This is a genomic window from Salmonella sp. 32070601201500089SM, from assembly GCF_017573605.1.
GTDB lineage: Bacteria > Pseudomonadota > Gammaproteobacteria > Enterobacterales > Enterobacteriaceae > Salmonella > Salmonella enterica.
This window is the reverse complement of the sequence record NZ_JAGETK010000009.1, coordinates 1-57,671: the sequence shown is the minus strand read 5'-3', so window position 1 is coordinate 57,671 and position 57,671 is coordinate 1. Positions and strand designations below refer to the sequence as shown.

The window sequence follows — 57,671 nt, the reverse complement described above, 5'->3', positions numbered from 1 at the left end:
AGGGTAAAATAAGAAGTCGCCATTTGGTATAGGCCATTTTACCGATAGTCATTGGTTGAGGAAGGGAAAGGTTATGAATATTTACAGCTTCAACATCGGGATTACAGAATTCGCTAAAATTAGCCTTTTAAAGTAAGGAATATCTTATTAGCGCGAACAGCCAAGGCTAATTTGAATATTAATTTAATGAAGAGTACGCCTGGCGCGTCACAAAGGAAATATCTGCTTTTCACCTGATGTGTTACAAAAAATAAAGTAGCACATTTTGTTAAAAAATAACCAATCCGCCTGAAAACCGCGACGATGGGTCAATGACAATACCGTATATGTACATGCATTTCTCTCTCCCACTACACCCGCGGCTATCAGCGTGTTTTACCGCTCTCGTCCCGTTTATCGGCTTTTTGGCGCTAAAATGCCTGGCCGGAAGGCGATAAATCCGCCGCGCAACGCGATCAGACGTATTCGTCACGCGAGCAATGATTGCGAAAGGGCTTATTAGGTGCTAGAAAATCAATAAAACCAGCCGCTTCAGCGTCACTGTTTCAATGAGAACAATAATAGAGCCTGATGATGGATAAAATATATGCAATGAAATTGTTTGTACGCGTGGCGGAACGGGAAAGTTTTTCCCGCGCAGCAGAGGATATCGGCCTTCCCAAAGGCAGCGTCTCACGGCAAATACAAGCGTTAGAACATCAACTGGGCATCCGCCTGCTCCACCGCACCACCCGGCGGGTACAGCTTACTCAGGACGGAATGGTTTACTACGAACGGGCAAAAGATCTGTTGAGTAACCTGGATGAACTGGAGGGTCTTTTCCAGCCTGATCCCGCCAGTATCAGCGGCAAAATACGGGTAGATATACCGCCATGTCTCGCAAACAGCCTTATCATGCCGCGCCTGCCCACTTTTTTGCATCAGTATCCCGGCATTGCGCTGGAACTTTGTAGTAGCGATCGACAGGTCGATTTACTACGGGAAGATTTCGACTGCGTGGTGCGCACAGAGCCGCTACATGCGCCAGGGATACTGACGCGCCCGCTTGGCAAACTGAGAAGGGTGAACTGCGCCAGCCCACAATACCTGGCGCGCTTTGGGTATCCAGAAAACCTTGACGACCTCGCCTCACATGCGATGGTGCATTATTCATTGACGCCGGGAGTCTCTTCACCGGGTTTTGCCTTTGAAACTCCCCACGGTATGCAGTGGGTAAAAACCGGCGGAATGCTAACGGTAAACAGTACGGAGACCTGGCATACGGCCTGTCTGGCAGGATTAGGGATCATTCAGACGCCGCGCATTGCTGTACGGGAGGCGTTACGCGCCGGAACGCTCATTGAAATTTTACCGCAATATCGCGCCGCTCCACTGCCGGTGACGCTGCATTATCCCCATCGCCGTAATCTTTCCCGCCGGGTACACCTGTTTATGGTATGGCTGACGGAAACCATTAAAGAGGCCGCAGAGTAGCCGCATTTTCAGCATCCACCGGGGAGAAGCTATACTGACATATTCTATTAATGATGAAGGACTACCGACCTGATGACGCAGGAAAATGACGTAAAACGCCCTATTCAGGAACTGGAGCACGACCCGATACAAAAAATAGAAACGCAGCCGCATGACGCCCCGGAAAAAAACGAAAAGGCAAATCAGGCGTTGCATTCCGTCACCTCCCTGATACAAAAAATTCAGCGTCAACCAATGGTGGCCCACCTCATTCGCGCGACCGAACGTTTTAACGATCGACTGGGTAATCAGTTTGGCGCGGCTATCACCTACTTTTCGTTTCTGTCGATGATCCCGATAATGATGGTGTCCTTTGCCGCGGCAGGTTTTATCCTCGCCTCGCACCCTAATCTACTGGAAGATATTTTCAGCAAGATATTGATGAATGTGAGCGATCCTACGCTGGCGTCCACGCTTAAAAATACGATTAATACGGCGGTTCAACAGCGTACCACGGTAGGGCTGGTCGGACTGGGTATCGCGCTCTATTCCGGCGTTAACTGGATGGGCAACCTGCGGGAAGCGATTCGCGCCCAGTCACGGGACGTCTGGGAGCGCAAGCCGCAGGATCAGGAGAAAATCTGGCTCAAATATCTGCGCGATTTTATCTCGCTGATTGGATTATTAATCGCTTTAATCATTACGCTGTCCATTACTTCCATCGCCGGTTCCGCCCAGCAGATGATCATCTCCGCCTTGTATCTCGACAGCATCGAATGGTTAAAACCGGCCTGGCATTTGATCGGTCTGGCCATCTCTATTTTTGCCAACTATCTGCTTTTTTTCTGGATTTTCTGGCGACTGCCCCGCCATCGTCCACGTAAAAAAGCCTTGATTCGCGGGACATTTATTGCCGCTATCGGTTTTGAGGTGATTAAAATCATTATGACCTATACGTTGCCGTCACTGGTGAAATCGCCTTCCGGCGCGGCGTTTGGCTCCGTACTCGGTCTGATGGCCTTCTTCTACTTTTTTGCCCGTCTGACGTTATTCTGCGCGGCCTGGATAGCCACCGCCGAATACAAGGACGACCCGCGAATGCCGGGTAAAACGCAGCGCTAGTCTGCGGCTTGCTGCCGAATGGCACGCACGGCGTCGTCATTCGGCCTACTGATGTGTAGACCCAGGCCGGGCATGTAAAGCGTACCCGGCGGTACAATCAGGCACGTCCTTCCGCCTCATCTCATTGTTTCAGCATATAAATCCAGTAATTAACTTTTATTTAACCAGAAACCAGTTTTATCCACCAATTCTAAAATTATGTGAAGCATTTCATAGACGCAAAATGGCTGGCTTAAACATTATCCCCTTTTTGCGCTTTTTTTGACCATTTTTAGCTTTTGTTACACATTGAAATATAACTTTTGCTGTGCGTAATATGGCTATTCGTTCGCTAAAAATAAGAAAATAGTATGCAAGCAACCGCCACAACACTCGACCATGAGCAGGAACATGTTCCGGTAAACTCACGCAATAAAGTCGTTATTGCCTCGCTTATCGGCACCGCGATTGAGTTCTTCGACTTCTATATTTACGCCACCGCAGCGGTGATCGTGTTCCCCCTTATCTTCTTCCCCCAGGGCGATCCCACTGCGGCAACGCTACAATCGCTCGCCACCTTCGCTATCGCGTTTGTGGCGCGTCCGATTGGCTCTGCGCTATTCGGTCACTTCGGCGACCGGGTAGGCCGCAAAGTCACGCTGGTGGCTTCGCTGCTGACGATGGGGATCTCCACGGTCATTATCGGTCTGTTACCGGGCTACGCGACGATAGGTATTTTCGCGCCGCTGCTGCTGGCGCTGGCGCGTTTCGGTCAGGGACTGGGGCTGGGCGGCGAATGGGGCGGCGCAGCGTTATTAGCGACGGAGAATGCGCCGCCGCGCAAACGCGCGCTGTATGGCTCCTTCCCGCAGTTGGGCGCGCCGATCGGCTTCTTTTTTGCCAATGGCACCTTCCTGTTGCTCTCCTGGCTGCTGACCGACGAGCAGTTTATGAGCTGGGGCTGGCGCGTGCCGTTTATCTTCTCGGCGGTGCTGGTGATTATCGGCCTGTATGTGCGCGTGTCGCTGCATGAAACGCCGGTGTTTGCGAAAGTCGCCGCAGCGAAAAAGCAGGTGAAAATACCGCTGGGCACGTTGCTGACGAAGCATGTCCGCGTAACCATTCTCGGCACGTTTATCATGCTGGCGACCTACACGCTGTTCTATATCATGACCGTCTATTCCATGACTTACAGCACTGCCGCCGCGCCGGTGGGGCTTGGCTTGCCACGCAATGAAATACTGTGGATGCTGATGATGGCGGTGATTGGTTTCGGCGTGATGGTGCCCGTCGCCGGCCTGCTGGCGGACGCATTTGGCCGTCGGAAAAGCATGGTCATCATTACCACGCTCATCATTCTCTTCGCGTTGTTCGCCTTTACCCCGCTGCTGGGTTCAGGCAATCCAGCGCTGGTATTCGTGTTCCTGTTGTTAGGCCTGAGCCTGATGGGGCTGACCTTCGGCCCAATGGGAGCGCTGCTGCCGGAGCTATTTCCGACGGAAGTGCGCTATACCGGCGCATCGTTTTCCTACAATGTGTCATCGATTCTGGGCGCTTCCGTCGCGCCGTATATTGCCGCATGGCTGCAAAGCCACTACGGGCTGGCGGCGGTAGGGGTTTACCTGGCGTCAATGGCGGCGCTGACGCTGATTGCACTGCTGTTAACCCATGAGACGCGTCATCAGGCGTTGTAATAGGGCGCCGGATGGCGTCATCCGGCGCTACGTTTCACGTTACTGCTTCATCTGCGTTAAAATCGTCCGGCACTGATTGGCTTCGCCCTCAGAGGGCGAAATGAGCGCCAATAGCGCGGCGGCGGGCGTTACCAACGTCGCCAGCGCTGCCGCAACCGCGCCGCGCGCAATCAGCGGGCCGGGCTTGACGCCCGCCTGCGGATTTTTAAATGTCCCGCGCACGTACAGCGGCGATCGCAGCGTAATAATACGAATCCCCTTACTTTCCGGATCAATGGTTAAATCGAGCTGTTCAGAGGCGAAGCTCGCCGTACCGGTCACGTTAATCAACGCATTTTCTGTATCAAAAGCAAAAATTTGCGGTCGCGCCACGCCGTTCGCAATATTGAGATTCGCCGCCGCGCAGTTAACCCGCACTTCGTCATCGCCAAAAATCTGCCCGACAATATAGTTGCCGACGTTCAGCCCCACGATTTCCATCAGGTTGCGGCTAATCAATCCATCATTCATCAATAACTTGAGATTGCCGTTACTGTTGCCAAGCAGCGCGGCGACCGAGTTGCCCGTGCCGCGAATATCCGCATCGCCGTTCAGCTCGCCCAGCGTTTTCTGCATCAGCTCCACATCCGGCATCAGTTCTTTAAGCTTCAGCCGACGCGCCTGTATATCCGCCCGCCCCTGCATCGGCTTTTTATCCCCTTCCAGATGGATGTTGGAGACAATACTGCCGCCTGCCAGACCAAACTTCAGCGGCTGTAGACGTAAGTCGGCGTTTTTCAGGATGATATGGGTCGAAAGATCGCTAATCGGTAGACTGCCGCCATGCTCAATACGCCGGCCTTTAAACCGGACATCGGCGTCCATGACGTCCCATTTGTCGGTTTCAAAGCGGTCGTAAGGCAACACTTTATCCGCCGGCTGAACATTCTTCTCGCCTTTGCGCTGTTCAGACCGTTTCGACTGCTCAGCGTCTTTCCCGGAATCCACGCCAATCAGCGGCCCAAGATCGGCCAGTCGTAACTGGCGCGATTCGACATCGCCTTCCAGTTTGGGGCGCGGTTTACCGGTGGTATAAGTGAGGGAGCCGTGGATATCACTGTCGCCAATGCGCCCGTTAAAACCGCGATAATCAAATACCGATGACTTTTCGGCGTCAATTTTCGCTACCAATCGCCCATCGGTCTCAAACGGCGGCGTATCCGGCAGCAGCACGCCGGTTAAATCATATAAATCGCCCAGTGAATCGCCAGAGAATTTAAGCCGCAGATCGACGCCGCCCATTTTCATCGGCTCGTTCACCACGCCGCTAAAAGCCACCCGCGTACTGCCAGAGCGGAAATCGGCCTGCACAGGAAAAGGCGTACTTTCGCTGCGTAGCGCCAGCATACCGCCTATTTTCCCCGTACCGGTCAACGGTTCCCCGTTATAACGCCCCTGCGCCTTCAGGCCGAAGACATAGTCACCCACGGTGGATTTGTCTGCTTTGCCTTTCGTTCCCGTCACTTCGCTGAACGGCAACGGTTTGCCTAACGGATCGATCAGAATAGTGATATCCGCTTTGCTGACCTTATCATCGATCGCGATTCGCCCCTGGTCGAAGAGAATATTATCCAACCGGAAGGACCAGGCGGAAGGTTTAGCATTGGGGTCCGTATTCTTGTCTTGCGCGAGGTTAAAGGTCCAGTTATTGGTTTTCTCGGACAGACGAATAAGACGCACGTCGGGTTTCACCAGTTTGATCCACGGCAGCCAGACGGCTTTGGTCAGGAGCGCCAGCGGGGCAAGCGTCGCCTCAACGCGTGGCAGATGCACCATCGTAACTTCCGGAATATCCGGCGGATTGCCGAGAATGACGTCTTCCGCGTGAACATGCGGCCACGGTACCCAGCTTCGCCAGCCGGTCTCCTGTTTTTGGCGTTCCCACACCACGCCTAAATCGCCGCGAATAGCGAAAGGCCGGTTCAATTCGGTAGAGACTTTCTGGTTGATGGTCGGTTTGAGGCGGTTCCAGTCAAATGTTGCGATCAACAAAATCACTATGGCGATCAACAACAAGAAAGTCCCTGTGATGGCGGCGGTTATTTTGCCTGCTTTAGTCATGTGTTATTTCCTCACTTCTTCCCTTGCCTGTCCTAAAGATAGTTCAGCCAGACGAAAAAGGAGGATGACCGCGTCTCGTAATACCACGTATTACGGGAACAGTCTGGCGTTACAGGGTCAGAATCACCTCTTCGAGCGATATCAGCGGCACGGGTCGAGAAAGAAAATAGCCCTGGGCGGCAAAGGCGGGCGAACGCTGCACATCACGCCACTCTTCCAGCGTCTCCACGCCCTCGACAATAACGCCGCGGCAGTAGCGGTTCATCAGTTGCAGCAGCAGAGTGAACAGGTTGCGTCCCTCCGGGGACTGACGCAGCATGACGAACAGCTCTCGCGCCACTTTAATGTAGTCATAACGCACTTCGCTCAGCGCTGAAAAATTGGCCATACCGGTACCAAAATCATCCAGCCACAGCGGGCCGAACTCACACATCGAGGCGAAAGAGGAGTCTTTCGGCAAACGAATATGTTCCACCAGTTCGAAACGCAGCCAGGGTAAGCGCTCCATCGCTGCCAGAATGTCCGGCTGTCGTCGCATGGCAATCAGCGTAGGGCCGTCGACATTGACCGATGCCAATAAGTGATGGCGAGTGAAAAAATCCGCTTTTTGTTCAAGCTGATGAAGTTGTTCTTTCACTACGTCAATGCGGTGTCGAACCGCTAACTCCGCGAAATAACGATCCGGGGCAATACGTCTGGAAGGGTTATCAGGATGAGTGACGACAGTGAGAAGTTCAACCGCCATCAGACGGCCATCCGTCTGGTATATCGGCTGGTAAGTATAGGCACGCTCGCATTGCAGCCAATAGCGCCGTTCCTGCAAATTCTCTATACCTGCATCAGGAACGCGTAGCTGCTGGATAACCTGCTTTATCATCTCAGTTGTCCTGTTAATGGGAGTGTGACTGTCCGGACTCGTCAAAGGTTATCGGCGTTCAGGCAGAGAACTTTACCCTCGGTCCCTGGCAAAATAAAAACAGACTCCGAAACTTGTCAAAAATACGCACTTGCTCAAAAAAATAATGGACCGATGTTTTAATATTATTGACCACTAAACATCCACAGCGCACACTAACGCTAATTTTTACAGATCAGGTTCACGACTATGCCTAAAAAGATTGCCGTGATTGGCGAATGCATGATTGAGCTGTCGCAGAAAGGCGCTGATGTTCAGCGCGGCTTCGGCGGCGACACGCTGAATACCTCCGTTTATATTGCCCGTCAGGTCGATTCTGCCGCTCTGGCCGTTCACTATGTGACGGCGCTGGGTACTGACAGTTTCAGCCAACAGATGCTGGAGGCGTGGCAGCATGAAAATGTGGATACCTCGCTAACGCAGCGGATGGAAAATCGCCTGCCAGGCCTCTATTACATCGAAACCGATGACACTGGCGAGCGTACCTTCTACTACTGGCGTAACGAAGCGGCAGCGAAATTCTGGCTGGAGAGCGAACAGTCAGCGGCTATCTGCGAGGCGCTGGCGACCTTCGATTATCTCTACCTGAGCGGCATTAGCCTCGCGATTTTAAGCCCGACCAGCCGTGATAAGCTGCTGTCTTTATTGCGTGAATGCCGGGCCAACGGCGGGAAAGTCATTTTTGATAATAACTATCGCCCGCGTTTATGGACAAGTCGCGAAGAAACGCAGCAGGTCTATCAAAAGATGCTGGAATGTACTGATATCGCCTTCCTGACACTGGACGATGAAGACGCGCTATGGGGTCAGCAACCCGTGGAAGAGGTCATTGCCCGCACCCATGCGGCAGGCGTGCAGGAAGTGGTGGTAAAACGCGGGGCGGATTCTTGCCTGGTCTCGATTCAGGGCGAGGCGCTCATTGACGTTCCGGCAGTCAAACTGCCGAAAGAGAAAGTGATAGACACCACTGCCGCAGGCGACTCCTTCAGCGCCGGTTATCTGGCCGTTCGTTTGACGGGCGGCAGCGCGACGGATGCCGCGAAGCGCGGACACCTGACGGCCAGCACGGTGATTCAGTACCGTGGGGCCATTATTCCGCACGACGCGATGCCGCAGTAAGTCATTCGCTCTTGCCCGGTGGCGCTGTGCTTACCGGGCCGGCAGGCGGCAGCTTACTGTGCCGCCGGTGTCTCCGTCACTTCCGGATGCGCCTCATCTGCTTCAACAGCGGCGGCAGTTGTCGGGACCATGATTTCATCCCACGTCGCCTTTAACGCCTTCATATTAAATTCCGGCTCGCCTTGCGGTTGCAGCAAAATTAATGCCATCTCCTGCGATAGCTGCTGACGTAGATTCTGATTGAGCATATCGACGGTCAGGCTGTTGAGGAAATTCTGGCGCAGCTTCTGATACTGCTCCGGCGCGATATCCACCACTTGATTCTGCAGCGAGCGCATACGCTGTCCAGTCAAAATGTCAGTATCGGTACGCGCGTAGGTCGCGAACAGCTTTTGCAATTCGAGATTTTTCTGCGCCACCAGCGCAGTAAACTCCTCTTCCGACAAACCTTTATCGCGTACTTTCGCCAGTTCATTCGCCACCAGGCTCAAATTGGTATTGAGCTTATCATTAGGTGATTCAATGTTGATGGCGCACTGCGCGCGCAGGAACAGAACCCGGCAGTCAAACCCCAGACCAATATCTTTCGCGTTATTTTTAGTAAGCTCTTGCTGGATATGCCAGAACAGCGCTTCGCGCGCCAGATCCGCCTGCCAGTAGCGCAACAGCGCCGCCGACTCGCGAATCGGTTGCCACGGCGTATCCCACATAATGGAGAGACGATCCTGGCGCACCGCATCGGTCATAATGCTCACTGATTCCGCCCGCAGCGGCGAAAGCGTCGGCACCGGGGCGGGCGTTTCGCGTTTACCTTTCAGCGTACCGAACGTTTTATTGATCTGCTCGGCGACGGAGCGCGCATCAATGTTGCCGACAACAATCAGCGTCATGGCATCCGGGGTGTACCATTTTTCATAGAAAGCCTGAATTTTGGCTGCGTCTACTGGCTGCTTTAACGGTTCCGCGGGATCGTGCCCCAATAACGCCGACCCTTTCAGCCGATAACGCCACCAGCCCTCTTTAGTATCTGCTGGCCACGTCGCAACCATATCTTCGCTGCTTAACGCATGATTCACCGTCTCTGGCGTAATGGTTAATTTACCGGAGACGTTAGCCAGATAGGTCAGCGCTTCTTTCAGCAGATCGTTACGGTTATTGGGTAAACTGAGGTTATAGAGCGTGGAATCATAAGAAACAATAACGGGCGGCATGGGACGTTTCGGATCAAACCCTTGCTGCCATAAAGAACGTGCCTGTGCGGCATCCAGACCACCGCTTTGCGTCAGCGCGATACGGGGAATCGCATGGCTAAACCCGCTCTGTTGCGTACTTTCGGTGAGCGAACCGGTATTAACCTGTAGACGAACTTCAATACGATCGCTGGGGCGCTGAGGCGTAGCCAACACTTGCCACTGTAACCCATTAGCCAGCGTCCCCTGTTGCCATGCCGGATCGGGCTGGAGCGCATCTGCCTGCACATAGCCGGCAGAGGCCAACATCAACAGACTGCCCGCTAAGAGTCGAATTTTTGTGCCCTGCATGTGAACCCCTGATCAACAATCCTGGTAATAAAAAGACAGCCCCGGCAGGGATGCCTGAATATGACGTAAAAACACTTCGTGTTAGACCGCGAGAACCTAAAAATGTCACGGAAGAAGTGAAATAATCCCTAAGCATCATGCTGTATGCTTTGGGCGCAGGGGTCAATTATGCGCAAACACCCGCAGTCCTGGAAGGGACTACGGGCATAAGTGGCGAGATTAGGAGGAAATTTCGTGCGTTTTGCCATCCGGCGCACGATTATTAAGCACATCGTCCAGCTTTTGGTGATCTAACTCTTTCACCCATTTGGCAACCACCACCGTCGCCACGCCGTTACCCACCAGGTTAGTCAGCGCGCGCGCTTCGGACATAAAGCGGTCGATACCGAGGATTAACGCCAGTCCCGCCACCGGCAAATGACCTACGGCGGAGATAGTGGCCGCCAGCACGATAAAGCCGCTTCCGGTCACGCCCGCGGCGCCTTTTGACGATAGCAGCAGCACGACCAGCAGCGTGATCTGGTGGAAGATATCCATATGGCTGTTGGTCGCCTGGGCGATAAACACCGCCGCCATCGTCAGGTAAATAGAGGTGCCATCAAGGTTGAACGAATACCCCGTCGGGATCACCAGCCCCACCACCGATTTACGGCACCCCAGTTTTTCCATCTTATCGAGCATACGCGGCAACGCTGACTCGGAAGAGGAGGTGCCGAGCACAATGAGTAATTCTTCCCGGATATAGCGAATAAATTTAAAAATGCTAAAGCCCGTTACCCGTGCAATCGTCCCCAGCACCACCACCACGAAGAGAATACAGGTGATATAGAAGCAGATAATGAGCTGCCCCAGTTGCACCAGAGAACCGACGCCGTATTTACCGATGGTGAAGGCCATCGCGCCGAATGCGCCAATCGGTGCCAGGCGCATGATCATATTGATGATGCCGAAAATGACCTGCGAAAAACTCTCAATCACATTGAAAATGAGCTGGCCTTTGCTGCCCAAACGGTGCAGCGCAAAACCAAACAACACCGCAAACAGTAAGACCTGCAGAATGTTGCCGCTGGCAAACGCGCCGATCACGCTGCCCGGTATGACATCCATCAGGAAGGCAATAATGCCCTGCTCCTTGGCTTGTGCGGCATAAACGGCCACCGCCTGCGCATCCAGCGTTGCCGGATCGACGTTCATCCCGGCGCCAGGTTGCACAACGTTGACGATGATAAGACCGATAATCAGCGCAATCGTACTGACAATTTCAAAGTAAAGCAGCGCGACCGCGCCGGTACGCCCCACCGCTTTCATGCTTTCCATGCCTGCGATGCCCGTCACGACTGTACAGAAAATGACAGGAGCGATGATCATCTTAATGAGCTTAACGAACGCGTCGCCAAGCGGTTTCATTTGTGCGCCCAGTTCAGGATAGTAATGGCCAAGGAGAATACCAATGGCGATTGCTGTCAGGACCTGAAAATAAAGACTTTTGAACAGAGAGGTTTTCATAGGGTGTCCTTGAAGTAAAAACCACAGGTCTTGTAAGGTTATGAGTAACCTGCGGCCTTAAAATAACACCCACACAACATGACAGAAATGCGCCAGGATCATAATTGAAACAAAAATGTTAAAAAGTTTGAGCTGGCTCGCACAAGCGCGACCTTTTTTAACTTTTGTAATCAGAATTTTCGTGCGACAGATACCGTTCTTCAAAGATATCCGCGGGAACGGGCCGAGCAAACAGGAAGCCTTGCGCCACGTTGACTCCAGCCTGTTCCAGCCACGCGCGTTGCGCCTCGTTCTCCACGCCCTCGGCAATCAATTGTAAATTAAGACTGCGGGCCATCAGGATAATCGCCGTCACCATACTGTGATCATCCGGTAACCCATCGACAAACATTTTATCAATTTTAAGGATATCGACCGGTAGCGACTTCATATGCTGTAACTGGCGCAGCCCCGCGTAACCCATGCCAAAATCATCCAGTGCGATACGCACGCCAGCATTACGTAACGGACGTAAGATAGCGACGGCAGCGTGTGGATCGTCGATACGGCGGCTTTCAGTGACCTCAAGAATCAGCGTACCCGGTTGAATACGATAGCGGTTTAACAATTCCAGCAGATCCGACACCATGCCAGGGTGCATGAGCTGTAACGCGGAAAGATTGACGGAGAGCGGCAATGTCACGCCGCGCTCCTGCCAGGCGGCAAGCTGGCGGCAGGACTCTTCCAGCACCCAATGGCCCACCGTGACCATCAGGCCGCAGGATTCAATGCGCTCAATCAGCCCCTCCGGCAATTCCCAGCTACCGTCCGGCTGCTGCATACGTAATAAGGCTTCGGCGCTTAATACGTTGCCGCTGCGCATCTCGACCTGCGGCTGCAGCCAAATGGCAAACTGATGGTTATCCAGCGCGGTAAGGATATCGCTCTCTTCGGTAAGACGCTGTTGAGCGGCCTCCATCTGCGTCGGGTCAAAGAACTGGATCTGATTTTTACCTTTTCGGCGCGCGGTAAACGCGGCGGAGACGGCGCGGCTATAGAGCTCTTCGGCGGTCAGATCGCCATAATACATCGCAATGCCAATACTGCAGCTTGGGCGCAGTTGAATACCCTGAATGGGCAGTCGTTCATTAATGATAGTGAGTATTTGCTGACCTAATGTGATGGCGTGCCACGGCTCTTTAACGCCGTGGGCGATAATGGCAAAGTCATACCCGCTGACCTGCGTAAGCACCATGCGCGGCGCCAGCACCGACTTCAGCTTCTCAACCAGCGTCAGTAATAGAATCTCCCGCTGCGTTTCTTGCAGCACGCCTGCCGTGTCACGCAACGTTTCGCACGTCACGATGATAAGCGCGGTGGTCTGTTGGCGGGCGATAACCTGTTCCAGCAGCGCCATTAAAAAGGCTTTATTGGGCAGCTCGGAAACCGGAAAACGCATCGCGTTGTCCGTTTGCTCCTCGCGTTGACGCTGCATAAGCTGCTGGTTGAGGTTATAGCTGCGCACCAGCATCCCAATTTCATCATCCTGATGCAGACGCGGCAACGCCAGCTGATGTCCGATCAGCTCCTGCTGCGGAATGTCGTTCAGCTCGCGGGCGATTTTGCGCAGCGGATGCACAATCAGGCGGTTTACGCACCAGGCGATGGCCACCGTCAGGATCAGCGATAAAAGTAAGTAAATGGTCACTAACGTAGAGAGCGCGCTCATGACGAACTTGTACATACGGTACGAATCCGCCTGCAATACAAGGTAGGCCAGCGGTTGCGGATTGGCGGGACGCTCCAGCGAATAAACCGGTAAAGAAATTTGTACCGGCAGTTCGAAGAGACGCGTCACCATAACCGGGACGGGGCGTTCAGGAATGAAGCGCTTACGCAACGCCTGGAACTGATTCGGCAATACCACATCGGCGCGACTCACCACGCCCGCAGGTTTAATACTTTCCAGAATGGTTTCCGCGCCGGGGAGATCCGCTTTTAAAATCGCGGAAGAAAGAGGTTCCCGAACAGATCGCGCGATACTTTCCAGTTGCGTAGCCGTGTTGTAGCGGTTCTGCTGTACCAGATGGAACAACAAAACGGTGCAAAAGACAAAAACAAACACCATGACAACGGCCGCAACCATTGCCATCTGTTTAATTGTTAACGAGCGGCTGACGCGCAAATTGACTCTCCCTGGATATCCCGGACTGCCGCCTGAGTATACCCGATTGCAGCGGCATTAAGAGAGGCTGTATCTGAAAAGGACTTTTCTGAATAACGGTTAATGATAGCGTCTGATGGCGCTGCGCTTCTCAGGCCTACGACGCCTGTCAATTCGTAGGCCTGACGCAATGATTACCAGTCAGCGTAAGGCACCAGAGGCTGCGGCGGTAAATCCATATCCCCCTGCCAGCCCGCCGCGGAATAACGGACATACAGCAGCAGATGACTGGGGGTATAATCTTTCGCCTGCTGAATATCGACAGCCGTACCCACAAACCAGTTGGCAGTGACCCGGCGTTCAATGAGCGCCCGCGCGGTATAGCCAAATCCCTGACTGCTGCCGCCGCCGTTGGTCTGGTCACGCGCATCCTCCTGATAATCCGCCGGAATCAAATTCATCAGCGGATAACGCGGCATGGTACGGTTGCGGGAGTGCGACCAGGATACCGAGCCGCCCAGCTCCCACGACCAGTTTTCCGTACGCTGCCGCCACATCACCGGCACCGCAAACGACAGGTATTCCTGCGGGCTATAATAACCGCCCTGACCCAGTGAATAACCGCTCAGATCTTTGTCGTAATGCCAGATCATGTTATTCAGCCCGACGGTAACACGGCGGTTATTCTCGTTAATCACCTTATAGTAATAACCGGTCATCCAGCGCACGCGCCAGTTATCTTCTACATTTTTACCGCTCAACTGGTCGCCGCTGAGCGACGCCCAGACACCGTTTGCTTCGCCTTTATCATAGCTGAGACTGACGCCGCCGCCGTTGGCCCGCACGCCGCCCCATTTGGTGCCGGTATTGCTGCTGGCATCCTTTTGCCCGCCAAACGCCAGCAGCGAGCTGGAGATCGGGCGACGATGCGCGTTCAGGGTATAACCCAACGGCCCGATATCGTCGCTATAGCTGACGCCGCCGACCACATCAACGACATTAAAGCCCATCGGCGTCGTGCCGATATCCCAGCGCCAGGTCTCATTCTGCCAGCCGACCGCCACGCTCGCGCCCGTATCGGCCTGGCTACGATGTCCGCTGCATTTCTCCAGCGTACAGGTACCCCAGTTATTATCGTATTTTCCATCCGCATCCGTAGAGAAGCGGCCAACATCCATATTCACCATATCAGTACGAAAGAACGCCCGTCCGTCCGACCAGGGCGCATCCACCTGAAGCATCGTGGTATGCGCCTTCAGATCGGAGTAACCGCCAGTCCCGCTCGACCCCCAATAATCGTGCGCCAACGTGACATTGAGATCCTGCTGACGGTACAACTCCGCCGCATTGCTACGCACGCCGCGTTTTAGCCAGTCGTCTTTTTCATCATTGCGCGTCAGGCGGGTAAAGGTATCGTTATCCTGGGGACGAACCGGCGTAATCGCCGCGGCGACCATTGCGTCTTTGTAGGTCTCCAGCGCCCGCTGCGGCTCGCCCGTTTGCGCCTGAAAAGCGGCGGCGTCACGCAATACCATCGCGCTTTCCATTGATGGCGGCTGTGCTTTTGCCTGCGGCGTAATGCGGTTGAAGGTCCGCGCCGCCGCCGTGATATCGCCAAGCTGGAGCTGCGCCAGCGCGACGCGGCGCTGCATGTTAATAGAGGTGATTTGCGACGCAGGCAGCGCCGCCAGCTGAGCGCGCGCCGCAGCGTTATCGCCCTGTGCGATGTCGATTTCCACCCGCCCCAGCATGGCATCGACATTACCCGGTTCCCGCGCCAGAACGGCGTCATAAGCGGCGCGGGCCGCCGCATTATCGCCACGCTGCTGCGCCCAGTCCGCCAACGTTAACGCAATGCGCGTAGAGGGCGGCTGCTGACGTAACAACGCTTCCGCTTCGCGTTCTTTGCCGCTATCGCGCAAGCGGTTAGCGCTTTCCAGCACCTGGTTACTTTGCAATCGGCCCGCCAGTTCCTGAATATTGCTGTTCCACTGGCTGGTCGGCAGGGTATTGAGATGCGCCAGCGCCGCCCGGTCCCGATCGCTGCCGGAAAGATAAAGCCCATAAGCATAGACCTGTTCCGGATCGTTTGGCTTCTGCTGCGCCAGAGAGCGCATTTGCGCATCGGCCTGAGCGTGCTGCCCGGCCTGCCACAGATCGCGTGACAGTCGGTACGTCACCCACACGCTCCCCGGATCTAATGCCAGCCGACGACGGTGCAGTTCTGCGGCCTGCGCCCATTTGCCCTCGCTTTCCAGCGTTTCCGCCTGCTGCGCCAGACGGTCATTTTCCAGACTGCGTTCGATATCGTCGATACTGCGCCGCTGGCTGGCGGAAAGAGAAGCGATAAACGCGGCGGCTTTTTGCGGCGACTGCTGGCGATAAAGATTCGCCAGCCCGCGTACAGCATTGGTATTACCGCTATCCATACGCAGCGTCTGCTGATAATAACGTTCGGCGGCGGCATTATCTTTGCGCGCCATCGCCACATCCCCCAGCCCCAGTACCGCGTAGCTGTCGGTGTTATCCACTGCTCGCGCCTGCTGATAGAAACGCTCCGCCTGGGCCAGATTATTCGCTTTTAAGGCCGCGTCGCCCTGCTGAATTAACAGCCAGTAGCGATTGACCTTCAGCAGACTCTCCCACTTATCGCGGCTGCTGCTGTGCGGCGCCATCGCCAGCGCCTTTTCAAACTGCGCGACGGCGCGGGCGCGATCGCCACGCTGTGAGTATGCCTGCCCCAGCGCGCCGACCGCCTCGCTGTCGTCCTGCCGGGCGCTCACCGCCTGCTGCAATTGCGCAATGGCCTTACCGCCTTCTCCGGCATTAACCGCCGCGATGCCCTGCGAGCGCGCGCGGAACGCCGGATCGGCTAACTGTTTTTGCTGCTCGCTAAGCTGGGCGCGGGCGGCAGACACGCTATCGCCTTCGCTAAACTGCGTCAGATAGTCTTGCAACGCTTTTACGCTGGCGTCGCTCACCGGGAGATCTTTTATCTGCTGGTACCAGATGGCGGAGGCCGCGCTGCGTCCCGTACTGGATTTCGCCATCTGTTTTAGCACCGCGAATCCCTCATCGCGCCGCCCGCTGGCGAACAACAGTTGCGCCAGCGCATTTTGCAGAGCGTTATTACCCGGACTGACGGCATTGATTTTCTGTAGCTGGTTAATCGCTTCGTGACGGCGAGCGAGCAATTTCGCCACGGTCGTCCAGTATTCGACCGCCAGTTCGCCCTCCGGCGGATAACCTTTAAACAGCTTGTCGTAGCTGGCGATCGCTTGTTCAGTATGGCCGGTCGTCGCCAGTAAACGCGCCTCCTGCAAAGACTGGCGTCCTTGCGGCGTGGAGAGCAGCATCGCGGTGCGGGAAGATTGATACGCCGTCGACTCCGGCGCCAGTTGCGCCAGCCGGTCAAGTAACTTCTGCGCCCCGTCGCTATCCCCCTGCCGCAACAGATAGCGGAAACGGGCGGCGATAACCTGTGGATCATTGGGGTCGATCAGCTCCAGGCGATAGAGCGACTGACGGACTAAGTCCTCACGGTGCGTGGCCTCGCCCAGCCGAACCTGCTCCAGCAACTGTTGCTGCGCGGAGGTCGCTGCGCCGGCAAGCGGTGTTAGCGCCATACCAAGCGATAAACCCAACAATGCCCGAGAAACGCCCCTTTTGCCAGGTAAGGCGTTTCGACCGCCAGCCGGCAAAAAAGCGTGCATGAGACTTAACGTGAACTTACGCATTCCTGGCCCCAGTCAGGTAATAATTCACCTTTGACGGTGAAGCGAAAACGGTGTTGATCCCAGCCTTGTCCAAAGAGAGTCAGCACATAGTTGTAATAGGCATCGCTGCCAGGAAAATGGTCTGCGACCCGCTGTCGCTGCACGGCCTGGGCGTCGCGATTTTGCAGGAAAGGCAGTAAGGCGGCGGAAAACCCGACCGGCCCCGTCCCTTGCGCGTTCCCGCTGACGACATCCACTTTCTCCGGTGGAACGCCGTTTTTCATCGTTAACGTCGACATCGGTTTAAATCGCGCCAGTAAACGCGCTTTTTGCGGATCGCCATCATGCATCATTCCCGCCCATAAATAGACGCGAATCGCATCGTAGCTACTGATCAGCGTCTTTTCCGCTTTCAACTGCCAGCCTTGCTTGCTTTCATAACGCACCCAGTCCGGCGAGAAACCTTTCGGCGCGGTTTCCAGCAAAAGCCGCAAATTGGTTTCCCGTAGCGTCGACCACGGCGCGCCAAAACGGCTAAAGTATTGCGCCAACTGCGGCGGCAGATAGCTTGGGTTAAAACGCCAGCTATTCGCCTCGGCAAAGCCGATTTTGCCAGGTAGCAGCATTGAGCCCAGCCCCGGCACATTCACGACCTCTTCGCGGGCGATGCGTTTTAGCAACGCCGTGCCCACCTCGGTATAACGCGTCTCTTTCCACAGACGACCGGCCTCCAGAAGCGACCATGCCATCCAGATATCGCCGTCGGACGCGGAGTTGCTGTCCAGCACCGACCAGGTGTCGGGCTCTTTTTGTCCCCACAGCCAGGCGGGCAGATGTTCACGCAGCGATCCCTGCGCCAGATTGTTTTGCGTCCAGTTAAACAGTTGCGCGAACGCCGGTCGATCGTTCGCTGCCAGGGCAAAGAACATGGCGTAGCTTTGCCCTTCGGAGGTGGTAATTTTTCGCGCATCGCCCGGATCGATAACGCGTCCATGCTGGCTAATGTAATCTTTCTTGAACTGTTCCCACGCAGGCCAGCTACAGGCCGCCTGCGCATTTATTGCCGTCAGCATGACGATCATCGTTATCCATCCGCGCAGCATAGTCATCATGCGTTACTCATGGTCAGGGTCGAGACGACGGCGACTGAGAATACGTAGCAGACGCCACAATACCCACGCCAGTAATACCACACTGAGGGCCGCCAGTACCGCCAGCAGCACAGGGTGATTCGCCAGCGCATACCACAGCCGCTCAAACCACGGCAGATGTCCGACGTAATAGATATCGCCAACGCGCAGACTGTGAACGCCGGACTCGCGGATCACCGCCACGGAACCAAACATCGCGGCGCGTTTACCGCTGTCGTTCACGGCGTCGTTCAGTAGCTGGTAACCGCGCGGGCTGTCAGCCAGCAGAGCAATCACGCTGCGCTGATCATTAAACGGCGACTGGAAGCCCACCACCGCCGCCATCGGGCCGCTGGCGGTGACGGTGGACTGCGCATCCGCCGCGCGATCGGCCTCATCCGGCATAATCGACGGGAAAGCGGTCTGCCGCATCGGGGTTTTTACCCAGCTTTGTGTCGCCTGCACCAACAGATCGATACGCTTATCATCTTTTAGCTTGCCCGGAATAGCGCCAATAATCAGCAGATCGGCGTCTTTGTCGGCTATCTGAGCGCTATCATCGGTGATGGTCAGATTAATTGCCGGGAAACCGGTCTGCCCGCCAATGGCGCCGACCGTATTCAGCAGCGTTTCCATTTGCGCTTCGGTTGGGGTCTTCGGCATCACCGCCAGCGTGTCAGACAAGTCGGCCATCCGGCTGAACGGGAAACCCGCATTGGCGAACGCGCGTAAATCCGGCATCGCGATAAAGTGGTAATATTTCGAAAAATCGATAGTGGAGTCATCCCCTATCACCACATGATTCGGTACCGGCTGGAAGGTAATACAGTTGTCCACCGACCCGCCCGGCATCGGATTCATGTAGCGGAAGTCAAAACGTAGTTGGTTCATCGCCCCCAGTTTGAGCGCCGGAATAGACACATCCGTTTTACCATCCAGCAGTCCCTGAAGTACCGGCAGGCGCAACAGGAGTCGATTAGTTTCCTGCGTGCTGTTAAGGCTAAAGGCTTGCAGAAACTGGTTATTCAGACTGATATCCAGCCGTGAACTGTCTTTAGTCGGCGGCGAGGTATAACGGTAGTTGAGATCCATATCAATACCGTTGCTACGCAGCAAATAGAGGTCCGGCGGCAGATTCAAAGAAACGTTGATGGGCGCCGGCTCCAGCCCACTCGACTGGAGCTGCTCTTCATAGGTTTTCAGCTCGCCAAAAGTGACCGGGCGATCGGTACGCACCCAGTTCGGCGCATCATACGGTTTGCGCGCCAGCAGCGGTTTTACATCGTTGACCACCACGCTGGAACCACGGAAGAGAATATTCCCTTGCGCGATACCTTTTGCCGCCTGCAACAGGTCTTTATCATCTCGACCAAACACAACCAGCAACTTCACATACGGATTATCCGGATGGCTCATCATCTCGATAACCGGCGCGTTAACCGCAGGATGATCGCGCAGGAAATCGGGGCGTCGATCGTTGGTGGCGAACACGATCGCATTGCGATCCGGCAGGTGATTATACAACACCGGGAAGCGCTGACCGCGCCAGCCCGCCCGCGATCCAAACCAGGACGCGACAATAGAAGCCGCCTGCTGCTGCGCCAGATCCGGCATATCAGCAAACACTATCGGCAACGTCACTGGACGGTTATCCCGTGGATCGAAAAACGGCACCGGGAAGTGGGACAGATCGTTATTCACCGCCAGCATGTTATAGGTCAGATCCAGGGCGCTATTTCGCCCGATGTCTAACCACAGAGTACTGCTGGCCGGGTTTTCACACACGTCGCGATAGTGGCCGACAAACTCCAGCCGCACCCGGTTAAAGTCGGTGATAAATAGCGGATTGATAGGTACCTGCGCCAGCGTCTTTTTCCCCAACTGCTCTTTTGTCACCGGCAGTACGCCCATCAGTTCATCATTGAGATAAACCTTGAGCTGCGACTGAACCGGCAGGAGCGACGGCGAGGGCGTATATTCCAGATTCAGCACCGCTTTCGACGCCACTTCATCGCTGCGCATACCAAATTCAATGCCGCCGTTAGGGTTAACGCCACGCAGCGCCATACTACCCGGCGGCGGCGCGATTTGCGCAAAGGTCAGCTTGACCTCGCGCGAAGGCGCGGTCTGCGCCACGACTGGCGCCTGATCTGCGGGCGACTGCGCAGGCTCGGTGGGTTCAGCATTGATCAATGGCGGCATCGCAGGCGCCGCCGCCGTCATGAAAGCAGGAAACGCGCTTAATCCTATTACCGCCGCACACATCCAGGACAATTTTCTTTTCATCGCATTATCATCATTGTTGAGCCTGAGCCATAACCCGATCCGACGGCTGTATCGCCGCTTGCCGCTCCGGGCGACGCGGAATAAACGATACAATCCAGGCAATTAACGCCGTCAACGATCGGAAAATTACTTTTACTGAAGGCGGCGCGAACTCCGCGAGGTGGCGATATCCGCGGAAGCCCAGCTTCAGAATATCCAGCAAGCTTTCCAGCGGTTTATCTTCCGGGAAGCTATCTTGCCAAAGCGCCCACGTATCGGCGCGCGCGAAGGTACACTGCACAAAATCAATATGTTGTTTGGTGGTGAGCGGCATCAGTTGCAGCCCGACCTCATTGCCCGTTACGCGCACCACCTGCGTTGGAAAGACATATTCCTGCTGCCCGCGTTTAAGCAACAGATTCACTTTCTGCCCTTCCAGCACCTGCGCCTGACCGTTGATCTTGATGCCTAACCCGCCGTCGGAGAAGTCATGTACGGTACAGGAGAATAAATGTCCATCTTCGCGGGCGATGGCCCCCGGCATGGCAATTTCGACCCGATGCGCGCGTCTGACCTGTTTACTCTCTACCGAAACCGCAACCGCGCCGCCGAGAATGACCAGGTTGTAGAAGACCCACACCAGGCTAACGATGACGGTCAGCGTTTCATTTTCCGGCCCGTAATAGTATCGCCATACGCCCGCCGCCACGCCGAGCAGGTTAAGCAAGACAAGGAAGATATACGGACGCGAGATTACCCAGTCGACGTACTTCTCTTCCACCAGTCCGCCTTTCGCCGTGACGTTAAATTTCCCTTTGTGCGGATTGATCAACGCGACCAGAGTCGGTGGTGCGATATACCATGCCAGTACCGTTTCATAGATTTCACTCCAGAAAGAGTGACGATACTTGCCCTGAATCTTCGAGTTAGTCAGGCTGGCGTGGACCATGTGCGGTATCACAAATAGCGCAATCATCAACGCAGGCGCATAAATGATATAGGCGTGCAGCAGCAGAAAAGCCAGCGGCGCGGTCAGAAAGATCAGGCGCGGAATGCCGGACAAAAAATGGAACATCGCGTTGAGGTAGCACAGCCGCTGCGCCAGTTTTAAGCCTTTACCAAACAGAGGGTTATCGAGGCGGAAAATTTGCACCATGCCCCGCGCCCAACGAATACGCTGCCCGATATGCGCCGACAGGCTTTCCGTCGCCAGCCCCGCCGCCTGCGGAATGCGCATATACGCTGAGGTATAACCTCGCCGGTGCAGCCGGAGCGATGTATGCGCATCTTCCGTCACCGTCTCAACGGCGATACCGCCAATCTCATCCAGCGGCTTACGGCGAATCACCGCGCACGATCCGCAAAAGAAAGTGGCGTCCCACATATCGTTACCGTCCTGCACCAGTCCGTAAAACAGCGTGCCTTCGTTAGGCGTTTTACGAAAACGTCCCAGGTTGCGCTCAAACGGGTCCGGGGAGAAGAAATGATGCGGCGTCTGCATCATCGCCAGCTGTTTTTCTTTCAGGAACCAGCCCATTGTCATTTGCAGAAACGAGCGCGTCGGCACATGGTCGCAATCGAAGATCGCCACAAACTCGCCTTTCGCGTGTTTTAGCGCATTGTTGATGTTGCCGGCTTTGGCGTGTTCATGCGTGGCGCGGGCAATGTAATGCACGCCAACATGTCGGGCAAAATGACGAAATGATTCACGCCCGCCGTCATCAAGGATCCAGATATTCAGCTTGTCCTTCGGCCAGTCAATGCCAAGCGAAGCGTAAATGGTATTTTTGACCACGTTAAGGTCTTCGTTATAGGTCGGTACAAAAATATCCACCGTCGGCCACTGCGACATTTCTTTCGGCAACGGCACCGGTTGACGATTTAACGGCCACACCACCTGGAAGTACCCCAGCACCAGCACAATCCAGGCGTAGGTTTCCGCAAACAGCAGAATCAGCCCGCACACCAGACTGACCGGGTCGTCCCAATTTAGCGTCGAGGTATAGCGCCACCAGATATAACGACAGGAGACCGTTAGCGACAGCACGATGAGCATCAGCGCGGAAAAGCGTCCCGGCATACGTCGTACCAACAGCGCAACGCCCCACAGCAACAGCAGAAAGATAAATTGCGATAGCGGGTTAAATGGCTGCGTAATACAGATCAGCGCCAGTATCAGTGAAAAGGTCACGATAACGCCCAGAATAAAACGCCGGGCGCCGTTGCTAAGATGTCCCAGCTCTTTTTCCTTTTCCAGATGCGTTGTCTTTTGGCGCACCCGTTCCGGTAAGGTATCCATCCATTGATGGTAACGTCCACGAACGTCCTTCAGGCGCGCAAATGACCGCCAGCGCGGTTCATGACGTTCTTTAGTCGACGAGATCATCACCAGCCAGAGGGTCTGAATGAGGTAGCGGGCCGGGTCCAGCGGGCGCGGGCGGGCGGCGTTAATATGCGGGTAAAGCGCTTTATGCCCGTCGCGAATACGCTGCCAGCGCGGATGCTCAAGCGGAAACACTATCCACGCCAGAATCATCCACAGGCAGCCGAGCGCTGCGCTAAACGGCGACGCGCCGTGGCGGCGGTAACCCTGATAGCGCTCGCTCAAACGCGCGCTAACCGGCGGGATAAGCAGCCACCGGGAAAGGGCGCTCATCGCAGGCTCCCGGCGGACGTTTTGTCGCCCGCATCATGCAGCAGGCACCAGTTCGCCAGCGTTAACACCTCTTCGGCGGCTAACGAATCGCTGCGATATTCGCCTAACGGCTGTTTCGACGCCATGCACTCCGCCATCGCCTCATCGCGATGGATCACAATGGGCAGCAACCGGCGCTGGCTTTGCAGCCAGACCTGGTACAGATCGTCCTGTAACTGACTGCCAATGCGTAAGTCATTGATCAGAATATACGCTCCGGCAGGCAACGCCTGCTGATGAAGGCGAATATGGCAGTTAGCGTCAACCTGGGCTATCGCCAGCGTATGGTCGCAGAGGCTCACCAGCTGCCGTGTCAGCGGTGACGCGCCGTAGGGCAAGTCCAGTAAAATCCAGCTATAACGCCCGCTCGCTTTCAGCGCCTGGATAGCCGATCCGATCTCTCCCAGCGTCTCCTGCCAGGCCTGCGGATTTTCCCGCTCTTGCGCGGTGAGCTGTCCAAACGGCAGTAGATCAAGCTGCGAGGTATAACGTAACCCGGCATCGCGCCAGTCCTGGCCGTCCAGCAACGATCGCGCCCAACCGCCCTGATGGACAAAGTCGACGTTAAACGACATGCGCAGCAGGTTATCGGGGCTGGCGTCAATCACCAGGACATTTTCCCCTAAGATTTGTAACGCCCAGGCGAGTGCTGCGGTGAGAGATGTGGTTCCCACCCCGCCGCGCACGCCCTGCAGTCCCAGAATCGCCATTCATGGCTTCCTTAATGAATGTGGTTGCGCAAATTCAGCCAGGAGTGGCCATCTTTTAATCGCCGCCGCCAACTGTTCGCGTTGGGAAATATCGGTGTAATCTATTTCGGGTAGTGAAAACGCCTGGCTTAATGCCAGAAAATCATTTTGAAAAGTGTAGCCCAACGTTGGATCGGACTGAGCGCCAGGTTCATTGTTATACATTCTGGTTGCTCCTTTTTAAATATTTCTCACTGGCAGCATTACGCCCCGTCGTCAATACGGGAGAACGCGCATTTTTCATCTTTCCGTGACATCATTTATAATGTGTAAAAATGCAAAGCGCAGAGTTACAGGGCATCCTGCCGGACAAATTGATTCACATGCTAAATCTGATGCGTTTTAATTTCAATGTTAGGTTTATTTCTGTGCTTTCGCTAGTAAACTGATAAACAGTTAAAATAGTGACATGAGGGACACTGTGGACCCCGTATTTTCTCTCGGCATCTCATCATTATGGGATGAACTGCGCCATATGCCAACCGGCGGCGTCTGGTGGGTTAACGCCGATCGCCAGCAAGATGCCATCAGTCTGGTGAATCAAACGATTGCGTCACAAACGGAGAATGCAAATGTCGCCGTCATCGGCATGGAAGGCGATCCTGGCAAAGTAATCAAATTAGATGAATCTCACGGTCCGGAGAAAATCCGCTTATTTACCATGCCGGATTCAGAAAAAGGGCTATACTCTTTGCCCCACGATTTGCTTTGTTCTGTTAACCCGACGCATTACTTTTTCATTCTTATTTGTGCAAATAACACGTGGCGGAATATAACGTCAGAAAGCCTGCATAAATGGCTGGAAAAAATGAATAAATGGACTCGTTTTCATCACTGTTCATTGTTGGTTATTAACCCTTGTAATAATAGCGATAAACAGTCCTCGTTGTTGATGGGCGAGTATCGCTCACTTTTTGGCCTCGCCAGTTTACGTTTTCAGGGCGACCAACATTTGTTCGATATTGCCTTCTGGTGTAACGAAAAAGGCGTCAGCGCCCGACAGCAGTTATTGCTGTGTCAGCAGGACGAACGCTGGACGCTATCCCATCAGGAGGAGACGGCAATTCAGCCGCGTAGCGACGAAAAACGCATTCTTAGCCACGTCGCCGTCCTTGAAGGCGCGCCGCCGCTCTCGGAACACTGGACGCTTTTCGACAATAACGAAGCGCTATTCAACGACGCGCGCACGGCGCAGGCCGCGACAATTATTTTTTCGCTTACACAGAACAACCAAATCGAGCCGCTTGCTCGTCGCATTCATACTTTGCGGCGCCAGCGGGGAAGCGCGCTGAAAATTGTCGTGCGCGAAAATATCGCCAGTTTGCGCGCCACCGATGAGCGCCTGCTGCTGGGCTGCGGCGCGAATATGATCATTCCCTGGAACGCCCCGCTTTCACGCTGCCTGACGCTTATTGAAAGCGTGCAGGGACAGCAGTTCAGCCGTTACGTACCGGAAGACATCACCACGCTACTGTCAATGACGCAGCCGTTGAAACTGCGCGGTTTTCAGCCGTGGGATATCTTCTGCGATGCCATCCATACGATGATGAGCAACACCCTGCTCCCCGCCGACGGGAAAGGCGTTCTGGTCGCGCTGCGCCCGGTGCCGGGCATTCGGGTTGAGCAGGCGTTAACATTATGTCGGCCAAACCGAACCGGCGATATTATGACCATCGGCGGCAACCGTCTGGTGCTGTTTTTATCATTCTGCCGGGTCAACGATCTGGATACCGCGTTAAACCATATTTTCCCTTTGCCGACGGGCGATATTTTCTCTAATCGTATGGTCTGGTTCGAAGATAAACAAATCAGCGCCGAGCTGGTGCAGATGCGCTTATTGTCGCCGGAACTGTGGGGAACGCCGCTACCGCTGGCAAAACGCGCCGACCCGGTAATAAATGCCGAACACGATGGCCGCATCTGGCGTCGTATTCCTGAACCCCTGCGATTGCTCGACGACACCGCGGAGCGTGCATCATGATGACCATCAGCGATATCGTGCAAATTATTCTTTTTTGCGCGCTGATTTTCTTTCCGCTGGGGTATCTGGCGCGTCATTCGCTACGCCGTATCAGTGATACAACCCGGCTGCTATTTGCCAAACCTCGTTATGTAAAACCAGCCGGAACTCTGCGCCGCGCTACGAAAGTCAAGGCAGACAAAAAATGACTCAGCATACTCAAACTCCATCAATGCCTTCTCCGCTCTGGCAATACTGGCGCGGTCTTTCCGGCTGGAACTTCTATTTTCTGGTCAAGTTTGGCCTGCTGTGGGCAGGCTATCTGAATTTTCATCCTTTACTGAATCTGGTATTCATGGCGTTTCTGCTCATGCCAATACCAAAGTATCGCCTTCACCGATTGCGCCACTGGATTGCCATTCCCGTCGGCTTCGCGCTGTTCTGGCATGATACCTGGCTACCCGGCCCGCAAAGCATTATGAGCCAGGGGACGCAGGTGGCGGAATTCAGCTCCGGTTATCTGCTCGATCTGATCGCCCGTTTTATTAACTGGCAAATGATCGGCGCCATCTTCGTACTGCTGGTTGCCTGGCTATTTTTATCACAGTGGATTCGGGTCACGGTGTTTGTGGTCGCCATCATGGTATGGCTGAATGTCCTGACATTAACCGGCCCAGTTTTTACGCTGTGGCCGGCAGGCCAGCCAACCGATACGGTGACGACGACTGGCGGTAATGCGGCCGCTACCGTCGCGACAGCGGGCGATAAGCCGGTCATCGGCGATATGCCTGCGCAAACCGCGCCGCCGACGACCGCGAATCTGAACGCCTGGTTGAACACCTTCTATGCCGCGGAAGAAAAGCGGAAAACGACGTTCCCGGCGCAGCTTCCGCCTGATGCGCAGCCGTTCGACCTATTGGTCATCAATATTTGTTCGCTCTCCTGGTCGGATGTCGAAGCGGCAGGCCTGATGTCACATCCGCTATGGTCGCACTTTGACATTTTGTTTAAACACTTTAATTCCGGTACGTCTTACAGCGGCCCGGCGGCCATTCGTCTGCTACGCGCCAGCTGTGGTCAACCTTCGCATACCCGACTTTATCAACCAGCCAATAACGAATGTTATCTGTTTGATAATCTGGCGAAACTGGGCTTTACTCAGCATCTGATGATGGATCATAACGGTGAATTTGGCGGCTTCCTGAAAGAAGTTCGCGAAAACGGCGGTATGCAGAGCGAACTGATGAACCAGTCCGACCTGCCAACCGCCCTGCTGTCATTCGACGGCTCGCCGGTATATGACGATCTGGCGGTCCTGAACCGCTGGTTGACAGGGGAAGAACGTGAAGCCAATTCCCGCTCCGCGACTTTCTTTAACCTGCTGCCGCTGCACGATGGCAACCATCTCCCCGGCGTCAGCAAAACGGCGGATTATAAAATCCGCGCGCAGAAACTGTTCGATGAACTGGACGCCTTCTTTACCGAACTGGAGAAATCCGGGCGTAAGGTGATGGTGGTCGTCGTACCGGAGCACGGCGGCGCGCTGAAGGGCGACAGAATGCAGATCTCAGGCCTGCGCGATATTCCCAGCCCCTCCATCACCAACGTCCCGGCGGGCGTGAAATTTTTTGGCATGAAAGCCCCGCATGAGGGCGCGCCGATTGATATTAATCAGCCGAGCAGCTACCTAGCGATTTCCGAACTGGTCGTACGCGCCGTGGACGGTAAGCTCTTTACCGAAGACAGTGTGAACTGGAACAAGCTGACCAGCAATCTGCCGCAAACCGCGCCGGTTTCAGAAAACGCTAATGCGGTGGTGATTCAGTACCAGGGTAAGCCCTACGTTCGTCTGAATGGCGGCGACTGGGTGCCTTACCCGCAGTAAACCGAAAAAGGCCGCAAGGTTTCCCCTGCGGCCTGGTTCGGGCGCATGTTGCCATTACGGCGGACAGACGCTCAAAACGCGTTACTTCCTGTCACGTAGCCAGTTGACGATCACACTGGCGATAATGCCAGCAATGATCGGCGCTGCCAGATCGTGCCAGAAGGCCACGCCCAACTGCGTAAGCGTCATATAGCCGCCTTGTTGCAATGGCAACCGTTCGCGGCTATCCTTGATGTGTTGAGGATCAAGTTTAGCCTCCGTCAGGTTGCCAGGTTTATACCAGTCAACGTGCGGAGGTTTTCTCTTTCCAGCAACCAATGCCGCCGGGGATCAAGCCCCCGCAACATTGCGCCTCACCGGGTAAACCCGGCTTGCTGCTGATATTACGGCAAAATCCCCGTCCCGGCACGGCGCTAACGTGCAATCTGCGTGACGCTTCGCAGACGACTACTTTTATTTGCCAGAATACATTCAGCATTTCTGAGGCTGGCAGTCAGCCGCTCAATTCTGTAAATTATGCCTCCTCGCGGCCAGTCCCGGTGATACCGAAACCCTCGTTCAGCATCCTGCGTCTATGACATATTCGCCTGTTGCGCCAGAGGAATGGCTAAAAGCAGGTATTACCGACGAACTTATCCGTCTTTCAGCGGGACCTGAAGATCCCGACGATATTATTCATGACCTTGAACGCGCCAGCAGAAAAGCAGCATTCTGACGATTGCTCGGCGAACCGCTGTCACCGGTTTGCCGCATCGGGTATCAAGGCACTATAGCCTGGTTATAGGCAGCATTCTTTATGAGAGAGCTGCGTATATTTTGGGCAGGGGGCTCTATGCAGGACGACACATTACCATTAAATAACAGTAACGCTACGACCACACCGCTTTCAACGAGATTACCGTTTACAAAATATGATTTTGGCTGGGTGCTCTTGTGTATCGGAATGGCGATCGGCGCCGGTACCGTCTTAATGCCAGTGCAAATCGGTCTCAAGGGGATCTGGGTATTTATTACCGCTTTTATCATCGCCTATCCCGCTACCTATATTGTGCAGGATATTTATCTAAAAACGTTATCTGAAAGCGAAACCTGTGACGATTATACGGATATTATCAGTCACTATCTTGGCAAAAACTGGGGCATTTTTCTCGGTGTAATCTATTTTCTTATGATTATCCACGGGGTGTTTATTTATTCCCTGTCGGTGGTGTTTGATAGCGCCTCCTATATCAAAACCTTCGGCCTTACTGAGGCCGATCTTTCGCAGTCTATTATCTATAAAGTCGCGATTTTCGCCGTGCTGGTGGCGATTGCCTCCGGCGGGGAAAAGTTATTATTTAAAATTTCCGGCCCGATGGTGGTGGTAAAAGTCGGGATCATTCTGATATTCGGTTTCGCGATGATCCCACACTGGAATCTTGATAATATTTCCGCCTTTCCCGCCGCATCGGTTTTCTTTCGCGACGTACTGCTCACTATCCCATTTTGCTTCTTTTCTGCGGTCTTCATTCAGGTGCTAAACCCAATGAACATCGCCTATCGTAAGCGCGAACCTGACCGTGTGCTGGCCACCCGGATGGCGATTCGCACGCATCGCATTAGCTATATTACGCTGATTGCCATTATTCTCTTTTTCTCGTTCTCGTTTACCTTTTCGATTAGTCATGAAGAGGCGGTATCAGCATTCGAGCAGAATATTTCCGCCCTTGCGCTGGCAGCTCAGGTAATCCCTGGCCATATCATCCACATTACCTCTACCATCCTCAATATTTTTGCCGTACTTACCGCGTTCTTTGGTATTTATTTAGGTTTTCACGAAGCGCTTAAAGGTATTGTACTGAATGTATTGAGTCGTATTATGGATGTCAAAAACGTCAACCCACTGTTACTGACATCTGGAATCTGTGTCTTTATCGTGGTTACTCTGGTTATTTGGGTTTCGTTTCGCGTCTCAGTATTGGTCTTTTTCCAGTTAGGCAGTCCGCTTTATGGCATTGTCGCGTGTATTATTCCCTTTTTCCTGATTTATAAAGTAGCGCAACTGGAAAAATTACGCGGCCTGAAAACCTGGCTTATTCTGTTATATGGAATATTGTTGTGCCTGTCGCCGTTATTAAAATTGATTGAATAAAAGCCTATCCCACCAGGCGTTATTGGCACAGCCAGTTTGGACACGGACAGCGTGCAAAAACCGGAGCGTACACGTAGTACGTGAGGTTTGACTCGCTACGCTCGCCCTTCGGGCCGCCGCTAGCGGCGTTCAAAACGCTAACGCGTTTTGGCGAGCACTGCCCAGGACCAAAATGGCAAGTAAAATAGCCCTAATGGGATAGGCTCTAAGTCGTACCGGAGAGCCATGCCCGGTGGCGCTACGCTTACCAGGCCTACAGGTACGGTGTAGGCTTGATAAGGCGCAGCCGCCATCCGGCATAAAACGCAATTAACTCAACGGTTTCTGCGGGTTTTCATCCTGATCGACGGCAAAGCAGGCCACCAACTGGCCGTCGTACTCTTTAAGCTGCGGCTGTAACTGCGTACAGGGTCCGAAGCGACGGCTGCAGCGGGCGTTGAAGGCGCAGCCCGGCGGCGGGTTCAGCGGGCTCGGCAACTCGCCGGTCAGCTTAATCCGCTCACGGCGATCGTCCGGATTCAGCCGTGGCGTGGCGGAGAGCAACGCCTGGGTATAGGGATGACGTGGATTGTTAAAAATCTGCTCTTTGGTCCCTTTCTCCACGCAGCGGCCTAAGTACATGACCATCACTTCATCGGCGATGTGTTCCACCACCGACAGGTCGTGCGAGATAAAGACATAAGACAGCCCCATATCCTGTTGCAAATCCATCATCAGGTTCAGCACCTGGGCGCGCACCGACACGTCGAGCGCGGAGACCGGTTCGTCGGCAATCACTACGTCCGGATCAAGCATCAGACCGCGGGCGATAGCGATACGCTGACGCTGGCCGCCGGAGAACATATGCGGATAGCGGTCGTAGTGCTCGGTTTTCAGCCCCACCTTCGCCATCATCGCCAGCGCTTTTTCACGACGCTGCGCTTTACTCAGGCTGGTATTGATCAGCAACGGCTCTTCCAGAATTTGCCCCACTTTCTTGCGTGGGTTCAGGGAACCGTAGGGGTTCTGAAACACAATCTGAATTTTCTGCCGCCGCAGTTTCTGCGCGTGCGGATCGTGTTTAAGCAGATCCTGCCCCTGGTAATAAAGCTCGCCGCCAGTTGGCGTTTCAATCATCGTCAGCAGGCGACCCAGTGTGGATTTTCCACAACCGGACTCCCCCACTACGGCCAGCGTTTTACCGCGTTCGAGATTAAACGACACGCCATCCAGCGCTTTTACCAGCCGTTCCGGAGAAAAGATCCCCTTCTTCACCGGATAGTGTTTTTTCAGGTCGATAGCCCGCAACAGCGGCTGTTGCAAGGTGGCCTCATGCGTACTCATAGTGTGGGCCTCCCGGCATCATCGAGTGGGTAATGACATTTTGACTGACGTCCATCGTCCAGTTGGTTGAGAGCAGGTTCTTCCGCACGACATCTGTCCGTGGCGTAGGGGCAGCGAGGGTTAAGCAGACAACCCGTCGGTCGGTCATATTTCCCCGGCACCACGCCCGGCAGCGACGCCAGACGCGCTTTATCTTGCGCAAACTCTGGTAACGCACGTAGCAATGCCTGGGTATACGGATGACGCGGCGCGCGGAAAATATCCTGCGCAGCGCCGGTTTCGACGACCTGCCCGGCGTACATGACGATAATTTTGTGCGCCGCTTCCGCCACCAGCGCCAGGTCATGGGTAATCAGCACCAGCGCCATGTTCTCTTTTTGCTGCAACTCCAGCAGCAGCTCAATGATTTGCGCCTGAATGGTCACATCCAGCGCCGTGGTCGGTTCATCAGCAATTAACAGCTTTGGTCGACAGGCTATGGCCATCGCAATCATCACGCGCTGACTCATGCCGCCAGAAAGCTGGTGCGGATAGACATCCAGACGAGAAGCCGGATCGGGAATACCCACCTGGTTCAACAGGTCAATCGCTCGCTGACGACGGGTTTTCTTGTTCCCGCCCTGATGTACCTTGATGGCTTCCATAATCTGAAAGCCAACGGTATAGCAAGGATTGAGGCTGGTCATCGGGTCCTGGAAAATCATCGCCACTTCAGCGCCCACCAGGTTGCGACGTTCCTTCTCGGAAATGCGCTTCAGATCCTGTCCGTTAAAGAGCAGGTTTTCCGCCATCACGCGGCCTGGGTAATCGATAAGCCCCATAATCGCCAGCGAGCTGACGGATTTGCCGGAACCAGACTCGCCGACAATCCCGACCACCTCACCCTGCTTCACGCTGTAGCTAATGCGGTCGACGGCTTTGAACGGTGTCCCTTCGTCGCCGAAGTGCACCGATAATTGATCTACATTTAATAACGCCATCTCGAACCTCTTACTGCTTCAGTTTGGGATCGAGCGCGTCACGCAGACCGTCACCCATCAGGTTAAATGCCAGTACCGTCAGCAGAATCGCCAGCCCCGGGAAGGTCACGACCCACCAGGCGCTTTGCGCGAACTGCAGAACGTCAGAGAGCATGGTGCCCCATTCCGGCGTAGGCGGCTGTGCGCCCATCCCCAGGAAGCCGAGGGCAGCCATATCGAGAATGGCGTTAGAGAAGCCCAGTGACGCCTGAACGATCAGCGGCGCAAGGCAGTTCGGGAAAATATTGACGAACATCTGACGCATCGCGCCTGCGCCCGCCACGCGGGAGGCAGTCACATAATCGCGGTTCACCTCTACCAGAACCGCCGCGCGGGTTAAGCGGACATAGTGCGGCAGCGCCACAAACGTCAACGCCAGCGCAGCGTTGCCGATGGAGGGGCCGAAGATCGCCACCAGCACCAGCGCCAGCAGCAGGCTCGGCAGGGCCAGCATAATATCGACCACGCGCATGATGATGTTATCGACCAGACCGCCGAAGTAGCCCGCGACCAGGCCGAGAATAATCCCCATTACCAGCGACAGGACGACCACCAGACAGCCGACCAGCAGTGACAAACGCGCGCCATACATCAGGCGCGAGAGGACATCGCGACCAACATCATCCGTTCCCAGAATATGCGCCCAACTGCCGCCTTCCTGCCAGACCGGCGGCGCCAGCAGCGCATCACGGAACTGCTCTGCCGGATTGTACGGCGCAATAAAGTTGGCAAACACCGCAATCAGGATCACGATGAGAACATACGCCAGCCCGACGACCGCGCCTTTATTGCGTTTGAAATAGTGCCAGAACTCCCGCAATGGCGTCATGGGCGCCGGTGCGGCATTAACATTATTTTCAGTAACCTGTGACATGATGGCCCCTTACTTCTTATGCCGAATACGCGGGTTCACCACGCCGTACAGCAGGTCTACCAGCAGGTTGACGAGAATAATCATCGTCGCTACCAGTAACACGCCGCCCTGCACTACCGGATAATCGCGGCGTTGCAGCGCATCGATCAGCCAGCGCCCCAGACCGGGCCACGAGAAGATAGTTTCTGTCAGAATCGCGCCCGCCAACAGCGTACCGACCTGCAGGCCGATCACGGTGACGACTGGCAGCATGGCGTTACGCAGAGCATGGACGATAATGACGCGCATCCTGGTCAACCCTTTGGCGCGTGCGGTACGGATATAATCCTCCCCCAGCACTTCCAGCATCGACGAACGGGTCATACGCACAATGACGGCCAGCGGGATTGTGCCGAGCACCATCGCAGGCAGGATCATATGCGCCAGCGCATCAATAAAGTTACCCTCTTCGCCCCAGATAGCGGTGTCGATCAGCATAAAGCCCGTCAACGGATTGGTATCATCAAGGAACACCATATCGCTCACGCGCCCGGAAACCGGCGTCAGGTTCCAGTGGACGGAGACCAGCATGATCAGCATCATGCCCCACCAGAAGATAGGCATAGAGTAACCGGTCAGCGCCAGGCCAACGGCAGTGTGATCGAAGATAGAACCGCGCTTCACTGCGGCCAGCACGCCCACCGGAATCCCCACGGCGACGGCAAAAATCATGGCGCAGACGCCAAGTTCCAGCGTCGCTTTAAAGCGAGGCACAAACTCGTCCCATACAGGGATTCGGCTTTTCAGCGAGATGCCTAAATCGCCATGCATCACCCCCCAGATATAATGGAGGTACTGCTGCCACATCGGTTTATCAAGACCGAGTTCAGCCAGCAGTTGAGCATGACGCTCAGGGGAAATACCTCGCTCACCCGCCATGATCATCACCGGATCGCCGGGGATCATGTGGACAAAGGCAAAGGTGAGAAGGGTAATACCGATAAACGTCGGGATAACGAGTCCCAAACGTCGGAGAATGAACTGCAACATAACCCGAATTCTCTCTCATGACCCACGGCCTGGAACCGTGAGTCTGTATTGCTCACAAATCTTATCCCACGCAAACTGCATCGCGGATAAAGCATTACACCGGATGGCGCTGCGCTTATCCGGCCTACACAACACCGGGGCGCAGCGCTCTTTTAATTATTCGACAGAGACGTTTTCGAAGTGATGTTTGCCTAATGGATCAACCACATAGCCTTTAACTTCTTTACGCACTGGCTCATAAACCGTGGAGTGAGCGATGATCAGCGCTGGCGCCTGGTCATGCATCACAACCTGGGCCTGTTTATAGAGCTCAATACGCTTGTTGTGGTCATCGGTCGCACGCGCAGGCTGAATCAGGTCTTCAAACGGCTTGTAGCACCATTTTGAATAGTTGGAGCCTTGCTGGGCGGCATCGCAGCTGAACAGCGTGGCGAAGAAGTTATCCGGATCGCCATTATCGCCGGTCCAGCCCATCATCACCGTCTGGTGCTCGCCATCTTTAGCGCGCTTGAGGTATTCGCCCCATTCATAGGTGACAATTTTGGCCTGAACGCCAATCTTCGCCCAGTCCGCCTGGATCATTTCCGCCATACGACGCGCATTCGGGTTATAGGGACGCTGTACCGGCATCGCCCACAGATCGATGGTGAAGCCTTTTTCCAGACCGGCTTCTTTCAGCAGCGCCTTCGCTTTTTCCGGATCGTAGCCATAGTCTTTAATATCGTCGTTGTAACCCCACATTGTCGGCGGGATCAGGTTTTTCGCCGCAACGCCCGCGCCCTGATAAACGGCTTTGATGATGGCCTCTTTATTCACGGCATAGGTCAACGCCTGGCGAACTTTGACGTCATCCAGCGGTTTTTTCTGCACGTTATAGGAGAGATAACCCACGTTCAGACCGGCCTGCTCCATCAGGTTGATGTTTTTATCTTCTTTCATGCGCGCAATATCCGCCGGGTTCGGATACGGCATCACCTGACATTCGTTCTTCTGCAGTTTGGCGTAACGCACAGAGGCGTCAGGCGTGATGGAGAAGACCAGACGGTCAATCTGCGGCTTCGTGCCCCAGTAGCCGTCAAAGGCTTTGTAGAGAATGCGGGAGTCTTTCTGATATTGCACCAGTTGGAACGGGCCAGTGCCGACCGGGTTCAGATCCACTTTTTCCGGCGTACCGGCTTTCAGCATGTTGTCAGCATATTCTTTGGAAAGAATAGAGGCGAAGTCCATGGCTAAATCGGCAAGGAACGGCGCTTCCGGACGCGTCAGCACAAACTGCACCGTGTGATCGTCTACCTTCTTCACTTCGCTAATCAGATCCGGCAGCCCCATGCCTTCAAAGTATTCATAGCTGCCGCCAGACACTTTATGGTACGGGTTCTGCTCGTTTTTCTGCCGGTCAAAAGAGAACACGACATCATCGGCGTTCAGCTCGCGCGTGGGTTTGAAATCCTTGCTGGATTGCCATTTCACCCCTTTACGTAGGTGGAACGTATAGGTTTTACCGTCTTCGCTGATATCCCACTTCTCAGCAAGACCCGGGATCACTTCCGTGGTGCCGGTTTTGAATTCAACCAGACGGTTATAGATAGGTACGGAGCTGGCATCATAGGTGGTGCCAGACGTAAAGAGCTGTGGGTTAAAGCCTTCCGGCGAGCCTTCTGAACAATAAACCAGGGTTTTGGCCTGCACGCTTGCTGCAACGGTCATGGCCACCAGGCTCAAACCAAGCTTCAGCATCCCTGACTTCTTCAAGGAAATACTCATTCTTCTGCTCCAATTGTGATGTATGTTGTTTTGCCCTTTGCAAAGGCTTTTACCGCCCGGCCTTTTTTGTTTTTTACCTGGTCAGGTCAGTAGTGAGAGGTGGGGATTCCGTTCGCATAATCGACTGAGTTGCAGTGCGGATTCTCCATAAAATGCCCCTCATTCCCTACAATCTGTCAATAGAATGTCAAAACGTCAATACAGGTAACCAGCTTTTACAACAACGGTGAGAATTAACAAACAAAGATTAAAAAAAGTTCAGAAGGGTATTTTCAGCAGGGAAATTTGTGCTATAGGCAGAAAGGCAGAGTTATTCACTTAATATTTTGCAACAGTTAGTGATTAACAATTAGATATTAATTGAAAAATTTCTTTCGATATGTTGATTATCTGAGCGATTAATACCACTAACGCTAAAACGCACAGGCGAAAATGCTGAGGTTATCCATAAGCCGTGTGCAAAAAAGAGTTATACGGACATTGAAAAACACCATCGAATATGTCACAAAATTGTAAATAAGTAGGCCGTCGTGCGGCCTACCGCGATCACAAAAACTAACTTTTGACCCTGGCCTGCGTGCGCTTTTCGCTCCAGTTAAACAACGAGTTCACCAGAATCGCCGTCAACGTCCCCGCTGCCATGCCGTTGCCAAAGACCATCTGTACGCCCGCCGGGAAATTCTGATACAGGCCGGGTACCAGTATAGGTAGCATTCCCATGGCCAGCCCCATCGCCAGCGCGTAGGTTTTACCCGGCGTATGCAGTGGCTCACGCGCAATCATATCAATACCGATAACCCCGATAATGCTGAAGACAATCACCGCCGTACCGCACACCACCGAACCTGGCAGACAGGTCGCCAGACGTACCAGCGGCGCGAATATGGCAATCAGGATTAACAATCCTCCGGCAGCCGCAGTCACGAAACGCGATTTCACATTAGTGGTGCGTACCACCCCAATATTTTCGCCGGAGGTGATAATTAAGGAGGTGCCAAAAATCCCCCCCAGCAGCGACATTACCGCATCACCACGAATGGTGCGTGGAATCGCCTGCTGCACATTTTGCGTGGAATTGACTATTTCCGCGGTCGCAATCGTTTGCCCGGTTGCTTCAGCCATAGAGATGACCGCGTAAATCAGTAACGGCAGCGAGGCGGAGAGATCAAAAATCGGCCAGCCGAACGGCAAAAGCTGTGGGAAACTAAACAGCGGCCCGTGACTCACACCGCTAAAATCGGTGCTGCCCAGCGCCATTCCCAGCAGCGTTCCCGCTAAAAGGCCGAACATCACCGCCAGCTGGCGCAAAATACCGCTAAACGCCAGCGCGAAAATCAGCGTTATCAGGATAGTTCCCAGCGATAAAATGATACTGGTTGGATGAGCGAAGTCGGCGCTCCCTGGCTGGCCAATGATCAGCCCGCCGTACAGGCGAATAAGGTTAATCGACACCATTAACAGCATGATGCCAATGATAAAGGGGGGAAAATGGTGCAGGCAGCGTCGGAAAATCGGCAACGCGATAAAGTAGAACAGCGAGGTCAGAATTACGGCGCCAATCGCGGTCTGGATATTGGTCTGTAAAGCGATCGCAACGAAAATCGCAATCGGCGCGCCCCCCGGTACCATAATAAACGGCAAACGCGCGCCCACCCCTTTCACACCCAGGCTTTGCAAAATAGCGCCCAGACCGCACATCAGAAAGGTCGCGCTAAGTACCGAGGCGGTCACCGTATCGGTAAAGTGGAGCGCTTTGGCGATCAGAAAGACGGAGGTAATGGGGGTGGCGGCAACGACCAGCACATGCTGAAGCGCCAAAAGTAAGGTGGTTTGCCAGGGTAATGCATCGTTATCCGGCGTAGTAAGGCCCGGTTGCGGCATGATTAACTCCCATAAAACATCAAAAAAATAACCGCCAGCGCGGGCTGGCGGTCTGTATTATTTCAACCAACTAATAGCATCAGCGGCATAGCGATGCGCACGGAAGGCGCTGTTCTGTTTTCCAGGAATAATGCCTTTACTGAGGTGCTCCGGATATTCATTAAAGAACGGAATGATATATTCCCATACCGTTTCGCCTTCCGGGGTGACTTCAAACAGGCGGCCAAACGCCGATTCACAGATAAAGGTGTTGCCGTTCGCTAGCCGCTGCGCGCTCCCCATATACGGCGAGAAAAACGCCGGCGGGAAGATATCGCGATACTGCCAGGTAATCGCTTTGGTCTGCGGATCGAACTCCAGCACCGTGGAATGCGGCGAGGTGACGCCGGGACGCAGGTTGCCGTTATCGAAAACCAGAATCGACCCGTTCTCCATCTCAACCGGCGTGTGCTGCTGCGCTACGACTTCCGGCCCTGCATGCCAGATAACCTTCCCGCTCTCTTTATCCACGGCAATGACGCCGGAAGTGGTACGCAGGCTCATCAGTACCAGGCCATCACGGGTGACGGACAGGCCGTTAATCATCGGCCAGTGGCGGCGGTCGAAAATATCATGAATCGGGAAATCTTCCGGATTCAAATGCTCCCAGGCACGCCATTCCCACACCACTTCACCGTCGCGATTGACCTCTTTGACGACGTCACTCTGAATCACGCCGTCCGGCGCATCGCGGCGCGGGTCGCCGCCGGTAACACGGGCGGCGATATCGGCAGGCAACGGCGACGCGGCGGTATACAGCAGATTACCGTTCGCCAACCATTGCGCATCATGGTGATGGTAAATATCTTCGTAATGCCAGACGATTTCGTTATCCGGCGTCACTTCGTAGAAGTCGCCGCCGTGCCAGAGATCCCACGCCGGATAGAGGTTCGCTGAAGTGCGGTGGCTGCCGTTATAACCCAGATTACCGTTCGGCAGCAGCACCGCATCACGCCCGGCGCGAACCGGAAGCTGCCACTGATGCGCGACTTCGCCCTGCTCGTCCACCAGGTAAACCCGCCCTTCGGCGGTTTGCGGCGCAAAAAGCGTATAGCCGCCAAAGCTCTTCGCATTATCAGCGTAGATAAGGCCCGCCGGACGGCGTCCAAGGGTGAAAGTCGAATCCTGAGTTAAGTGTGCCACATCGCCTCCTGAGGAATAAATTTGCGCCAAAATACCCCATTAAAACGTTTTAATGAAGAGTTTTTTACGATCCTCACTGAAAAAAAGCAAACGTTACCGTCTGATAAATATGCTACCCTGTGCGCAAATTTTCGCAGGTCAGGAAGTAGATGGCTGTTCAAAATAAAAAACGCGCAAAGTTGATTGATGTTGCCCGCCATGCAGGCGTATCGCCAGGGACGGTATCCAATGCATTGCACAACACCCGCTTTGTCGAGCCGCAGACGCGACGACGTATTGAAGAGGCCATTGTTGCGCTCAACTACACGCCGAATATTCGCGCCCGCCAGTTGCGAACCGGCAAAACCAATACCATTGCCTTGCTCTCTTCGGTGCCGCTGGCGATTGCCTCCGGCGCGTCACGACTGGGATTTATGATGGAGGTGGCGTTAACGTCCGCGATGATGGCGCTGGAAAAACAGCATGCGCTGATTCTGGTGCCGCCGGGGGCAAATCCACTGGATGCCGTCAGCTTTGACGCGGCGATCCTGATTGAGCCGGCGGAGAACGATCCGCAGCTCCAGGCGCTGGCGCAAGCGGGCATTCCCTGCGTCACCATTGGCCGCACGCCGGGGACCGACACGCCTGTGCCGTGGGTTGAGCTGCACTCGGCGGCAACAGCACAGCTTCTGCTAACGCATCTGGAGGCCTCCGGTGCCAGCAAATGTGCGTTATTTGTCGGTAACACACGGCGAACATCAGTTCTGGAGAGCGAAGCGGCTTACCAGCGCTGGTGCGCGGGGCGCCAGGCCCCCGTCGTCTACTCTCTCAATGAAAGCGAGGGTGAAAATGCCGGCTACCAGGCCGCGCAGCAGCTATTACAGGCGCATCCCGACGTTGACGGCGTACTGGTGCTGATCGATACCTTTGCCAGCGGCGCGGTACGCGCTTTTCAGGAACAAGACATCGCCATACCTGAACAAATGCGGGTGGTTACTCGCTATGACGGTATCCGCGCGCGCGAATCGCTGCCGCCGCTGACGGCAGTGAATATGCATCTTGATGAGGTGGCGCGACAGGCAATCACACTATTATTTGATTTGCTGGCGGGCAAGAAGGTCAGCCACAGCGACGGGATCATGCCTGAACTGGTGGTGCGAGCGTCAACCTGCCGGTGATAGAGGGTGGCTCGCCCTGCGGGCCGTTGCTGACGCAACGTTCTCTCGCTTCGCTCGAGTCGAACCTCTTGCCCCCGGAGGTTCTCATCCTCGTCAGGCTTCAGATACAAAAAAACCCTGCTCGTTGAGCAGGGTTTCTGAATTTGGTCGGTGATAGAGGATTCGAACCTCCGACCCCTTCGTCCCGAACGAAGTGCGCTACCAGGCTGCGCCAATCACCGAATGCGGGCGCATCTTACTGCTCAGGCGCACGCCCGTCAATCCCTTAGTCGCAAAATACAATTCAATCGGCGAGAAAGTCGGCAGACAACCTACTTCGCGGCGACTTTCTGCGCATCGGGAATATGGCACCAGTTGTGGTTCTGGTTAATGCCGCCATCCGGCGATGTATACCCCAGGCAGCCCATTATCGTATCGTACAGCTCCACATGACGACGCGGCACTTTGATCTCCGCCTGCTGTTTCAGGTGAGCGAACATCTGCGCATGTTGCGGACTGGCAAGATATTTATCCGACATCCATACCAGCATCGGAACACGGAATTGCTCCGGCGGCGCCATATTGCGCGGCGTACCGTGCAAATGTTCGCGTTCGTTAATCGACTCGCCGTGGTCAGCCGCGTAGAACACAATCGCTTTTTTATCACGCAGCTGATCGAACACACTGGTAATAAAGTGATCCACATAGGTCACGGAGTTATCGTAAGAGTTGATCATCTGCGCTTTCGTGCAGCCGCTATCGACCCCAATACATTCGGGCTTCCACTGAGCGTAGCTGCGCGGATAACGTTGCGTATAGTTAAAATGCGACCCCTTAGTATGCAGGATAATCAGATGTTTACCCTCCGGGTTCTGGGCAAGCGAGTTCTGCATCTCATCAATCAACAGCATGTCATCAACCGTTTTACCACGGTTACGCGGCTCGGCGCCGATCTGCTCGCGGTAGGAGATATTATCCGCCATGGTATTGCTATAGAACCACATCTCGCTCTGCATGGCGTACAGATCGGAACTGAATCCGAGCTGTTTGAGAACGGCAAACACATTCTGCTCTTTTAAGGTACGCTGCGGGTTATTATCCGCCCCGCCTTCCCGTACAAACATACAGCGTAAAGAAAGCTTCGTCGCGGTATCGCAGGAATAGCCGCGGAACGCCGCCAGATTTTTTTCCTGCGCCAGCTTCGGCGTGGTATTACGCTCGTAGCCGAAAATCCCCATGTGATCCCAACGGGTCGTCTCACCGATAATGAAAACGACGTAGGTGTCATCCCCATCCTTCGGCGCAACATAGGTAAATTTCCTGGCCGGGTTTATTAACGAATTATTGTCCGACGACTCATCTACCTGCGCCCAGGCATACAGCCCTAACGCAGATAACCAGTTTGAAGGCAGATAGGAGTTCGCCACCACGCCGCCATAGCTGGGTAAGTCGATACCTGTCGCCCGTTCAACCTTTTTTTGCTGTACATCCAGCAGGCGGATAGGCGCCCACACCATTACGCCTGCGAGTACCACTACAGCGGCGCTGCGAAAACGCTGCCCCGGCGTACGTAGCTGGCGCAACAACGTGTAGCGACAGTGGTTACTCCAGATAAAGATGAGCGGAAGCACGCTCACGGCAATCAGCCACAATACGAAGTGCAGCCCCACCACCTCTTTCGAGAGATCGATATCGGTGGTCATAACAGACGCAATAATGCCGTAGCCAATCACCACGTTCAGGAAGGTCATGTAATAACTGGCGCCAGCGGAAAACAGCACCACCAGCGTGGCCAGCACACGCCAGACGCGTCGGCCAAACAGTGAAAGAAGACGAAGTAAGAAGAAAGTGACCAGCACCGTGGCGCCCAGTTCGACAACTGCGGAGAGGCCTTTCCAAATGGTAAATTCTTGTGCATAACTGCCGAAACGGCGGTAAAACACGGCGCAATTCATAAACAGACCGATATAGAGCGCAAGCAAGAAACTAAGTTTCTGTTGCGTCATCGATTTAATGTATCTCATGCAAACAAACCCTGGGAATCGGGATAAAAACGACCTGTACAACGATTCTTTAATCAAACAGGTAAATATGCGGCTAACGCAGATGTAAGAAAGTCTACAAGCACGGTTAAGTAGACCACAAGCAGAGGGGAAAGTGGCAACGGAGAGTGTGATCGGAGAAGATTTTTACAAAAAATCACTAAAAATGGAAAAGGGCCAGCGAACTGGCCCTCAGTGATTATTCGTATGTGACGCTAAAATTCACCGTCGCATTCGCTGTGCCAACGGTGGCATCCGGCTTAACAGGCACATAGCTGGCGATATAGTTCAGCTTGTTCGTACCATCAAACCAGACAGTGTGTTCGACAGGCGTAGAGTCGGTACTGGAGGGGTATTGTTGCTCCCCACCAGATGTTTTAATTTTTAACGCCACGCCCGTCGCGCCGCCGCTATCCAGGGCAAAAAGCGAGGGGTCAGTCGGGTCCGGAGAACCGTCCATCGTAACGCTGGCCTTTGTGGCATACGCGCAATCTTTTAAGCCGATGCTAAAGTTTTTCTGGTTCAGCTCTTTACCCACTTTTACCGGGCGCTGAAGCACCACGGTCTCCATATTGACGTCGATACTGTCGTTTTCCAGTTCACAGGTAGCCGCCTTAATAGTAATGGTAAAGTGGATATCACCAGCAGAACCGATATTAGACGGTGCCGCCATCGCGGAAGCGGTAAGCAGTAAACACGCTGGCATCAAAGCATGAAGGTTTTTCATCCTGCTTACTCCACATCAATACGCATGGTGGCAATTCCCTCGAAATCCCCGGCGGCCGGCAATTTGCCGGTGGTACTGATGGGGTAAGCCGAAATGGTCGTTGAGGCGGTACGGTGCGTGTCGTCAACAAGACCCGATACGCTCAGCTCCTGATTAACACTGGCGTCATTTGGCACCAAAATTTTACCGTTAGCGCCCTCAATGACGGCACCGATATCCGGGTTGCCCATGTCGATGGCATTCGAATCATTAGCGTTTGGCATTCCCTCAATACGCAGGAAGATCTTTACGCCATCGGAAATATTGGTGCATTTAAACTGCAGCTCTTTGGTGAATTTCGTGGCGTTCTTTGCAACTTGTCCTTTGCGATCTTTAAAATCAGTGGCCTTAAATTCCCCAAACGGAATTTCCAGCGTGCTGCCGCTGGAGAGTTCACAGCCCTGAGGTACCGTAATTGAACCACTGATATATACAGACGACGCAGGTATACTGCCATATACACTGGGTTTCTTTGTCACAAAAAGGTCCATTATTTTGGTGCTAGGTATAATACTTTCACCCACAAACGGATGGAGAATATAGAGCGATAAGTGACCTTTGCCACCGGATGTCCATATTGCATCTTTACTACTTGCATTTTGCGAACACTGAGAGCGGTTGTTTGTCAGGTTACCTACATTCTCAAACGGTGTGTTAACGTATTCTCCTCGTCCCCCCGAAATCAGTACATCGCTCGCAATGGCAATATTATTATTGATCTGGTAATAGGAGCGACTCTCTATATTCGTAACAAAGGCCAGAGGAACCACAGCCTTAAATAAGGTGTCATTTATAAGAGAGGTATCATCAGGGCATTCACAGGACATCGCATAGGTTCCACCTAAATTCCAGCTATCGAAATCTACGAAGGTCGCACCCGTTGTGTTCTTTGACGTATCTGAAACTGTTTTATTTATGGTGGCACTGAAGATATGTGTTCCACCTTCAGGAGTACATGGTCCAAAATCTGCCGCTGCCAGCGCCTGCCCCGAAAACAGCACCGACCCGCCCAACAGACCCGTAAACATTATCAACTTTTTCAACATAATCGTTTCCTTCCCTGTTACCGGCAGACGGCATTCGCCATCACCACGCCGGTATTATCCTGTTGTTCCGGCAGCGTAAACGCCACGCGGCATTGCTGTGCCTGGTCTTTACCCCAGTTCACCTGAAGGGCACCTTTCTCCGGCATCCCGCTGATATAAAGCTGACCGTCTTCACCCACAATGCTGCTGGACTCTTTTGTGGTATCCAGCAGCGTGGCGGTAGCACCAAACGGCACCGCTTTGCCATTGGCCTGCGTCAGATTCATCAGCACGCGATAGCCCACTCGGGTATCGAAGCGGGCACGAACAATCGCGCCGCGTGTCGGCACTACGTTGACGGAGGCGGTATCCAGGTCAACCTGGTTGTTCAGGCTGTCGCTTCGCAGTGAGACTTCCGTTTCACGGTACGGAGTAAGGTAAGGCACGACCGCATTACCCATCCAGTCCACTTCCACACCACCGTTGTTGATCACGTGCGCGCCGCGCGCGCCCGGCGCGGAGATAATGGCCATGGATTCACCCAGCGGTTGAGAAAGAGTGATACCTTCGCTATGGGCTATCACACCGCCGCGCAAACCGTAGTTCACCTGCTGGCCGTCACGGTTGTAGTTGTAACCCAGGCTGGCGCTACCCACGCCGCCCTGGTAATCCAGGTTCACGCTGCCGCTGTTACCCACGCCGTTGCTGCCGTAGCCTTCCTGCACACTATAGTTCAGGTTGTGGTCTTCCAGCGCGGTGCCGCTCACCCCTAACTGCTGGTTGGTTCGGCCATGCTGATCGGTCGTGAGGTGGTAGTTACTCCACACGCGTCCCAGTGGAATCGACATGGAGAATGACAGTAAACGATCGCTCTCATCCCACTCCGGGCTTTTCGTCCAGGTGTAAGCAACGCTGTAGTTCACGCGGCCAATACGGCCGTTATAACCGGCATTCAGCGAACGCTGTTTACCTTCATCGTTCCAGTAGTCCTGCTGCGTGACGTTAAAATAGACCGAGCCCCAGGCGCCCAGTTGCTGCGTCACGTTGCCCTGAATCTGACTACGTTTGTGGTACTGGCTATAAGAGCTGTCCGCATCGCTGCGCACATCCGTCGCTTCCTGGAAGGTGTAATAGCCGCTGGTCGAATACTTGTAACCCAGCAGACGGAAATCTGTACCGCTGTTAAAGCTCTTGGAGTAGAGGAAACGATAAGACTGACCTTCCGAATTCTCCTCATTTGCCAGCTTGCTTTTTGCCTGGGTTACATCGATGGAGATCGCGCCGATATAACCGAAGTTTTTACCTAATCCTCCCGCCAGCGAGTAATAGTCGTCAGAGAAGATCGCACCACCGTAAACGGTAAAGCCATACGGCAGGCCGTACATGGCATCAAGCTGCCCGAATTTCGGCTCGGCGCTGTATAGTTCCCGGCACGGTATTCCCCGGCGGAAAGGCTGTATTTGAGATGGCCTTCACGCTGGAGGAGCGCCACCGAGGAGAACGGCTGAACGAACTTCTGCTCACTGCCGTCCGATTCTTTAATGGTGACCGTCAGGTCGCCGCTGTTTGAGGTTGGATACAGGTCGTTAATTTCAAACGCACCCGGCTGAACAAACGTACGGTAAATAACGTAGTTGTTCTGCTCAACGGTAACTTCGGCGTTACTTTTGGCAATACCCCGGATGACGGGCGCAAACCCGCGCTGGCTGTCAGGCAGCATCTCTTCGTCGGAAGTTAACTGCACACCGCGCATCTGAACGCTGTCAAAAATATCACCGGCGGTGGAGGTATCCCCCAACGTCAGCTGTGATTTCAGCGGCACAATGGCACGGCTTAGAGATGTGCCAATGTTATCCCATGTGTTGTTACCGTCGTTTCGCGTCCAGGTGCTATAGTTACGTAACCGCCATGCCCCCAGGTTCATACCGCTGCGCAGATTCAGATAGTAGCTGTCGCTGTTGTAGCTGGTTTCACTGTCGTGTGCGTCATAGCTGGCGTTGCTGCCGGAAAAGTTATAATCCACCAGCAGGGCATTCACCCCTTCGTCCCACTGCGATTCTGGCACCGTACCGCGCGCTGTCTGCTTCATCGCAGCCTGCGGGAAGCTCATGATCAGGGTCTGGTCTGCAAAGTCGAAATGGCTGGCGGCCTGGGGAATAATGTCGTCAAAAGCAACACAGGCTTCAGGCGGGGCCATTTTCAGCGCCGGGAAGCTATCAATACGCACGCCCATATCTTCAAGCTGCACGCGGCTTAAGCACGGCACCAGGGATTCACCCATTTTTGCGCGCTGCGCCTCTGTCGCTGCCTTAAACTCCAGGGTGCGAGACTCCATTTTTTTTTCGTTGACCACCACCGAGACGCGGTATTTACCTGGCAGGTGTTCAGCTTTATTGGATTCATACATTGAAAGGTCAACGTGCTGATCAATACCCGGCACATCCTCCAGAAAGCGCGGGTTAAATGTTCCCGCATACGCGGGGAGCGTACCCGCTATCATCAGCGCAAGCGCAGACTGCGTGAAACGCGAGGTCTTATTGCCCAGAGGAAGATGCGTCCATGTCATAGTAATAATCCTTTAAAACGTGTTAGTTAACGCGCTGTGTCAACATGTCGCCAGCCGTGCCAAAGTCATTAATAATGTTGTATTTAACTTCGCTTACCTTGCCGGTGCCGGCTGGCAGTTCAATATTCAATGAGCCTTTTGCCGGAACCATTCCCGTTTTTTCAATATCACGGCCGTTGGCATAAAATTTATTAAACGTCAGGTTAAAGGCAGATGGGTTTTCCACTTTGATCTGGTTAGCCCCTGCGCTGGTGAACTGCAGTTTGTTCCAGCCGTCCATGCTATTGCCTTTCAGGCCCGCCGGGCGATAGAACAGTTTTAAGCGGGTACGTACGGCGATCTGCAGTACGTTTTTAGCTTCCGCGTCTTCACTTTTGGCAGGAATAGCTTTTACGTTAATCCAATAAACGGACTCGCGATCCTGCGGTAACGTGTTCGTCGTATTAACAATACGTAAAACGTTATTTTTAGTCGGGCTTAATTTAAATAACGGTGGAGTGATGATAAAGGGCGTCTTTTTATTACCGTTAGCATCATCAATCCATGACTGAATGAGAAATTCATCCGTGGTGCTTTTATTATTTACCGTAAGAGAAGCTTCCTTTCTACTACCGTCATAAATAACACGCGTGCTGCTTAATGCCACGCCTCCGGCAAAACTGTTTTGAGCAATCAACGCCAGCACCAGTGCTGTGCAAGATATCAAACGTGAGCGGTTCATGATTCTCTTCCTGAGCCTCCGCTGGAAAAAATGGCAACGGGATTTCCGTTGCCATTATGATTGTCTGTATTAACGAAAATTCGATTATTCGTAGGACAGGTTGAAGTCCACTTCTGCGTTACCGTAACCAGTGGTTACAGTATCTTTTGTTGCAACGTAGTTAGCGGTGTAGTACAGCACGGTCTGACCAGCAGCCAACGTAGTGGTGGATTTACCGGTGTTCATTTCAACAAGCTTGTTAGCGTTGTCGTAGATACCGATGCCCACGCCAGTTGCCGCACCTGCTTCAGTGTTAACAGAAACCAGTGTCGCATCGTCTGTATCACCAACGCCATTGAAGCTTACGTTAACTTTGGTATTAGAGGTGATGTCACAGTCTTCCAGTTTGATCTGGAAAGGCTTAGAAGAAGACTTGTCGCCAATGGCTTTGAAGATATTTTTCTTAACCTGACCCAGCACAACTTCCTGGTTCTGGGAGTCAGTAGAAACGACGCATGGCGCGTCAACGATTTCACCGGTGAATTTAATGGTGCCGTCACCAGATTCAGCAGCGAAAGCAGAAGTGGAAACTACAGCGAGAGCAGACAGAGCAAAAACAACCTTTTTCATTAAAAACTCCATTTATGACGGTAGATAACAGAACGCATCCTTAGGATTATCTGCATTCTGTGAGGAAATGGAGTGTATAGAGGTGGGTATTGGATACTATAATTAGTATATATAAAAATAATTGTTAGTTAATCTTAAAAAGAATAGAAATCAATATGTTACAAATGCAACGTACATAAATGTAATTTTTTATTAAGAATAAATTAATATAATTAATATATTATTTCTTCCTATTCATAAATAAGTTAAATGTCTTCCTTATTTATTAGACGTTTTTTTAACTACAATTGATTAGGTATTTGTGCTAAATAAAAAAAAGGGCACCAAATGGGTGCGCTGTACGCCTGGTGTTGCATGTGTTACGCAGACGCTTCGCTAACCCCCTCCCACTGCGGCTGGCGAATAGTGGTGGAAAGTGCCAGCGAGATAATTAACAGCGCAAAGATAACGCAGAAGGTTAGCACCCTACTTCCGCCACAAGAGCTGTTATCACTGCGTTTCGATTATAATTTTTAAGTTAAAACCTGGCGCTCACCCCTAGGGTATACAAATAATCGCTATCCGTAGCGCTATTTTCCGCCTGGGAAAACGCCGCATACGCCGCCAGGTGCGGGTTAAGTAACACGTCCGCGCCTACGGTGACATCCAGCCAGTTTCCCGCCTGATTTCCTGCGGTCATACGACTCAACCCGGACTGCGCTTTCCAGATATTCTCCCCAAACTGTTGGTTATAGCTGATTTGCGCCCAGGGACGGACATCGCCGAACTGCGAGTTTACCCGCCAGCCTAACGTACTGACACTGGCGTGCCATAACGGATCGGTAAACGCTAATGTCGTCGCGCTATCGCCATATTCGTTATACATTGATGACGTCGAACCGTCGTAATGCAGCGCCGCGACCGGCCCAGTGGTCACGCGTCGGGAAAGCGGAAAATTCCAGCCCATACTGATACCGCTGGTCGCATCAAGCGGGGTTTCATCCGCCAGGCTAAGCACCGGCACCACTGTATTTTGCGTAGACTGAATACGTTCGGCCAGTATGTCGTTGTAATTCGGTTGGTGATCGCTGTCCCAGGTATAGCGTTCCGTCGTATGCCCCGGAGCCGCTTCAGCGATATATTCTTGTTGCCAGGCATACGTGGTATTGATAAAAAACGAGCAGGCCATAAGGCCCGCCAGACAACGCAATGTCCGGCGACCACGGCGTTTTCTTACAATCATCAACGCGACTCCAGAGTAGAGCCGAATTCGGCGATATTATTGTCATTGAATGAAGGATGTCGGGCATCAGCCCTGTATTAACTATTGTCCTTTTAGCGGGCCCGTCAAGGCGGGTTGAAGGAAATTTTCGCGGTAACCACAATAACGAGGAAGTCTATGCAGCGTTGCGACTGGGTCAGCCAGGACCCCCTTTATATTGCCTATCATGATAACGAGTGGGGCGTACCGGAAACTGACAGCAGAAAGCTGTTTGAAATGATCTGTCTTGAAGGTCAACAGGCCGGTTTATCCTGGATCACCGTGCTTAAAAAGAGGGAGAACTACCGCGCCTGTTTTCATCAGTTTGATCCGGTACGCATCGCAGCTATGCAGGAGGAGGATGTCGAACACCTGCTGCAAAATACGGGCATCATACGACATCGCGGTAAAATTCAGGCCATTATCAGTAACGCCCGCGCCTGGCTTGCGATGGAGCAAAACGGCGAGTCTTTCGCCGATTTTGTCTGGTCATTCGTTGATGGCCAACCGCAGATCACCCAGGCGGCCAGCCTGGATAAGATCCCCACCTCAACACCTGCGTCCGATGCGCTTGCTAAGGCATTGAAAAAACGCGGTTTCAAGTTTGTCGGTACGACTATCTGTTACTCCTTTATGCAGGCGTGCGGACTGGTCAACGACCATATTACCGGCTGTTTTTGCCATCCGGGAGAAAAACATGATTCGCAAATCCCAGAGTGAAGACATGGCGTCTATTCTGGCGCTGTGGATGAAAAGTACCATTTATGCCCATCCCTTTATCGAAGAACGTTACTGGCACGAGAGCGAAGCAATTGTACGCGACGTCTATTTACCCGCCGCGCAAACCTGGGTATGGGAGGAAAATGGACAACTGAAAGGCTTCGTCAGCGTACTGGAAGCCCGTTTTGTCGGGGCGCTGTTTGTCGCCCCCGACGCGTTAAGACACGGCATTGGCAAAGCGCTTCTGGAATATGTCCAGCAACGTTTTCCTCTGCTGAGCCTTGAGGTTTACCAGAAAAATCAATCCGCCGTAAACTTCTACCATGCGCTTGGTTTTCGTATTGAAGATAGCGCCTGGCAGGAGGATACCGCCCACCCCACCTGGATTATGAGTTGGCAGGCGGATCAAACGCCGTAAGCGGTAGCGCCGGGCCGGTATATTTCTCAAACCAGACCAGCGCGGTGTTGCCCGCACAACCGTTCCCCAGCCGGGAACTGGGAAGATCTTTTGTCAGGACGTTTACCGCGCCGTTTTTGCATATGCCGCCTGCGGTAGGTTCAGGGTCCGGCCATGCGCCTTCGTGAATACAGATAACGCCAGGCCGAATTCCGTCGGTAACGACCGCGCCCGCCAGAACCTGCCCGCGATGATTCCAGACGCGTACCGTATCGCCATCGACGATTCCGCGCGTTGTCGCATCCTGCGGATGAATCGTCACCGGTTCGCGTCCGGCCACCGCATACCGCTCCCGTAACGAACTGTAGTTAAGCTGGCTATGCAGACGGTGCGCCGGATGCGCGGAAAGTAGCTGAACCTGCCCCGCATCGGCGTTCCCGTGCCACTCATCCGGCGCCAGCCACATCGGATGACCGGGACAATCCGCGTAACCATAGCTGGCAATGCGCGTAGAATAGATTTCGATTTTGCCGCTGGCCGTTTTTAGCGGATGGTTATCAGGATCGCGGCGAAAATCCGCGAAGCGCACAAACTGAGCGTTGGCGGGATCTTCCGGCATCTCCAGTAAACGGTTAGCCTGCCAGAATGCGGCAAACGGTGGCAGCGTCACCCCCTGGCTAGCGCCACGCTGGGCGGCAATATTGTAGAAGGTCTCCAGCCACGCCAGCTCGCTTTTTCCTTCGGTGAACCGAGCATAACCGCCGGCTTCCCACCGTTCGCTCAGTTCAGCAAAAACGTCAAAATCATTCCGTGCCTCCCACCGGGGCGACACGACCTGTTTCATCGGCGCCAAATGCTGATTGCTATAGTCGCCGGTCATGGTTAAATCGTTACGCTCATAGCTGGTGGTCGCGGGCAGAACGATATCCGCGTGTTTCGCGGCGGCCGTCCAGAAACATTCAGAGATAACGACCAGTTCCGGTTTTTGCCACGCACAAATCAGACGGTTGGTATCCTGATGATGGGTAAAGTTCGCGCCGCCCGCCCACCAGATAAAACGAATATCCGGGAAGCGGCGATCCATCCCATTGTGTTGGTAAAACCCACCGGGGTTTTCCAGCGCCTCGACAATACGCGCCACCGGTATTTTATCTACCGCATCGACCCCGCCAGGGATGCTCCCCTGCATCGACGCTAACACGGCGGCGCGGCGCGTCGGGTTTCCGCCGTTAGCAAAATGATAAGAAAAACCAAACCCACCGCCAGGCGTACCAATTTGCCCCAGCATTGCGGCCAGCGTAACGATCATCCAGTGCTTTTGCTCGCCAAACTGCTGACGCTGCATTCCCCAACCGGCCATCAACATGGTGGTGTTATGATGAAATATTTCCGCCAGCTCGCGGATTTTCACCGCAGAAACGCCGCAAATTTCCGCCGCCCATTCCGCTGTTTTGGCCGTACCGTCGGTCGTGCCCAAAAGATAGTCGGCGAAGCGGTCATAACCTGTTGTGCAGCGGGCAAGGAACGTTTCATCCTGCCAACCGTTTTCCACCAGCGTATGAGCAATCCCCAGCATTAACGCCACATCGGTGCCCATATGTGGGGCGATCCACTCCATCTTATCGCCAAAAAAGTCGACGCTTTCCGAGCGCATCGGATCGATGCAGATCAGGCGTTTGCCGCTTTGTCGCAACGCCGCAAAATAGTCGAGCCCCTGTTCATCCGAGGCGTTCCAGGCAATTTTCAGAGTATTCAGCGGGTTCGCGCTCCAGAGCACCACCACCTCGCTGTGTTCCAGCACCACCGGCCAGCTAGTCTGCTGCTGGTAAACCTCGTTGCCACCCACCACATAAGGCATGATAGCCTGCGCCGCGCCGGTGGAATAATCGCCAAGATGGCCGGTATACCCTCCCGCCAGCGCCATGTAACGCTGCAATAGCGTAGCCGCTTTATGCAATACGCCGTTCGAACGCCAACCGTAGGAGCCGGCGAAGATGGACGATGGCCCATAACTTTCGCGAATACGTTTGTGCTGAGCGTGGATCAGGTCCAGCGCGTCATCCCAACTTACGCGAACAAACTCATCCTGCCCGCGTATGCCTTGCGGCTTATCGGGAGAAGCCAGGAACCCTTTACGCACCATCGGGAAGCGAACCCGCGTTTTGCTGTGTACCTGGTCATGCACAACGGTTTGCAGGGAGTTCTGGTGTGCCGTCGGGAGTTCGCCATACGAGGCAAAAATGCGTTCTCCGTCGGTTTCAACGCGGACTGGCCCCCAGTGTGCGGCGGTCAATACCGAATGACGCGATGGTGCGTGGGTCAAGGTTCGCTCCTGAATTATTGGGATTATTTATTTTGCCGATCAATGTTACTTACAAATTTCAGAGTTTTCCCTGGAATTTTCTTCATGTGCAGACGTCATAATCAACCGCCACGGTCGCTGTGGTAAAAATAAAAAAGTGATAAGGATTTAAGATGAAAAAACGTGTATTTGTGATTGCTGCCATCGTGAGCGGCGCCCTGGCAGTATCTGGCTGCACAACAAACCCTTACACCGGCGAACGCGAAGCAGGTAAATCCGGCATTGGCGCGGGTATTGGATCGCTGGTCGGCGCAGGCATCGGCGCGCTCTCCTCCTCCAAAAAAGATCGCGGTAAAGGCGCGCTGATTGGCGCGGCGGCTGGCGCGGCGCTGGGCGGCGGCGTGGGTTACTACATGGACGTACAGGAAGCGAAACTGCGTGACAAAATGCGGGGCACAGGCGTTAGCGTGACGCGAAGCGGCGATAATATCATTCTGAATATGCCGAATAATGTCACCTTCGACAGCAGCAGCGCGACGCTGAAACCGGCAGGCGCTAACACGCTGACCGGCGTGGCGATGGTGCTGAAAGAGTATCCCAAGACCGCCGTCAATGTGGTGGGCTACACCGACAGTACCGGTAGCCACGATCTGAATATGCGTCTGTCGCAGCAGCGTGCTGACTCCGTCGCCAGTTCGCTGATCACCCAGGGCGTCGACGCCAGCCGTATCCGTACCAGCGGAATGGGTCCGGCGAACCCGATCGCCAGCAACAGTACGGCAGAAGGTAAGGCGCAAAACCGCCGCGTCGAAATTACCTTGAGTCCATTGCAGTAAACTACCGTACCGGGTAAGGCGGCATGCTTTACCCGGCCTGCATTATTCCCTCGCCAGACCGGATACACGTCGCATTATTCAGTATTCATTCACTATTTACCACGACACGGCTGCCGACAGCGGGGAAATCGGCTGGTCGATGATGGCTAAACGGGTTAATAATAAGCCTGTTCCGGTTGGCGCATGCCGCGCTTACCTTTTGATTTACGGAGAGTCGCATGAAGCCGTCCATCATTCTCTACAAAACCCTGCCTGATGATTTGCTGCATCGCCTGGAGGCGCATTTTACCGTCACCCAGGTACCGAACCTGCATCCGGAAACGGTCGCGCGACACGCGCAGGCATTTGCCAGCGCGCAAGGCCTTCTGGGCACCAGCGAAACCGTTAACCGCGCGCTGCTGGAAAAAATGCCGGCGCTACGCGCGGCGTCGACCATCTCGGTGGGATACGATAATGTCGAGGTGGACGCCCTTACTGCCCGCAAAATAGTCCTGATGCACACGCCTGCCGTTTTGACGGAAACCGTTGCCGATACGGTGATGGCGTTGATGCTGGCCACTGCCCGCCGCGTGGTGGACGTCGCAGAACGGGTTAAGGCGGGTGAATGGACGGAAAGCATTGGCCCGGCATGGTTTGGCGTCGATGTGCATCACAAAACACTCGGTATCGTTGGGATGGGGCGTATCGGGATGGCGCTGGCGCAGCGAGCGCACTTTGGGTTTACCATGCCGGTTCTCTATCACGCCCGTCGGCGGCATCAGGAGGCAGAAGACCGGTTTAACGCCCGCTACTGCGATCTGGATACGTTGTTGCAGGAGGCTGATTTTGTCTGCGTGATCCTGCCGCTAACGGCAGAAACGCGACATCTGTTTGGCGCAACACAGTTTGCCAGAATGAAATCGTCCGCCATTTTTATTAATGCCGGACGCGGCCCGGTGGTCGATGAAAACGCGCTGATTGCCGCGCTGCAAAACGGTGAAATATATGCGGCAGGTCTGGATGTCTTTGAGCATGAACCGCTATCTGTGGATTCGCCCCTGCTGAACATGTCTAATGTCGTCGCGGTGCCGCATATTGGCTCGGCAACGCATGAGACGCGCTACAATATGATGGCCTGTGCGGTGGATAATTTGATTGATGCGCTGCAGGGAAAAATAGAGAAGAACTGCGTCAACCCGCAGGCGGCGGGATAACGCTACAGGCCCGATAAGCGCTGGCTTGCGCTTATCGGGCAGACTGTCATTACTGGGTCGCGTTTACCGCCGCCGTCCAGGCCTGATTAAACGCCTGATGCTGCGAGGCCAACGGCCCAATCAGCGCATTATATTGGCTGGCCTGCTGTGAGGTCGGGAACTGAATGCCGTTCGCGACAAAGCTCACCTGTTCGCCCTGTTGCGCAATATAATCGCCCACTTGTACCAACTGCTGCGTAAAGATCTGCGCCGCCGGGATCAGCGGCTGCAAAGCATCTGCCGGCACGGTGACTACTTTTTTGTAGACCTGATCAAACACAGGTTTCAGGTCATCGGCCTGCTTTAACGCGCCATGCGCGGCATCAGCCTGCAGTTTTGCATTCTGCAACTGTTGCGCCAGCACGCCTAACGAACCATTTGCCTGCCGCAGCGGCTCGCGTTGCGTCATATAATCCTGCGGAACGCGGATGGCGTTAACGCTATCGACCACCGGGCGCAGACCGGAATCCATCGCCTGGTTTACCTGCTGCGAGTAGCCATACAGTATCGCGTAATCAGACACGAACGGACCAAACTGTTTTTTCTGATCGGCCGTCAGCGTTGGTAAACGCTCTCCGCTACGCATTGCTGTATTCTGCAGGAAATCGACAAACGCTTTGCGCTGATCGCCTTCTTTATCAAAACACCCGCTCAGGCTAAACACCATTAATAACGCCACAACAGGCGCAAACCAGCGAGAGCAGGACTTACCTGTCGCCATTGTTAATACTCCTTTCACCCAAAAATGCGCACAACGACACCTGCGTGCCTGACGGCTTACAAGGATAGTCCAGGTCAGGCTTGCAGGATACCCTTTCCACGCGATCTTGTAGCGGAAAATTATGTTTATCTGCATCAATGCTTAATTTGTTATTTTATTGTTAATTTTTAACCCGACACTGCGATAAAAAACGCGGCAAGAAAGCTTTCCAGCGGGCGATGTAATATTTTTTTAATCTTTACAATTATTTTCTGAAAGACGGATATATCTTCCTGGATCAAATTGTTAGCGTCCTAAAAGTCGCGTAGCGTAAGGCATCGAAACGAATCGATAGCGCTTCCTGGCGGCGCGTCGCCCCCCACCCGCAAGTTTCCCGACTATTCTTAAGAGGCTTCGATGCATTTCACGATCCCGCTGTGTGATTTACAGGAGTTCTCAATGGAATATAAAGATCCGATGTTTGAGCTGCTGAGCAGCCTGGAACAAATTGTTTTTAAAGATGAAACGCGAAAGATCACCCTGACGCAAAAACCCAATCCTTTTACCGAATTTGAACAGTTACGGAGAGGAACGGGACTAAAAACAGATGAATTCGCCAGAGCGCTGGGCGTAACGGTTGCCATGGTTCAGGAATGGGAATCGAAACGCGAAAAACCCACGCCAGCAGAGCTCAAATTGATGCGCCTGATACAGGCGAACCCACGCTTAAGTAAGCAATTGATGGAGTAATTTTTACCCCTTTCTGTTTTAACGGTCCTGCGTAAGGGCCGTTTCCCCCGCCCGATTACTGGCCTGGAGAAATAAAGTAAAATAAAAGTTGCATCGCCCGGCATTACATGAGTTAATGTGCTCAACGGTTTGACGTACAGACCATTAAAGCAGTTTAGTAAGGCAAGTCCCTTCAAGAGTTATCCATTAGATACCCCTCGTAGTGCGCATTTCCTTAACGCTTAAAAAATCTGTAAAGCACGCCATAACGCCGAAAGGCACACTTATTTTTTAAAAGGTAATACACTATGTCCGGTAAAATGACTGGTATCGTAAAATGGTTCAACGCTGATAAAGGCTTCGGCTTTATTACTCCTGATGACGGTTCTAAAGACGTGTTCGTACACTTCTCCGCTATTCAGAACGATGGTTACAAATCTCTGGACGAAGGTCAGAAAGTTTCCTTCACCATCGAAAGCGGCGCTAAAGGCCCGGCAGCTGGCAACGTAACCAGCCTGTAAGCTTAAAAAGCTCAGAATTTTGAATCCCTGCCTGATGGCGGGGATTTTTTTTATTCCAATTCCCCATCTCCCCCCCAGCATAACTTTGCATTACTTTACCCTGCGTCCCTTTGACCTTTCCCTTAGGGGAACCCCTATAGTAGACAAGGAGATTGTTCACAAGGAATTGAAGTTATGTCGAAATCATCATGGTTATTACTTTTGGGTTTATGCGCCAGCGGCTCCGCGCTTGCGGCATCCTCAGAATCCGCTTTTCTGGCGCAACATGGGCTGGCGGGAAAAACGGTTGAGCAGATCGTGGATACGATTGATCAGACGCCGCAGAGCCGTCCTTTGCCTTACTCCGCGTCGATTACCAGTACCGAACTCAAATTATCTGACGGGGAGCAGATTTATACGCTGCCGTTAGGCGACAAATTCTATCTCTCTTTTGCGCCCTATGAATGGCGGACACACCCCTGTTTTAACCACAGCCTTTCCGGCTGTCAGGGAGAAATGCCGAATAAACCGTTCACTGTAAAAGTGACAGACAGTAAAGGCGCTGTCATCGTACAAAAAGAGATGCAAAGCTATCGAAACGGATTTATCGGTGTTTGGCTACCGCGCAATATGGAAGGGACGCTGGAAGTAAGCTACAACGGTAAAACGGCGTCACATGCCATTGCCACCAAAGATGACAGCCAGACCTGTCTGACGGAATTACCATTACGTTAAAAAATGCCCGATAACATAATGGGTTATCGGGCCTATAAAACGCCAACAAGATAAAATTAACAGAGTGCCTTGAGAATGCATAACGCCACAAGAATGGCGGAGGTGGGCTCACTTTGAATCGCCACAGGTTTAACAGACACCTCAGAGTCATTTAAGATGACTTAAAGAGAGGTGCCCATGAGCGGTAAGCGTTATCCCGAAGAGTTTAAAATTGAAGCGGTCAAACAGGTTGTTGATCGT

Annotated in this window: 43 protein-coding genes, 1 tRNA gene, 1 other RNA gene and 3 pseudogenes; 17 read left to right on the top strand and 31 right to left on the bottom strand. The window is 53.7% G+C overall.

Annotated elements, in window-relative coordinates:
* Positions 1-573 precede the first annotated feature (573 nt).
* The 3 genes from J4728_RS15290 (at position 574) to J4728_RS15280 (ending at position 4,247) form a co-directional block, all read left to right on the top strand.
* The gene (locus J4728_RS15290) at positions 574-1,473 is read left to right on the top strand and encodes a LysR family transcriptional regulator (protein ID WP_000358042.1); all 900 of its coding nucleotides are present in this window, start codon (positions 574-576) and stop codon (positions 1,471-1,473) included.
* 72 nt (positions 1,474-1,545) lie between these two features.
* Positions 1,546-2,574, top strand: a complete 1,029-nt coding sequence (gene yhjD / locus J4728_RS15285) for an inner membrane protein YhjD (RefSeq protein ID WP_001748883.1) — start codon at positions 1,546-1,548, stop codon at positions 2,572-2,574.
* Positions 2,575-2,924: 350 nt separating this feature from the next.
* On the top strand, positions 2,925-4,247 hold the full coding sequence (locus J4728_RS15280; protein WP_001148981.1) for an MFS transporter: 1,323 nt from the start codon (positions 2,925-2,927) through the stop codon (positions 4,245-4,247).
* 39 nt (positions 4,248-4,286) lie between these two features.
* Here J4728_RS15280 and J4728_RS15275 read toward each other — a convergent pair whose 3' ends face one another.
* Both J4728_RS15275 and pdeH read right to left on the bottom strand, forming a co-directional pair.
* Positions 4,287-6,347, bottom strand: coding sequence for an AsmA family protein (locus J4728_RS15275; protein WP_208212011.1), 2,061 nt, complete (start codon positions 6,345-6,347; stop codon positions 4,287-4,289).
* Positions 6,348-6,456: 109 nt separating this feature from the next.
* Complete coding sequence (pdeH, locus tag J4728_RS15270; protein ID WP_000595626.1) at positions 6,457-7,224, bottom strand: cyclic-guanylate-specific phosphodiesterase; 768 nt, start codon at positions 7,222-7,224, stop codon at positions 6,457-6,459.
* A gap of 228 nt (positions 7,225-7,452) precedes the next feature.
* Between pdeH and J4728_RS15265 the strand changes: the two genes are divergently transcribed.
* Complete coding sequence (locus tag J4728_RS15265; RefSeq protein WP_020437719.1) at positions 7,453-8,382, top strand: sugar kinase; 930 nt, start codon at positions 7,453-7,455, stop codon at positions 8,380-8,382.
* A gap of 53 nt (positions 8,383-8,435) precedes the next feature.
* Here the strand turns inward: J4728_RS15265 and J4728_RS15260 are convergent, their stop codons facing one another.
* The 9 genes from J4728_RS15260 to bcsR form a co-directional block, all read right to left on the bottom strand.
* Positions 8,436-9,923 (bottom strand): M16 family metallopeptidase, encoded by a 1,488-nt coding sequence (locus J4728_RS15260; RefSeq protein ID WP_001163182.1) that lies wholly within the window; start codon positions 9,921-9,923, stop codon positions 8,436-8,438.
* Between the two features lie 219 nt (positions 9,924-10,142).
* Positions 10,143-11,429 (bottom strand): C4-dicarboxylate transporter DctC, encoded by a 1,287-nt coding sequence (gene dctA, locus J4728_RS15255; protein WP_000858228.1) that lies wholly within the window; start codon positions 11,427-11,429, stop codon positions 10,143-10,145.
* Between the two features lie 157 nt (positions 11,430-11,586).
* On the bottom strand, positions 11,587-13,593 hold the full coding sequence (gene hmsP / locus J4728_RS15250) for a biofilm formation regulator HmsP (RefSeq protein ID WP_021294122.1): 2,007 nt from the start codon (positions 13,591-13,593) through the stop codon (positions 11,587-11,589).
* 173 nt (positions 13,594-13,766) lie between these two features.
* Positions 13,767-17,309: a cellulose synthase complex outer membrane protein BcsC gene (gene bcsC / locus J4728_RS15245; RefSeq protein WP_208212009.1), complete on the bottom strand. Its 3,543-nt coding sequence runs from the start codon at positions 17,307-17,309 to the stop codon at positions 13,767-13,769.
* Complete coding sequence (gene bcsZ, locus J4728_RS15240) at positions 17,291-18,400, bottom strand: cellulose synthase complex periplasmic endoglucanase BcsZ (RefSeq protein ID WP_208212007.1); 1,110 nt, start codon at positions 18,398-18,400, stop codon at positions 17,291-17,293. The genes bcsC and bcsZ overlap by 19 nt, the downstream gene beginning before the upstream one ends.
* A gap of 3 nt (positions 18,401-18,403) precedes the next feature.
* Positions 18,404-20,704: a cellulose biosynthesis cyclic di-GMP-binding regulatory protein BcsB gene (gene bcsB / locus J4728_RS15235; protein ID WP_000823805.1), complete on the bottom strand. Its 2,301-nt coding sequence runs from the start codon at positions 20,702-20,704 to the stop codon at positions 18,404-18,406.
* 10 nt (positions 20,705-20,714) lie between these two features.
* On the bottom strand, positions 20,715-23,339 hold the full coding sequence (gene bcsA / locus J4728_RS15230) for a UDP-forming cellulose synthase catalytic subunit (RefSeq protein ID WP_001275329.1): 2,625 nt from the start codon (positions 23,337-23,339) through the stop codon (positions 20,715-20,717).
* Entirely contained in the window at positions 23,336-24,088 is a 753-nt protein-coding gene (bcsQ, locus tag J4728_RS15225) for a cellulose biosynthesis protein BcsQ (RefSeq protein WP_000996120.1), read from the bottom strand. The genes bcsA and bcsQ overlap by 4 nt, the downstream gene beginning before the upstream one ends.
* Positions 24,089-24,292 (bottom strand): cellulose biosynthesis protein BcsR, encoded by a 204-nt coding sequence (bcsR, locus tag J4728_RS15220; RefSeq protein WP_000282616.1) that lies wholly within the window; start codon positions 24,290-24,292, stop codon positions 24,089-24,091.
* A gap of 244 nt (positions 24,293-24,536) precedes the next feature.
* Here bcsR and bcsE point away from each other — a divergent pair, with 244 nt between their 5' ends.
* Genes bcsE through bcsG form a run of 3 tightly spaced genes read left to right on the top strand, consistent with a single transcriptional unit; the run spans position 24,537 to position 27,972 of the window.
* Positions 24,537-26,108: a cellulose biosynthesis c-di-GMP-binding protein BcsE gene (gene bcsE, locus J4728_RS15215; RefSeq protein WP_001205767.1), complete on the top strand. Its 1,572-nt coding sequence runs from the start codon at positions 24,537-24,539 to the stop codon at positions 26,106-26,108.
* The gene (bcsF, locus tag J4728_RS15210; protein WP_000988321.1) at positions 26,105-26,296 is read left to right on the top strand and encodes a cellulose biosynthesis protein BcsF; all 192 of its coding nucleotides are present in this window, start codon (positions 26,105-26,107) and stop codon (positions 26,294-26,296) included. The genes bcsE and bcsF overlap by 4 nt, the downstream gene beginning before the upstream one ends.
* Positions 26,293-27,972, top strand: a complete 1,680-nt coding sequence (bcsG, locus tag J4728_RS15205) for a cellulose biosynthesis protein BcsG (RefSeq protein ID WP_208212006.1) — start codon at positions 26,293-26,295, stop codon at positions 27,970-27,972. Before bcsF ends, bcsG begins: the two co-directional genes overlap by 4 nt.
* Before the next feature lie 81 nt (positions 27,973-28,053).
* On the opposite strand, the gene J4728_RS15200 is transcribed toward bcsG, so the two are convergent.
* Positions 28,054-28,161 carry a type I toxin-antitoxin system toxin Ldr family protein gene (locus J4728_RS15200; protein WP_001537650.1) on the bottom strand — a complete coding sequence of 36 codons (108 nt, stop codon included), beginning with the start codon at positions 28,159-28,161 and terminating at the stop codon, positions 28,054-28,056.
* 373 nt (positions 28,162-28,534) lie between these two features.
* Between J4728_RS15200 and J4728_RS23995 the strand changes: the two are divergent.
* Positions 28,535-28,687, top strand: a pseudogene (locus J4728_RS23995) (PLP-dependent transferase); the annotation flags it as partial.
* A gap of 117 nt (positions 28,688-28,804) precedes the next feature.
* Positions 28,805-30,103, top strand: coding sequence for an aromatic amino acid transport family protein (locus tag J4728_RS15190; RefSeq protein WP_001150163.1), 1,299 nt, complete (start codon positions 28,805-28,807; stop codon positions 30,101-30,103).
* 309 nt (positions 30,104-30,412) lie between these two features.
* Here J4728_RS15190 and dppF read toward each other — a convergent pair whose 3' ends face one another.
* The 7 genes from dppF to J4728_RS15155 form a co-directional block, all read right to left on the bottom strand.
* The gene (gene dppF, locus J4728_RS15185) at positions 30,413-31,426 is read right to left on the bottom strand and encodes a dipeptide ABC transporter ATP-binding subunit DppF (protein ID WP_000103563.1); all 1,014 of its coding nucleotides are present in this window, start codon (positions 31,424-31,426) and stop codon (positions 30,413-30,415) included.
* Positions 31,423-32,406 (bottom strand): dipeptide ABC transporter ATP-binding protein, encoded by a 984-nt coding sequence (dppD, locus tag J4728_RS15180; RefSeq protein WP_001196509.1) that lies wholly within the window; start codon positions 32,404-32,406, stop codon positions 31,423-31,425. Before dppD ends, dppF begins: the two co-directional genes overlap by 4 nt.
* Before the next feature lie 10 nt (positions 32,407-32,416).
* A complete protein-coding gene (gene dppC, locus J4728_RS15175; RefSeq protein WP_000084690.1) occupies positions 32,417-33,319 on the bottom strand; it encodes a dipeptide ABC transporter permease DppC in 903 nt (300 codons plus the stop codon).
* 9 nt (positions 33,320-33,328) lie between these two features.
* Positions 33,329-34,348 (bottom strand): dipeptide ABC transporter permease DppB, encoded by a 1,020-nt coding sequence (gene dppB / locus J4728_RS15170; RefSeq protein ID WP_000938843.1) that lies wholly within the window; start codon positions 34,346-34,348, stop codon positions 33,329-33,331.
* A 156-nt stretch (positions 34,349-34,504) separates the two neighbouring features.
* Positions 34,505-36,112: a dipeptide ABC transporter periplasmic-binding protein DppA gene (gene dppA, locus J4728_RS15165; RefSeq protein WP_000028047.1), complete on the bottom strand. Its 1,608-nt coding sequence runs from the start codon at positions 36,110-36,112 to the stop codon at positions 34,505-34,507.
* Positions 36,113-36,667: 555 nt separating this feature from the next.
* Positions 36,668-37,993: a uracil-xanthine permease family protein gene (locus tag J4728_RS15160; RefSeq protein WP_001136079.1), complete on the bottom strand. Its 1,326-nt coding sequence runs from the start codon at positions 37,991-37,993 to the stop codon at positions 36,668-36,670.
* Between the two features lie 57 nt (positions 37,994-38,050).
* Positions 38,051-39,175, bottom strand: a complete 1,125-nt coding sequence (locus J4728_RS15155) for an aryl-sulfate sulfotransferase (protein ID WP_000940830.1) — start codon at positions 39,173-39,175, stop codon at positions 38,051-38,053.
* Between the two features lie 149 nt (positions 39,176-39,324).
* Between J4728_RS15155 and J4728_RS15150 the strand changes: the two genes are divergently transcribed.
* Positions 39,325-40,332 carry a substrate-binding domain-containing protein gene (locus J4728_RS15150; protein ID WP_000290707.1) on the top strand — a complete coding sequence of 336 codons (1,008 nt, stop codon included), beginning with the start codon at positions 39,325-39,327 and terminating at the stop codon, positions 40,330-40,332.
* Here the strand turns inward: J4728_RS15150 and J4728_RS15145 are convergent.
* From J4728_RS15145 to J4728_RS15105, 10 genes and pseudogenes are all read right to left on the bottom strand, one after another.
* Positions 40,323-40,441: non-coding RNA, RtT sRNA (locus J4728_RS15145), on the bottom strand. The genes J4728_RS15150 and J4728_RS15145 overlap by 10 nt on opposite strands.
* 35 nt (positions 40,442-40,476) lie before the next feature.
* Positions 40,477-40,553: transfer RNA gene (locus J4728_RS15140), tRNA-Pro, on the bottom strand.
* Positions 40,554-40,643: 90 nt separating this feature from the next.
* Entirely contained in the window at positions 40,644-42,335 is a 1,692-nt protein-coding gene (eptB, locus tag J4728_RS15135) for a kdo(2)-lipid A phosphoethanolamine 7''-transferase (protein WP_001521958.1), read from the bottom strand.
* Between the two features lie 217 nt (positions 42,336-42,552).
* The gene (lpfE, locus tag J4728_RS15130; protein WP_000792957.1) at positions 42,553-43,080 is read right to left on the bottom strand and encodes a long polar fimbrial protein LpfE; all 528 of its coding nucleotides are present in this window, start codon (positions 43,078-43,080) and stop codon (positions 42,553-42,555) included.
* 5 nt (positions 43,081-43,085) lie between these two features.
* Complete coding sequence (gene lpfD, locus J4728_RS15125) at positions 43,086-44,165, bottom strand: long polar fimbrial protein LpfD (protein ID WP_000914255.1); 1,080 nt, start codon at positions 44,163-44,165, stop codon at positions 43,086-43,088.
* A gap of 17 nt (positions 44,166-44,182) precedes the next feature.
* Positions 44,183-46,710: pseudogene (gene lpfC, locus J4728_RS15120) on the bottom strand (outer membrane usher protein LpfC).
* A 22-nt stretch (positions 46,711-46,732) separates the two neighbouring features.
* The gene (lpfB, locus tag J4728_RS15115; protein ID WP_001082123.1) at positions 46,733-47,431 is read right to left on the bottom strand and encodes a long polar fimbrial chaperone LpfB; all 699 of its coding nucleotides are present in this window, start codon (positions 47,429-47,431) and stop codon (positions 46,733-46,735) included.
* 84 nt (positions 47,432-47,515) lie between these two features.
* Complete coding sequence (lpfA, locus tag J4728_RS15110) at positions 47,516-48,040, bottom strand: long polar fimbria major subunit LpfA (protein WP_001519917.1); 525 nt, start codon at positions 48,038-48,040, stop codon at positions 47,516-47,518.
* 359 nt (positions 48,041-48,399) lie between these two features.
* A pseudogene (locus J4728_RS24305) lies at positions 48,400-48,525 on the bottom strand (oxalate/formate antiport family MFS transporter); the annotation flags it as partial.
* A gap of 32 nt (positions 48,526-48,557) precedes the next feature.
* Entirely contained in the window at positions 48,558-49,262 is a 705-nt protein-coding gene (locus J4728_RS15105; RefSeq protein WP_208212004.1) for an autotransporter outer membrane beta-barrel domain-containing protein, read from the bottom strand.
* A 156-nt stretch (positions 49,263-49,418) separates the two neighbouring features.
* Here J4728_RS15105 and tag point away from each other — a divergent pair, with 156 nt between their 5' ends.
* Positions 49,419-50,000, top strand: coding sequence for a DNA-3-methyladenine glycosylase I (gene tag / locus J4728_RS15100; protein WP_079971654.1), 582 nt, complete (start codon positions 49,419-49,421; stop codon positions 49,998-50,000).
* The gene (locus tag J4728_RS15095; protein WP_000619902.1) at positions 49,978-50,418 is read left to right on the top strand and encodes an N-acetyltransferase; all 441 of its coding nucleotides are present in this window, start codon (positions 49,978-49,980) and stop codon (positions 50,416-50,418) included. The genes tag and J4728_RS15095 overlap by 23 nt, the downstream gene beginning before the upstream one ends.
* On the opposite strand, the gene J4728_RS15090 is transcribed toward J4728_RS15095, so the two are convergent.
* Positions 50,387-52,720 carry a molybdopterin guanine dinucleotide-containing S/N-oxide reductase gene (locus J4728_RS15090; protein ID WP_208212002.1) on the bottom strand — a complete coding sequence of 778 codons (2,334 nt, stop codon included), beginning with the start codon at positions 52,718-52,720 and terminating at the stop codon, positions 50,387-50,389. The genes J4728_RS15095 and J4728_RS15090 overlap by 32 nt on opposite strands.
* Positions 52,721-52,872: 152 nt before the next feature.
* Between J4728_RS15090 and J4728_RS15085 the strand changes: the two genes are divergently transcribed.
* Both J4728_RS15085 and ghrB read left to right on the top strand, forming a co-directional pair.
* Entirely contained in the window at positions 52,873-53,535 is a 663-nt protein-coding gene (locus tag J4728_RS15085) for an OmpA family lipoprotein (RefSeq protein ID WP_000747548.1), read from the top strand.
* 218 nt (positions 53,536-53,753) lie between these two features.
* The gene (gene ghrB / locus J4728_RS15080; RefSeq protein ID WP_000804688.1) at positions 53,754-54,728 is read left to right on the top strand and encodes a glyoxylate/hydroxypyruvate reductase GhrB; all 975 of its coding nucleotides are present in this window, start codon (positions 53,754-53,756) and stop codon (positions 54,726-54,728) included.
* Between the two features lie 49 nt (positions 54,729-54,777).
* Here ghrB and J4728_RS15075 read toward each other — a convergent pair whose 3' ends face one another.
* The gene (locus tag J4728_RS15075; protein ID WP_000190524.1) at positions 54,778-55,488 is read right to left on the bottom strand and encodes a DUF3053 domain-containing protein; all 711 of its coding nucleotides are present in this window, start codon (positions 55,486-55,488) and stop codon (positions 54,778-54,780) included.
* Between the two features lie 438 nt (positions 55,489-55,926).
* On the opposite strand from J4728_RS15075, the gene J4728_RS15070 reads away from it, so the two are divergent.
* From J4728_RS15070 to cueP, 3 genes are all read left to right on the top strand, one after another.
* Positions 55,927-56,217, top strand: a complete 291-nt coding sequence (locus J4728_RS15070) for an HTH-type transcriptional regulator (protein WP_000455790.1) — start codon at positions 55,927-55,929, stop codon at positions 56,215-56,217.
* A 287-nt stretch (positions 56,218-56,504) separates the two neighbouring features.
* Positions 56,505-56,717: an RNA chaperone/antiterminator CspA gene (gene cspA, locus J4728_RS15065; protein WP_000014594.1), complete on the top strand. Its 213-nt coding sequence runs from the start codon at positions 56,505-56,507 to the stop codon at positions 56,715-56,717.
* A gap of 174 nt (positions 56,718-56,891) precedes the next feature.
* Entirely contained in the window at positions 56,892-57,431 is a 540-nt protein-coding gene (gene cueP / locus J4728_RS15060; protein ID WP_000047147.1) for a copper-binding periplasmic metallochaperone CueP, read from the top strand.
* Positions 57,432-57,671 lie beyond the last annotated feature (240 nt).

Bases quoted from the DNA above. Each gene is read 5' to 3' on its own strand.
- J4728_RS15265 (WP_020437719.1), top strand. From the start codon at position 7,453: ATGCCTAAAAAGATTGCCGTGATTGGCGAATGCATGATTGAGCTGTCG.
- J4728_RS15150 (WP_000290707.1), top strand. From the start codon at position 39,325: ATGGCTGTTCAAAATAAAAAACGCGCAAAGTTGATTGATGTTGCCCGC.
- dppA (WP_000028047.1), bottom strand. From the start codon at position 36,112: ATGAGTATTTCCTTGAAGAAGTCAGGGATGCTGAAGCTTGGTTTGAGC.
- dppC (WP_000084690.1), bottom strand. From the start codon at position 33,319: ATGTCACAGGTTACTGAAAATAATGTTAATGCCGCACCGGCGCCCATG.
- lpfA (WP_001519917.1), bottom strand. From the start codon at position 48,040: ATGAAAAAGGTTGTTTTTGCTCTGTCTGCTCTCGCTGTAGTTTCCACT.
- J4728_RS15070 (WP_000455790.1), top strand. From the start codon at position 55,927: ATGGAATATAAAGATCCGATGTTTGAGCTGCTGAGCAGCCTGGAACAA.
- cueP (WP_000047147.1), top strand. From the start codon at position 56,892: ATGTCGAAATCATCATGGTTATTACTTTTGGGTTTATGCGCCAGCGGC.
- lpfB (WP_001082123.1), bottom strand. From the start codon at position 47,431: ATGAACCGCTCACGTTTGATATCTTGCACAGCACTGGTGCTGGCGTTG.
- dppF (WP_000103563.1), bottom strand. From the start codon at position 31,426: ATGAGTACGCATGAGGCCACCTTGCAACAGCCGCTGTTGCGGGCTATC.
- J4728_RS15075 (WP_000190524.1), bottom strand. From the start codon at position 55,488: ATGGCGACAGGTAAGTCCTGCTCTCGCTGGTTTGCGCCTGTTGTGGCG.
- bcsZ (WP_208212007.1), bottom strand. From the start codon at position 18,400: ATGATGACTATGCTGCGCGGATGGATAACGATGATCGTCATGCTGACG.
- bcsR (WP_000282616.1), bottom strand. From the start codon at position 24,292: ATGTATAACAATGAACCTGGCGCTCAGTCCGATCCAACGTTGGGCTAC.
- dppB (WP_000938843.1), bottom strand. From the start codon at position 34,348: ATGTTGCAGTTCATTCTCCGACGTTTGGGACTCGTTATCCCGACGTTT.
- J4728_RS15200 (WP_001537650.1), bottom strand. From the start codon at position 28,161: ATGACGCTTACGCAGTTGGGCGTGGCCTTCTGGCACGATCTGGCAGCG.
- J4728_RS15275 (WP_208212011.1), bottom strand. From the start codon at position 6,347: ATGACTAAAGCAGGCAAAATAACCGCCGCCATCACAGGGACTTTCTTG.
- yhjD (WP_001748883.1), top strand. From the start codon at position 1,546: ATGACGCAGGAAAATGACGTAAAACGCCCTATTCAGGAACTGGAGCAC.
- pdeH (WP_000595626.1), bottom strand. From the start codon at position 7,224: ATGATAAAGCAGGTTATCCAGCAGCTACGCGTTCCTGATGCAGGTATA.
- J4728_RS15260 (WP_001163182.1), bottom strand. From the start codon at position 9,923: ATGCAGGGCACAAAAATTCGACTCTTAGCGGGCAGTCTGTTGATGTTG.
- J4728_RS15105 (WP_208212004.1), bottom strand. From the start codon at position 49,262: ATGATTGTAAGAAAACGCCGTGGTCGCCGGACATTGCGTTGTCTGGCG.
- tag (WP_079971654.1), top strand. From the start codon at position 49,419: ATGCAGCGTTGCGACTGGGTCAGCCAGGACCCCCTTTATATTGCCTAT.
- bcsB (WP_000823805.1), bottom strand. From the start codon at position 20,704: ATGAAAAGAAAATTGTCCTGGATGTGTGCGGCGGTAATAGGATTAAGC.
- J4728_RS15160 (WP_001136079.1), bottom strand. From the start codon at position 37,993: ATGCCGCAACCGGGCCTTACTACGCCGGATAACGATGCATTACCCTGG.
- J4728_RS15280 (WP_001148981.1), top strand. From the start codon at position 2,925: ATGCAAGCAACCGCCACAACACTCGACCATGAGCAGGAACATGTTCCG.
- bcsA (WP_001275329.1), bottom strand. From the start codon at position 23,339: ATGAGCGCCCTTTCCCGGTGGCTGCTTATCCCGCCGGTTAGCGCGCGT.
- J4728_RS15190 (WP_001150163.1), top strand. From the start codon at position 28,805: ATGCAGGACGACACATTACCATTAAATAACAGTAACGCTACGACCACA.
- dctA (WP_000858228.1), bottom strand. From the start codon at position 11,429: ATGAAAACCTCTCTGTTCAAAAGTCTTTATTTTCAGGTCCTGACAGCA.
- eptB (WP_001521958.1), bottom strand. From the start codon at position 42,335: ATGAGATACATTAAATCGATGACGCAACAGAAACTTAGTTTCTTGCTT.
- J4728_RS15290 (WP_000358042.1), top strand. From the start codon at position 574: ATGGATAAAATATATGCAATGAAATTGTTTGTACGCGTGGCGGAACGG.
- bcsC (WP_208212009.1), bottom strand. From the start codon at position 17,309: ATGCGTAAGTTCACGTTAAGTCTCATGCACGCTTTTTTGCCGGCTGGC.
- bcsE (WP_001205767.1), top strand. From the start codon at position 24,537: ATGAGGGACACTGTGGACCCCGTATTTTCTCTCGGCATCTCATCATTA.
- cspA (WP_000014594.1), top strand. From the start codon at position 56,505: ATGTCCGGTAAAATGACTGGTATCGTAAAATGGTTCAACGCTGATAAA.
- lpfD (WP_000914255.1), bottom strand. From the start codon at position 44,165: ATGTTGAAAAAGTTGATAATGTTTACGGGTCTGTTGGGCGGGTCGGTG.
- dppD (WP_001196509.1), bottom strand. From the start codon at position 32,406: ATGGCGTTATTAAATGTAGATCAATTATCGGTGCACTTCGGCGACGAA.
- bcsG (WP_208212006.1), top strand. From the start codon at position 26,293: ATGACTCAGCATACTCAAACTCCATCAATGCCTTCTCCGCTCTGGCAA.
- J4728_RS15095 (WP_000619902.1), top strand. From the start codon at position 49,978: ATGATTCGCAAATCCCAGAGTGAAGACATGGCGTCTATTCTGGCGCTG.
- bcsF (WP_000988321.1), top strand. From the start codon at position 26,105: ATGATGACCATCAGCGATATCGTGCAAATTATTCTTTTTTGCGCGCTG.
- bcsQ (WP_000996120.1), bottom strand. From the start codon at position 24,088: ATGGCGATTCTGGGACTGCAGGGCGTGCGCGGCGGGGTGGGAACCACA.
- J4728_RS15085 (WP_000747548.1), top strand. From the start codon at position 52,873: ATGAAAAAACGTGTATTTGTGATTGCTGCCATCGTGAGCGGCGCCCTG.
- lpfE (WP_000792957.1), bottom strand. From the start codon at position 43,080: ATGAAAAACCTTCATGCTTTGATGCCAGCGTGTTTACTGCTTACCGCT.
- ghrB (WP_000804688.1), top strand. From the start codon at position 53,754: ATGAAGCCGTCCATCATTCTCTACAAAACCCTGCCTGATGATTTGCTG.